This is a genomic window from Nocardia abscessus, from assembly GCF_015477775.1.
GTDB lineage: Bacteria > Actinomycetota > Actinomycetes > Mycobacteriales > Mycobacteriaceae > Nocardia > Nocardia abscessus_A.
Map to the genome: position 1 here is coordinate 284,657 of NZ_JADLQO010000008.1, position 43,881 is coordinate 328,537.

Below are 43,881 nucleotides of genomic sequence, written 5' to 3' on the forward strand. Positions count from 1 at the left end.
GCCGGATCGAGGTCCACAGCCGATCCCGGACGGATGACGCCGTAGTTCTTGTCCAGGTAGCCGAAAAAGAGCGGATGACCGCTCGGTGCGGGCATCCGCTCTGTTCAGGCGTACCGCCGCGTTCGCTGGGGCCGTGCGCGGCTGCGCTTTGTCCGTGCGCGGCGATCGCGACGTTGCTCCGGCCCTGCGCGGCGCCGGATCGGACTGTGTCCGACAGCGCCCGTCAGCAGTAGTCAGTGCTTGAAGGCGTCCTTGACCTTCTCGCCGGCGTCCTTGAGGTCCGACTTGACCTTGTCGGTGCGGCCTTCGTCCCGCTTCCCCCGGTCACCTGCTGCCTCGCCATACTTTTCCTTGGCTTGACCAGCGACTTTCTCAGCCTTGTTCTTCGCCTTGTCGACTGCGCTCATGTCACAACCTCCTTGTGAAGAGACCGGCCGGCCATCTTCAGCCGGTCTCCTTCGCGATAGCCCGTTATGGCGAGGCCAAACGTCCGGGCTTTTCGCGCAGAGCAGAAGACCCGGCGGAAACCGGGTCTTCTCGAAAGTCGTTCGCATCTGGAATTCGACAGGAATCCGCGCTGTGAGCCCGTCCCGGAGCACACCGGGAAAGCGGATTACGCGGCCGGAACCGTAGGCGGCGTGAGAAGACCCTGAAGCACGCCGACACCCGCGCCTACGGCCGCGCCGACGGCGATGGCCGGGGAGGCGACGAATCCGTAACCTACGGCGGCGCCGAAGGCCATCACGGCCACCGTCCCGGTCGGAAACATCGGGATACCCGCGATGGCGCCGCAGACAGCTCCGATGACCGCACCGATCGAAGCGACGGGCGCGGCCACCATGCTGCCCACCGAGGCGCCGATGGCGGTGGAACCGAGCAGGTCGGCGGCGATGCGGTCGGAGCGCGAGGGCTCGAAGCCCGCCGAATCCAGAGTCTGCGCGAGGCCCGCTTCCGGGACCGCGATCGCGTCGTTGAAGATCTTGCCCTGCTCAGGAGTCAGGAAGTCCGGCCTGCCGATCACCACGGAACCCACGCGCAGCGTGCCGGGCGGCGCCTCGATCGGCGCGACGGCGGGAGCTGGTGCCGCGGGATTGGGCAGGTGCAGCCGTTGCGGGACGATCGGGGCGAGCACGTTCGGATCCGGCATCGGCCGGTTGATGCTCAGGTCGTTGCGGCCGGCGGAAACCGGAGGCGCGGGGGACGCCGCCTCGGGCGGAACGAATCCGGGGTCCGCGGGATCGGCCGCCGGGGCGATGACGCCGGGCGCAGGGGCGAACGGAAGCTGGATCGAGATCTCCGGCACCAGTGGGTCGGCTGTGGCGGTCGCGGCGCCGACCACCGACAGCGGGATGGCGCCCGCGACGACCAGAGTGGCGGCGCGGCGTAAGAAGGGGTGCGCTGGAGTTTCGGGTACTGCTGTGCCCATGGACTTACCCACCTCATTCTGAAGAGGACATATACCTATCCCTTCTAGTTCGATTCAGAAAGCCTTACGGATGCGCGAAGGTTCGATTTCTTTTCGGTGGAATCGTGCGATCACGGCGAATAACGGTGGCGCCGTGGGTATCCGATGGCATTTGCCGTTGCGGTCCGATTCTCCAGCGGAACTCACGAAAACCGGCTCGAAACGGGTTTTCGCCCTGCTGTACGGCTTCCGATCCCTATCGCGGACCGGCAAAGCGCCCCGGGGCTGTTCGCCCCGGGGCGCGATGCGTCAGGAAGCCGCCGCGAATCCGGCGCGCAGATCGGCGAGGATGTCGTCGATACCCTCGATGCCGACCGCGAGCCGGACCAAGCCGGGCGTGACGCCCGCGGCCAGTTGCTCTTCCGGCGTGAGCTGCGAATGGGTGGTGGAGGCCGGGTGGATCACCAGCGAGCGCACGTCACCGATGTTGGCGACATGGCTGTGCAGCCGCAGCGCCTCGACGAACCGCTTGCCCGCGTCGACGCCGCCGGCCAGCTCGAAGCCGATCACCGCGCCGGTGCCCTTCGGCGCCAAGGCGCGGCCCCGCTCGTACCACGGCGAGGACGGCAGGCCCGCGTAGGACACCGAGGTGACCTCGGAACGGGTGGTGAGGAATTCGGCCACCGCCTGCGCGTTCTGCACATGCCGCTCGATCCGCAGGCTCAGCGTCTCCAGGCCCTGGCTGATCAGGAACGCGTTGAACGGCGATACCGCCGAGCCGAGGTCGCGCAGCAACTGCACGCGCGCCTTGAGCGCGTAGGCGGGCGCGCCGAGGTCGGCGAACACGGCGCCGTGGTAGCTCGGGTCGGGTTCGGTGAAGCCGGGGAACCGGCCGCCGGTCCAGTCGAACTTGCCGCCGTCGACGATCACGCCCGCGATGGCCGCGCCGTGCCCGCCGAGGTACTTGGTGGCCGAGTGCACGACGATGTCGGCGCCGTGGGCCAGCGGCTGGATCAGGTACGGCGTGGCGACGGTGTTGTCCACGATCAGCGGAACGCCGTTGTCGTGGGCGACGCCCGCGATCCCCGGAATATCGAGGATGTGGTTCTGCGGGTTGGAGACCGTTTCGCCGTAGAGCGCCTTGGTGTTCGGGCGGATGGCGGCCTTCCACTGCTCGAGGTCGTCGGGATCGTCGACGAAGGAGACCTCGATGCCGAGCTTGGGCAGCGAGTAGTGGAAGAGGTTGTAGGTGCCGCCGTAGAGCCTGGGGCTGGAGACGATGTGGTCGCCCGCTCCGGCGATGTTGAGGATCGCGAAGGTCTCCGCGGCCTGCCCCGAGGCCACCAGCAGAGCGGCGACGCCGCCTTCGAGGGCGGCGATGCGCTGTTCCACCGCGTCCTGGGTGGGGTTCATGATCCGGGTGTAGATGTTGCCGGGCTCGGCCAGACCGAACAGCGCCGCCGCGTGCGCGGTGTCGCGGAAGGTATAGGAGGTGGTCTGGTAGATCGGCAGCGCGCGGGCGTTGGTTGTACCGTCCGGAATCTGTCCGACGTGGATCTGCTTCGTCTCGAAGCTCCAGTCCTGGGACGGGTCGGGTTCGGTCATCGGGGTGGTCCTCCTTGGGATGGGCGATCGATCAGGTTGGGACAGCGGCTAATCGGTGATCAGGGTGGTGTCGACCGGAGTGCGTCCGGTGGTCAGATCCAGCACGGGGCAGTGCGCGTCGACGGCCTGCTGGAGTTCGGCGTAGCGCTGCTCGGTGTCGGGTCCGCTGATGCGCACGGTCACCCGCACCGCTCGGAACCCGGCGCGGACGTTGTCATCCAAGCCGAAGAACCCGCGCACGTCGAGATCGCCTTCGGCGCTCACCGCGAGGTCATCGATCGTGATGCCGAGGCGCTGGGCCCAGAATCGGTAGGTCACCACTTGACAGGCGATGAGCGACGCCAGATACACCTCGACCGGATTCGGCGCGGTGTCCGCGCCGCCGAGCGCGGGCGGCTCGTCCACGCGCACGGTGTGCTTGCCGAGGCTGATCGCGCTGCCCACCGTTCCCTCCGGAGTTCCGGAGGCACGGAACACCACCAGCGCGTTCGCCGGGTCGTCCGCCATGGCCCGGGCGGTGGCGTCGGCGATGTCGTTGAGCGGGGTGCTCACATCAGTTGTCATGTCCACTGACGCTAGGAACCGCAGCGGGCGACGGCGAGAGTTACATTCGGACTGAGTGCAACGATGGTGCGGGTTTTCGCGCGGTGCGGTCAGTCCGCGGGCTCCGGCTCGGTCTCCGGTTCCGCGGGCTCGGTGGTGGCCGCGTCGATCTGCTCGCCGACGTAGCGCAGGACGACCGCGGCCATCGCGACCACGGGGACGGCCAGGAACGCGCCGACGATCCCGTACAGCGAGCCGCCCGCGGTGACCGCCAGCAGCACGATGACCGCGTGCAGCTGCATGCTGCGGCTCTGCAACACCGGTTGCAGCACATTGCCCTCCAGCTGCTGCACGGCGATGACGATGCCGAGCACGATCAGCGCGGTCACGAAGCCGTTGCCCACCAACGCCACCAGCACCGCGAGCGCACCCGCGACGAACGCGCCGACCATCGGGACGAATCCGCCGAGGAAGGTGACCACCGCCAGGACCAGCGCCAGCGGCACCCCGAGGATGACCAGGCCCGCGCCGATGAGCACCGCGTCGACCAGGCTGACCAGCGCCTGGGTGCGGATGAACCCGCCGAGCACGACCCAGACCCGGCCGAGCACCTCCTCCAGGTGCCTGCCGCTGCGGCTGCCGGAAACGCCGTGCAGCCAGGGCAGGAAACGCGGTCCGTCCTTGACGAAGAAGAAGCTCAGCACGAGCACCAGGAACAGTGTGACCAGCACCGATGTCGCGGTGGCCACGCCGCTGAACACGCCGCTGGCGATCTGCTCCGAACTCGACTGCAAACGGGAGACGATCGCGTCCACGGCCGAATCCAGTTGCTCGTCACGAATTCTCAGTGGCGGACCTTGGAGCCAGTCGCGGACCTGTTCGACGCCCGCGCTCGACTTGTCGGCCAGTTCCGGCGCCTGGTCCGCGACCGACGGCACGATCAGCGCGATGACGCCGGCCAGCACACCGATCAAACCGATCACCGCGATCGAGGCGGCTGCGGCGGGCGGCAGGCCGTGCGAGGTCATCCAGCGGACCGGCGGCCACAGCACCGTTGCGATCACGATCGCCAGCGCCACCGGCAGGATCACCACCCACAGCCGGGCGACCAGGAATCCGAGCACCCACGCGCCCGCCGCGATGGCGACGATGCACAGCGCCCACTTGGCCAGCCAGAGCAGGCCCACGCCGATGACGTCACCGCGATCCCGCAAGGTGGGCTTGTCCGGTCCGTGGCTTTTGCTACGTTCGCTCACCGGCCCAGTCTGGCACGAGGCGCCGGATCGATCAGGGCTCACGGCCGGTCGCGCGAGCGGGACGGTTTGACCCGGCGGCCCCGGGTCATCACCGGAGCAGGTCATCGGAAGGGTGGTTGTCGTGCGATGTGTGGTGTTCGGTGCGACCGGCTACATCGGCGGACGACTGGTACCGGAACTGCTGCGCGCCGGTCACACGGTCCGGGTGCTGGCTCGCACGCCGGGCAAGCTCGCCGAGGCGCCGTGGCGCGATCGCGTCGAGGTGCTCGCCGGTGACGTGACCTCTGTCGCCGACGTGCGCGCCGCGCTGGCCGGACAGGACGTGCTGTACTACCTGATTCATTCGCTGACCCGCGCCGATTTCGACACCGTCGACCGGGAGGCGGCCACGCTGGTCGCCGCCGAGGCGGCGGAGGCGGGCCTGACCAGAATCGTCTATCTGGGCGGCATCATCCCGGGTGCGCAGCGGCTGTCGCGACACCTGGCCTCCCGCGCCGAGGTCGGTGAGATCCTGCGGGCGGGCGCGGTGCCCGCCCTGGTGCTGCAGGCCGCGGTGATCATCGGCTCCGGCTCGGCCAGTTTCGAGATGCTGCGCTACCTGACCGAGCGGCTGCCGATGATGGTCACACCGCGCTGGGTGCGCAACCGGATTCAGCCGATCGCGGTACGTGACGTGCTGTATTACCTGACCGAGGCGGCGACGCTGCCCGAAGGTACCGGCGGGGCGTTCGACATCGGCGGTCCGGACGTGCTGACCTACGTGCAGATGATGCGCGGCTACGCCGAAGTGGCGCAGCTGCCGCGGCGGCTGATCGTGCCGGTGCCGGTGCTGACGCCGTGGTTGTCGGCGCAGTGGGTGAATCTGGTGACCCCGGTGCCGCGCGCGATCGCGGTGCCGCTGATGGAGTCGCTGATCAACGACGTGGTCTGCCGCGACCACGCGATCGCCGATCTCATCCCGGACCCACCGGCGGGCCTGACCGGCTACCGGCAAGCAGTGACGTTGGCGCTGCGGAAGATTCGCGATCTGGACGTGCCGACCAGGTGGTCGGACGCTCACCCGTCGGGCGCGCCGTCGGATCCGCTGCCCACCGACCCGCAGTGGTCGGGCGGTTCGCTGTACCGGGATGTGCGGCAGCGCCACACCGACGCCGACCCGGTGACGCTGTGGCGGGTGATCGAGGCGATCGGCGGCGAAAACGGCTGGTATTCGTTCCCGCTGGCCTGGTCGCTGCGCGGGTGGATCGACCGGCTCGCGGGCGGCGCCGGGCTGGGCCGCGGTCGCCGCGACCCGCACCGGCTGCACGAAGGCGAGGCGCTGGATTGGTGGCGGGTGGAGCGGCTCGAGCGTCCGCGGCTGCTTCGCCTGCGCGCCGAGATGCGGGTGCCGGGCCGGGCCTGGCTGGAACTCGCGGTCGAGCCGGACGGCCCCGGCGCCACCTACCACCAGCGCGCGCTGTTCGAGCCGCACGGGTTGGCCGGGCACCTGTACTGGAAATCCATCGCGCCGTTCCACGCCGTCATCTTCGGCGGGATGGCGCGCAATATCACCGGCGCCGCGGAATCCGCCCGCGCGCAATGACGCCCCTGCTGAGCGCGGCTCTGCTGAAATAGGCGGGGCTGTGCTTTGCCGGAGGTCGTCGAGGCTTTTGCCGGAGGTCGTCGAGGCTTTGCCGGAGGTCGTCGAGCCAGGAGGAGCGGATGATCGGATCACGGGTCGCGGCTGTCGTCGTCGCGGTGGCGACGACGGTGTCGATCGCAGGAGTGGGGACGGTTCAGGCAGCGCCCGCCGCGTGCGTTCCGGGCGACCCGTTGCGCCCCACCGCGGAACTGTTCGCCACCGACAACACCGAGACGATCACCGATCCCGCCGACCCGCGCCTGCGTGATGGGTTGGCGGAGTTCGAATTCGCGGTCGGCGCGATCACGCTGCGCAACGTCGCGCTCCCGGTCGGGTCGACGTTGGTCAGCGGCGTGTTCTGGTCGCAGGAGCGCAGCCGAGCGACCTACGAGCGCTCCCGGGCGTTCCATCTCGCTTGCGTCGGAGGCGCCGACCTGCGTCGGATAGCGGATCAGGTGCGGGTGCGATTCGGGCAGGAATCGGTGCTGACCTTCGAGCACCATGCGGTAGGCGCGCCGGGGATCGACGCGTTCACGGTCGAGGTCGCGGGCATCGACGTGCGGCGTTTCCACGACGCGCTGGTGGCCGACCCGCAGACGCGCGAGCGACTGGTCGGCGGTTCGGTCACCGACGGCGGCACGCTCGTCCTGGTCGCGGACATCGCCGACCTGGAGCCGACCCGGCAATTCGTCGAGCGAATCGGCGGAGGGTGGGATCCGGTCACGGTGCGCTACGGCGACCGCGAGTTCGTCGGCGCCTGAGCCGGTCCGGCCGGGAGCAAAGACTCCGCATCCTCCCGCTTGTGGACTTACGCTGATCCCGGTGGGGATTTCGGAGTGACGACGGCTGGGAGTCTCGGTGGGCGCGGCATTGGTCAAAGGTCAGAACGGGGCATTGGACGTGGCCCGCGTGCTGGTTTCGGTACGCAGCGAGGCCCCGGTCGACGTGTCGGCGCTGCTGGTGACCGAAGCGGGTCGCGTTCGATCGGACGCGGACTTCGTGTTCTTCAACCAGCCGAGCGCGCCGGGCGTGACGCTGGATCAGGGAACGCCTGCCGCGCTGTCGGTTTCACTGGGCGATCTGCCCGCGGACATCGCGCAGCTGCGCGCGGTGCTCACCCTCGACGATCCGGCGCAGACCTTCGGCCGGTTCGCGCCGCCGGTCGCCACGGTCGCCGACGCGGCGGGAAACGTGCTGTACGAATACCGCATCGAGGGCCTGGGTAGCGAATCCGTGGTGATCGCGCTCGAACTGTATCGCCGCCAGGGCGTATGGAAGGTGCGAGCGGTCGGTCAAGGTTACGCGGGCGGGTTCGCCGCGTTGGTCACCGATCACGGCGTGAGCGTCGACGACGAGCCGTCCTGAGGCGAGGCCCCGTCCGCGCACCCGGCCGCGCCGAACCCGCAGGCCATGGTCATTCCGACGGCGGATGTCTTCACTGTCCCCGGCGAGGCGAAGCTCTCGTTCGAAAAGCGCGCGAAGCTGGACCTGCGCAAGCGCGCTGTCGCGAAAGTCCTCATCGACAAGGACGCTTTCGGCATCCGCGCCCGCGTCGTGCTCGTCATCGACAAGACCGGCAGTATGAAGCGGCAGTACCACGACCAGGTGGTACACCGCGTCGTGCAGCGGATGATTCCGGTGGCCACCCAGCTCGACGACGACGGCACCCTGGAGGCGTACCTCTACGCTCTTTCCTTCGCCAAGTTGCCCGACATCACCGTCGAGCACGGCGACGAGTGGGCCCGAACCTTTCTGCATCTCACCGGTACCCACGCGGGCGTCGATTACGACCGGCTCGGCGGCCGCAACGACGAACTGCCGATCATGCGCGACATCATCGACTCGTTGCCCCCGGGCGGCCGTCCCACCCTCGTGTTGTTCTTCACCGACGGCGGCTTCGCCAAGAAACGCGAGATCGCGGCGCTCATGCGCGAAGCCTCGCAGCTGCCCGCCTTCTGGCAGTTCGTCGGTCTGGGCCGCGCCAACTACGGCCTGTTACGCACCCTGGACGAGTTGCCGGACCGGGCGGTCGACAACGCGGGATTCTTCGCCCTGGACGACATCGATCAGGTCGACGACGGGCAGCTCTACGCGCGTCTGCTGGGCGAGTTCCCGGACTGGCTTCGCGCCGCGCGAACCGCGGGCATCCTGCGCTGACCCGCGAAGTGCGCATCGGCGGCCTCGCCGCGAACGGCACGGAGCCGCCCTGCCCACTACCCATTCCTCGCAAGTCATAGCGAAAGGCTATGGCGGAGTGGATTTCGGCGCGCCTCGAATCAGCCGATGACGGCGTTCATGATGGTGCCCGCACTGGTGGCGATCACCCCGCCGATCATGGCTCCCGCCACCATCTTCGGCGACTCGAGCCCGCCGCCGGTCCACTTCTCCCAGGCGAAGCGGCCACCGGCGTAGATGATGCCGCAGATGCCCGACAGGAGTACGAACCACGTCAGGTAGCGGACCAGTTGGAGGAACTTGTCGGAGATCGGCGGTGCTTCTGGTGTGGGGTTGCCGATCTGCGCCAAGGTGTCGTAAGCGGCGGCCAGGATCATTGTCGTTCGCTCATTCTGGATTCGGGACAGGGGCAGGTGATTCGCTGAGAAGATCGTATCCGTTCGCTCGCCGCGATGCAGTCAGGTCCGTGCAGCGCAGTGAAGTTCGCGTTTCCCGTCGCCTTGCCGGGGTAGGCGAATCTCGGGATCATGGACGACGCGCGGCGGTCGAGAACTTGCCGTCGCGTATCGCCGGATCCGCCGACGACTGCTCGCGGCGCTCCGGCGTGATCCCACTGCTGGTTCCGCGGCCGGTCGCGGGCGTTCCGGGCAGAGCACACCGCGTCGCGGTCCGTGCCCGTATCCTGGTGCGTGGCCGAATTCATCGGTGGTCGAACAGTTTTCGCAAAGCGGCTGGTCGGCGGCAGGGTTGTATTCGAGCGTAGAGGGAGTAGACGGTGAGCATCATTCTGGCGTCGGTCGGCGATTCGTTCACGACGTTGGCGCAGATCGGCAATCCGACCCCGGAGGCGCCGCCTTTGGCGGACAAGCTCTTACAGTTCGTGCGGTACCTCACCTGGTTCGCACTGGCGTCCGGCATCGTCAGCATCATCTACGCGGGCGGCAGATTCGCCTGGGAGAAGTGGAGCGGCGGCGGGTTGCAGTCACCGAAGATGATCGCGGGGGCGATGCTCGGCGGGGTGGTCGCCACCAGTGCGGGCACCATCATGAACACCGTTCTGGAGTTCTGACCCGCGGGCGCCGCGCGGCGATCCCCTCCGGCCCGCTTTCGTCGGCGACGACGAGCGTGCCGCGAACGGATCGCCGCGGGCCGCCGAGGGCGCTCGGTCGCGACGCCGGGCGAGTTCCGCCCGCCGCCGAGGCGTCGGCCGTCACCGGTCGACCGTCCTGCGATTGCCGCGTTGACCTGCGATTTCCGCCGCGGAGGGCGGCTATACTCCGGTACGGATCTCGCGGTGCCCGATATGATCGGAGGCGGAGCAGGATCATGGACGACAGGACCTACGGCAAGGTCACGGTGTCGCGGCGCACGGCGTTCGGTATCGCGGCGACGTCGATGGCCGCGTTCGGGTTGTCGGCCTGCGGCGGCTCCGACGACGAGGACTCTGCCCCGGCCTCCGTCCCTGGCGACGCCGCAACGATCGCCAAGGACGCCTACGAGTTCGGCTATCCGCTGGTACTGATGGACGTTACGCGCACGGCGGCGGAAGAGACCACCCCCGTCAACTGGTTCGAGCACGCGACCTCGTTGCCCACTCCGGCGCAGCGCGAGGTGGTGCGACTGGACCGCGACACGCTGCGTTCGACCGCTTGGCTCGATGTGACGAGCGAGCCGATGGTCCTGAGCCTCCCCATGCTGGACAGCGGCCGGTTCTGGCTGGTGCAAGTACTGGATGCCTGGACGAACAACGTGCGCAACCTGAGCAGCGTCCGGTCGCAGGCGACGTCGGCCCTGCCGTACGCGGTGACCGGTCCGGGCTGGTCGGGCGAGCTGCCGGACGGTCTCGCCGCGCTGCCGGTGCCGACGCCGACGGTGTGGCTGATCATCCGGATCCAGGTCGACGGCGAGAACGATCTGCCGGTTGTCCGCTCCCTGCAGCGGGAGATGAAGCTGGTTCCGTTGAGCGCGTGGATCGCGGGTACCGAGCCGCCCGCGCGCGCCGCGCGGCCCGGGCGTGCGAGCGTGCAGCCTCCACCGGAGCGGGTGGAGGAGATGGACGCGGGCGTGTTCTTCGATCGGATGTGCCAGCTGATGTCGGTCGATCCGCCGGCTGCCGAGGACGCGCCTGCCATGCGGCGTTTCGCGGAGATCGGAATCCGGCCGGGCGGCGCGGTCGACGGCGTCTCGGACATCGATCTAGCCGCCGCGGTGGACCGCGCCCAGCAGCAGATTTCGGTGTACCTGGGGGAGCGGACGGTCAACGAGAACGGCTGGCTCGTCGACCCCGATGTCGGGCGCTACGGCACCAACTATCTGCTGCGCGCCGTCGTCGCCCGGATAGCTCTCGGCGCCAGCCTGGCCGAGAACGCGTTCTATCCGACCCTGTTCGCGTCGACGGACGCCGGAGATGGTGCGGGCCGATTCCGCCTGCACTTCGCGCCCGGTCAGCTGCCGCCGGTCGACGACTTCTGGTCGCTGACCGCCTATGGCGCCGACAGCTACCTGGTGCCCAATCCGGCGGGGATCTATGCCGTGGGCCACCCGGCTCCGGTGGTCCTCAATCCCGATGGGTCCTCCGACATCGCCTTGCAGTACACCGACCCGGGCCCGACCGTTCCGGCCGGGAACTGGCTGCCCATCCCGCAATCCGGTCAATTCTCGTTGACGCTGCGCCTGTACGCGCCGAAAGCGGAGGCGGTCCAGGGGCCATGGCGTCCGCCGCCGCTGGTGCCTGCGCCCTGATCTGGTCTCTGCCACGCCGCGATCATCGAAGCGTTCCCGGTCATCGGTGATCAGCAGGCCGCGACACCTCGCCGCGAGCCGGGGGCGAATAGGTCGCCGAGCGGGGCAAGTAGCCGTAGTCGGCGCGCTGACCAGCGATTATCCCTCTGCTCGGCGGCTATACTCCAGGGCGGATCTGGCACGGAACCCGATCGGATCGGAGGCGGAGCAAGATCATGGGCGACTGGACCCACCGCGATGCCGCGCTGTCGCGGCGCGCTGTGCTCGGCATGGCGGCGACATCGATGGCTGCGCTCGGCGTGGCGGCGTGCGGCGGATCGGACGAGGACGGCTCGGCGCACACCCACCCCTCCGTCACCAGCGAGGGCGGAATGGTCGCCAAGGACGCCTGCGTGTTCGGCTTTCCGCTGGTGCTGATGGATGTCACGCGCGTGGCGGCGGAGGCGACCACGCCGCCCAACCGGTTTCGGCACGCCACGTCGTTGCCCACCCCGGCGCAGAACGAGGTGGTGCGACCGGATCCCGACACCCTGCACTCGACCGCTTGGCTCGATCTGACGAGCGAGCCGATGGTGCTGAGCGTTCCCAGGATGGACGGCGGCCGGTTCTGGCTGGCGCAAGTCCTCGACGCCTGGACGAACAACGTGCACAACCCGAGTAGTCGTCGGCCGCAGGCGAAGTCGGCCGTGCCGCCCTACACGTACGTCGTGACCGGCCCGGGTTGGTCGGGCCCGCTGCCCGACGATCTCACTCCGCTGCCGGTGCCCACGCCGACGGTATGGCTGATCGTGCGGATCCAAGTCGACGGAGCCGACGACCTTCCGATCGTCGGCTCGTTGCAACAGGGGTTGCGACTGGTTCCGCTGAGTGTGTGGAAAGCCGGCGAGCGGCCTGCGCCTGCTGTGCCGCCGAACGGGCAGGCGAACGACCGACGCCCGGTCGATCAGGTCATGGGGATGGACGCGCGCGCGTTCTTCGACCGGATGTGCGCGGTGATGTCGATCAATCCGCCCGCCCCCGAGGACGAGCCCGCCATGCGGCGCTTCGCGACGATCGGAATCCGGCCGGGCGGGGCGGTCGAAGGCGTCTCCGAGGCCGAACTGACCGCCGCGGTCGACACCTTCGAGCAACAGCTCCCGGTGACCCTGGGTCCGAACACGATCAACGACAACGGCTGGGTCACCGATTTCGGGGCCGGCCGGTTCGGCACCGACTATCTCCTCCGCGCCGTCACGGCCTTCGGCGCTCTCGGCATCCCCCTGCCCGAGGACGCGCACTACCTCTTCACGGCGGTTCCCGCGGGCTCCGGCCCTTTCCGGCTGCACTTCTTGTCGGGCGAGCTGCCGCCGGTGGACGCTTTCTGGTCGTTGGCCGTCTACGATGCCGCGGACTATCTGGTGTCCAATCCGGCCGAGATCTACTCGATAGGTCACCACGTCCCCGTCGTGCTAAATCCGGACGGCTCCCTGGACCTCACGCTCCAGCACGACGATCCCGGTCCCAGCGTGCCCAAGGGCAACTGGCTGCCCATTCCGGCAGCGGACCCGTTCTCGGCAACCCTGGCTTTGTTCGCCCCGAAAGAAGTTGTCCTGCAGCGGCGTTGGCAGCCGCCGCCGCTGATCGCGCTGCGGTGAGCTAGTCGTCGCCCGCCCAGTTCCAGCGGGGGACCTCGCGGATCGGGTGCAGCTCCGCGTCGCTGGTCGCGTGCGAATTCTGTTGCGCCACCCGCGATCCGAACGTGACATGCTCGTAGACCGCCGTGCGGAATCGCTCGTCCTCCAGCAGTCCGGCTTCCTCGAAGGTCTGCATGTACACCTCGACGAAGCGTTCTCGCTGCTCATCGGTGATCCGCAGGTTACGGTGCACCGCGATGATGTATTCGAACCCGAGTTCCCGGGTGAAACGATCCGGACCACCGAAGGATTCGGCGGTGAACCAGGTGAGATGGTCGACGTGCTGCGGCAGTCGTTCGGTGAACAACGTCTTCAGCACCGGATCGGTGAGCGCCTTGTCGTAGAACGCCGCTTCGACGCGATGCAGCACCTCGTCGCCGCCGACGTGGTCGTAGAGATTGGGCATGGGACCTCCGGCCGGGGTGTGGGCTGAGTCCTCATTACAGGCAGTCCGTCAGCCGGTGTCCAGGCGAACCGGGGTATTGGCCGATATCGGCCACCTGCGCGAACCGACCGGTCGCGCTGATGGGCGGGTAAAAAGTAAACGGGTTTTACTAAACGCTGTTCACGAAGGGGGGTTTTGTGGTTGCATCTTCCTTGACCGTGTTCCCGACATCGTCGTGAGGTCTGCGCCCAGACCGTAGGAGTTAGCCGTGACCGTGACTACGCCCTCGATCCCGACGGGATTCGATTTCACCGACCCCGACCTGCTCGCCTCCCGCCTGCCCATCGCGGAGTTCGCCGAACTGCGCCGCACCGCCCCGGTGTGGTGGTGCGCGCAACCCGATCGGGCCAGCGGCTTCGACGACGGCGGGTACTGGGTCGTCTCCAAGCTCGCGCACATCAAGGAGATCTCGAAGAATCCGGAGGTGTTCTCCTCGCACCAGAACACCGCGATCATCCGGTTCAACGAAGAGACCACCCGTGAGCAGATCGACATGCTCGGCGACATGCTGCTGCTCAACCTCGACCCGCCCAAGCACACCAAGACCCGGCGCATCATCTCCAAGGGCTTCACCCCGAGGGCGGTGGAAAGCCTGCGCGCCGCGCTCACCGAACGCGCCGCGCGGATCGTGCACGAGGCCAAGAAGTCCGGTAGCGGCGACTTCGTCGAACAGGTCGCCTGTGAACTGCCGTTGCAGGCCATCGCCGAGCTGCTGGGCATTCCGCAGGAGGACCGGAGGAAGATCTTCGACTGGTCCAACCAGATGATCTCCTACGACGACCCGGAGTTCGAAGGCGACCATCAGGCCGCCACCGCGGAGGTGATGGGATACGCCTGGAACATGGCCGAGCAGCGGCGCGCCTGCCCGGCCGAGGACATCGTCACCCAGCTGGTCAACGCCGACATCGACGGCGAGCACCTCGGTTCGGACGAGTTCGCCTTCTTCGTGATCCTGCTGTCGGTGGCGGGCAACGAGACCACCCGCAACTCGATCACCCACGGCATGAAGGCGTTCGTGGACCACCCCGAGCAGTGGGAGATCTACCGGCAGCAGCGCCCGCGCACCGCGCCCGACGAGATCGTCCGATGGGCCACCCCGGTCACCGCGTTCCAGCGCACCGCGACCCAGGACACCGTGCTCGGCGGCCAGGAGATCAAGCAGGGCCAGCGGCTCGGATTGTTCTACAGCTCGGCCAATTTCGACGGGGAGGCCTTCGCGGATCCGTTCACCTTCGACGTGCTGCGCGACCCGAACCCGCACGTCGGTTTCGGCGGCACCGGCACGCACTACTGCGTGGGCGCGAACCTGGCCCGGTTGCAGATCGATCTGATGTTCAACGCCATCGCCGAGGTGATGCCCAACCTGCGGCAGGTGTCCGATCCGGTGCGGCTGCGGTCGGGCTGGCTGAACGGGATCAAGCGCTGGGAAGTCGAATACGCTTGAATCGAACGGTGCAACAGTCCAAACCACGGGGCCGCGCGCCGGTGGTGACCGACAGCGACATCCGGCGGGTCGCCAGCGCGCTGCTGGTCCAACGCGGGCCCGATGCGGTCACCTTGCGCGCCATCGCGCGGGAGCTCGGTGTCACCGCGCCCGCGCTGTACCGGTACTACAACTCGCTGGAAGACCTGCTGGAGCGCCTGCGGCTGGACTTCTGCGCCGACTTGGCGGCGGAACTGACCGCCGAGATCGCCACGCTGCCCGACGACGGCGCCGTGCAGTTCTTCGCCATCTGCCGTGGCTTCCGGCGCTGGGCGCTGACGCACACCAGGGAGTTCACCTTGGTGTTCGCCTCGCCCGGCGCCGGACAGGCCCGCGCGTTGCGCCGCTTCGACGAGCCCTTCGGCCGGATCTTCCTGGCCGCGGCGGGCAGGCTGCTGGCGAACTACGACATCGTCACGCCCTCCACCGACGTCATCCCGCCGGAGTTGCGCGAGGATCTGGTGCACTTCCAGACCGAACTGCTGGCCGCGCTGTCGGAGTCGAGCCAGAAATTCCCCGCCGAGAAGCTGGACCTCGGGGTGACGTATCTGATGATCCAGATCTGGGCGCGGCTCTACGGGCACGTCACCCTCGAGGTCTTCGGGAACTACCCGATCCCGCTGGACAAGCCGGAGATCCTGTTCGACGCGATGCTCGCCGACCTGGGGCGCACGGCGGGCCTGCTCGCCGACTGAACCCGGCGCTCGCGCTAGATGCGAGCCCCCTTCGCGCGGTTGCACGCCCGGCACAGGATCTGGAGGTTCGCCGCGCTGGTCGCACCGCCGCGGCTGAGCGGGATGATGTGGTCGAACTCCAGGTAGTGCCCGTCGCCGCATTCGACGCACCGGCCGCCGTCGCGCTGCCACACCTGCGCCTTCACCTCCTGCGGGATGCTGCGGGTGTCACGCTGGCCGGGATTGAGGACGAGACGTTTGGCCACGCGCAGTGCGCCTTCCAGCGCGGCCGAGACGTAGTCCGGATCGGCGACGGCGAACGTCGCGCCCCCGCGCGCGGAGGTGGCGGCGACCACCACCAACCCCTGCTCCGCGTGCACGGACACGACGCGTGACCACGGCATCTCGATGCCGGTGTCGGCGCCGACGAATCGCAGCTTCTTGTTGCTGCCGATCAGCCTGCCCTCGGTGAGCTTCGGGCCGCGGGCGAGCTGGCGCACGTGCGTCGCGGGCAGGTCGAGGTGCACCGTCTCCTCGGGGTCCAGATGCAGGCCGGGCGTGCGGACGACCGGCAGATCGCCGGTGCGCAGCCGGTAGAGGGTGTTCCCGCGATGCATCCGCCGGCGCAGGTCCTCGATCAGTGGACCGCCGAGCGCGAGTTCGGTGACCGCCTGCTCGAACAGCTCCAGTTCCGCGTGGTGGACTTCGGCGTCGGCGAAGGCGAAGGTGACCAGCCGCTCCACATAGCTGAGGCCGACCTCGCGTAAGGCCGTGCGCCCCGCTTCGGTATCGATGCGCTGGTAGCGCAACGATGCCCACAATGCCGCCCACTCGGGACCACGCGGCCCATGGGCGGTGAGCACCCGCCATGCCCGCGTGTGCCAATGGATGAGGTATTCCTCGATCTCCTGCGCACACCGCTGGCACGGGGCGAGCCCGCCGAACAGCTTGCGGCGGAGCGGGTTTCCGCACCGATCGCAGTGCCGCCCGCCGGTCGGGTGCGGCAGATACCGGTCCTCGGTCCATTCGGCGCCGTCCCACCAGCGCATGAGCTGCGGATCGTCCGGATCAGGGTGCCAGTCCGCGTGTTCGGGGTTCAGGGGTGGCGGGGGAGTCGGCGGTGCGGTTTCCGGGGTGTACCGGTTGAGGTCGACCGTACGGTGGGTGTGCGGCAGGGGAGCGGTGTCCACGCGGTCGAGCACCTCGGTGCGTGGCCGAACGGGTGTGCCGGGGCCGGGGTGCGGCGCTGCGGCCCCTTCGAACCGCCCGGGTGAGTTCTCGGCCTGGCGGTGATGCTCGCCGATGCGTTGCACCGGACCGTGTTCGGCGGCGCCGTTCGGTGCGTCCGTCCGATCGGCCGCGGCGTGATCCCCGTTCCTGCGAGCCTGGAACGACCCGTGCGGGATGTGGTGGTCGAGCCGTTCGGCCGAGTCGAGACCGGACTCGGTCCCGGCTGTGGATCGGGCCGGAAGTCGTTCCTGCGCAGGTGCCGCCGCGGCCGATCGGTGCACCCGGAAAGGGTTGGTGGGATGCGTGGTGCGGGCGGGCGCCGAGGGATCGTCGACATGGACGCCGAACTCGCTGATCAACCCGGCCAGTCCGCTGGACCAACCCTGGCCGATGGCGCGGAACCGCCACTGCCCGTCGCGGCGGTAGAACTCGCCGAACATCAATGCGGGCACCGCGTCCGCGTCCTCGATCTCGAACGTCACGACCGCTCCGTCGACGGAGTGCACGGCGACGGTCAGTCCGTGGATGTCGCCGAAGGTGCCCCCGTCGACCGAGCCGGAGACGACGATGCGATCGACGTCCGCTTCGGTGCGCGGCAGCGACACGCTCAGCCGCGCGGTCCCCGGCGCCGGTTCCTGGTCGAGGGTGACCGCCTGGGAGACGTGCCGCGGTGCGTTGTAGAACACGAGGTCGCGGTCGGACCGAACCGAGCCCGACGCGTCCAGCAGCAAGGCGTGCGCGTCCACCGAGTGCTCCGATCGCCATGAAACAACCACGGCTAGAAGAGATGTCGGTACCGCTGCGTTCGCGCCCTTGCTGAGATTCATTGTGCTCGAACTATGCCACGACCCTCCGACACGCCGAACTCGCGAGGGGACGTCCTTCGGCGGGGCGTGCGGCACAGTGTTCTCATGACGAACCCGAAACGCCCGGGTCGTAAGCCCCCGACCCCGAAGTTGCCCGGTGGGCGGGTGCCCGGCCCCGCCGACGTGCTGACCGCCGCGCAGGCCGCGGTCGAAGCGGCGCAGACGGCCGCGGGGCAAGCGCTGGAAGCCGCCCAGTTGACCGCGACGTCGGCGTTCGACGCGGCGGTGCGGCTGCCGCCCGCGTCGGCCCAGCTGGCCGCGCAACTGCCCGACCTGGTGGAGAACCTTTCGAACGCGATCGAGCGGCTCAACTCCACCATCGATCGACTCGATCGCACCCTGGCCCTGGCCGATCCGGCGTTCGCGGCCTACGACCGGCTGCTGCCCAGGCTGGAAGCGATGATCTCGCTCGGCGAGGACGTGCTCGGACGATTGGCGAAGGTGCCCGGCGTCGCCCTGCTCGGCAAGCTGACCGGTCTGAGCGCGCCGGAACAACCCGCCGCCGAGCCACCGCGGCGGAAGTCCACCAGGCGCCGCACCTAGCCGGGTTCGCGCTCAGCGGTGCGCGTGGTCGGCGGCGGCGCGCAACGTGGCGGCGGCCTTGAGCAGGACCTCGTGGTACTCCTCGGCGGGATCCGAGTCGAGCACGATGGCGCCGCCCGCCCCGATCCGCCAGCGTCCGCCGTAGCGGACGGCTGTGCGGATCACGATGTTGAGATCCGCCGTGCCACCGAGGCCGAGGTAGCCGATGGTGCCCGAATAGACACCGCGCGCTTCTGTTTCCAGCGCATCGATGATCTCCATGGTGCGCAGCTTCGGCGCGCCGGTCATCGAGCCGCCGGGGAAACACGCGCGCAGGCAATCGACCACGCCGACCTCCGGGCGTAACCTGCCGCGCACAGTCGACACCAGTTGATGCACCGTCGCGTACTGCTCGGTGGCCATCAGCTTGGGCACGTACACGCTGCCGATCTCGCACACCCGGCCGAGATCGTTGCGCAGCAGGTCGACGATCATGAGGTTTTCCGCCCTGGTCTTCGGGCTGTCGGCCAGCTCACGGCGCAGGCGCTCGTCCTGCTCGGGTGTCGCGCCGCGCGGCGCGGTGCCCTTGATCGGTTTGCTCTCCACGATGCGGCGGCGGTCGACCTTGAGGAACCGCTCCGGCGACGAACAGGCGATGTCGAGGTCGTCGAAGCGCAGGTAGGCGGCGTACGGGGCGGGGTTGCACCGGCGCAGCGTGCGGTAGAAGTCGAGGCCGTCGGCCGCGGCGGCGGGGATCGTGGCGCTGTCGGTCAGGCAGATCTCGTAGGACTCTCCCGCGTGCAGCCGCTGCCGGCATACCGCGATATCGGCGAGATAGCGCTCCCGGCCACGGGTGAGCAGCGGCGCGACGGCGTCGCTGTCCTGCGGCACCTCGAGCGTCGGCGGATTCGACCAGGTGGGAAGGGCGTCCAGGATTTCGCGGGTGTCGCGCAACCAGTCGGCGCCGGATCGGGCGGTGGCCAGGTCGTCGCTCAGCGCGAGTAGGTGCGTCCGCCCGCCGACATGGTCGACCACCACCATCCGGTCGGCGAAGATCCACTGCGCGTCCGGGGTGGGCGCGCGGTGCACCGCGTTGCCGCCGCAATCGGCTTTGACCTCGTAGCCGAGGTAGCCGACGTAGCCTCCGGCGAAATCGAAGGGCAGATCGGGCAGTTCCAGGCTGCGCGTGCGCAGTTCGGCGGACAGGAACTCGAGGATGCCGCCCGGTGCGGTGCGCCGGTGCCCGTCGGAGGACTCCACCGTCACCTCGCCGTCGCCCACGCGGTAGCGCAACACCTCGGCCAGGGGACCGCTCGCGTCCCCGAGGAAGGAGAACCGGTCCGCCCCGGGTTCGACGTGCTCGCTGTCCAGCCAGAACGCCGTGGGGGAGTTGCCGTACAACTGCACGAACGCGCTCTCGGTGTCGATCGGCCGTTCGATGACGGCCCGCTGGAGGCGGAAGGTCCGCGCCACCGGGAGATCGGTGCGCACCGGATCCGTGCGTGCGGCGGAGGATTCGGCAGGGCGCTCCAGTTCGACCGCCGCGGCGGGGAACTGCTCGGGCGCGAGCGGCACGTGGGTGCCGGTCGGTGCCTCGGGGCGGGCCGGGGGAAGCGGCGATCCGCTGGCGACGGGCACCGCGTCGGCCTCGCGCTCGATGCCGAACGACCGGCTGCGCGGGGCGAAAGCCCGCCGGCTGCCGTGCGTGGCGGTGAGTTTCGCGAAGTTGCGCAGCAATGCCCTGCCGAATTCGCCCGCGATGGATTCCGGGTGGAATTGCACGCCCCACTGGGGTCGCGTGCGGTGCCGCACGCCCATGATCACGCCGTCGCCGGACCGCGCCGTGACCTCCAATTCGTCCGGCAGCGGCCGCAGCGCGCACAGCGAGTGGTAGCGCACGGCGGTGAAGCCCTGCGGGATACCGGCGAACAGGTCGCGCTCGTCGTGCTCGATCCGATCGAGATACCCGTGCCTGGCGGCGGGCGCCTCCGCGACAACGCCGCCCGCCGCGACCACGATGCCCTGATGGCCCAGGCACACCCCGAGCAGCGGCAGGTCGCACTCGCGGATCACCGCCGCGGAGATTCCCACGTCGCGCGCCACGTCCGGCCGCCCGGGGCCGGGCGACACGACGACGTTGTCGAAGCGCGACGGATCGAGTTCGGCGACCGTGCGCGCCTCGTCGTTGCGCACGACCGTCGGCTCGACGCCGTTCACCTCGCTGATCAGCTGATACAGGTTGTAGGTGAACGAGTCGTAATTGTCGATCAACAGCGTGTGCATGGTTCTGGAAACCCTACGCCGCGCCGGTCGGAGCTAACTGTTGTCGTCTGCCTTCAGTTCGGGTCGGCCGGTGGTGCACAATGTGGGGCATGTCTGTTGCGCAACCGGTCGATGTGGATCCCGCGGTCGTCGACTTCGCCGTCGTCGGAAAGTGGATGGATGAGCAGGGTCTGCCCTCCGGCGAGTTCGAGGACGTGACCGCGCTGGGCGGCGGAACGCAGAACATCATGCTCCGCTTCGGCCGAGGCGGCCGGATGTACGTGCTGCGCCGCGGGCCGAAGCATCTGCGCGCGAAGAGCAACGACGTGATCCGGCGCGAGGCCCGGCTGCTCGGCGCGCTCGGCGGCGCCCAGGTCCGCGCGCCCCGGGTGATCGCGGCCTGCACCGACGAGTCGGTGCTCGGCGCGGTTTTCTACCTGATGGAGCCGATCCACGGTTTCAATCCGCAGAACGAACTGCCCGAACTGCACGCGGGCGATCCGGAGATCCGCAGGCAGATGGGTCTTTCCGCGGTAGAGGCCATCGCGCGGCTCGGCGCGCTGGACTATCAGGCGCTCGGGCTGGCCGACTACGGCAAGCCGGAGGGCTTCCTGGAGCGTCAGGTGCCGCGCTGGCTCGGTGAGCTCGAGTCCTATTCGGCCAACGAGGGCTACCCCGGTCCGGAGATCCCCGGTGTCGCGGCGGTCGGGGAGTGGCTGGAGCGCAACCGTCCCGCCCAGTGGACCCCGGGCATCCTGCACGGCGACTGCCACCTGGCGAACGTGATGTTCTCCTTCGACGGTCCGCAGGTGGCGGCGATGGTCGACTGGGAGATGTCCACCATCGGCGATCCGCTGCTGGATCTGGGCTGGCAGATCGCCACCCGCCCGGAGCCGGGCACCACCGGCGCGGCGTTGGTGGGCAAGCTCGGCGCGGTCGGCGGGCTGCCGACGGCCGAGGAGATGATCGCGCACTACGGGCAGTTCTCCGAGCGCGACCTGAGCGCGATGCCCTGGTACACCGTGCTGGCCTGCTTCAAGCTCGGCATCGTCCTGGAGGGCACGCATGCCCGCGCCTTCGCGGGTAAGGCCCCCAAGCAGGTCGGCGACTTCCTGCACGCGATCACGCTGGAACTCTTCGAGCGGGCGCAGCGGCTGATGGAGTGACCTGTCGGGATGTTGCCGACAGGTGACCGGATATCGGTGGAAGGTGTCATCCCGCCGCGCTTAGGTTGAGCGCATGCCGATCGTTCCCGATGTCAAAGACTGGACCTGGGTGCTCGAGCGCCCGTGTCCGGAATGTGGTTTCGACGCCGCCGCGACCGCCTACGAATCCGTCCCCGCGCTGACCCGGGATGCGGCCGACCGCTTCGCCGCGGTGCTCGACCGCCCGGGCGTCCGCGCGCGTCCGGATGAATCGACGTGGTCCGCCCTGGAATACGGCGCGCACGTACGCGACGTGTGCCGCCTGTTCGACACGCGCCTCGGCCTGATGCTGGCCGGTACCCCCGAGGGTGAGCCGCCGCGTTTCGCGAATTGGGATCAGGACGAGACCGCGGTCGCCGACCGCTACAACGAGCAGGACCCGGCCCGGGTGGCCGCGGAACTGGACGAGGCCGCCGAGCGGGTGGCGCGCTCCTTCGCCTCGGTGCCGCCCGAGCGACGTGGTCTGCGCGGCGCGCGCAGCGACGGAGCACTGTTCACGGTGGAGTCGTTCGCGCGGTACTTCGTGCACGATCTGGTGCACCACGTGCACGACGTCCGGGGCTGACTCGTCGCAGAACTGTAACGCGTTCGGATCGAAGGTCACGCTATACCGACGAATTTTTCGACCGGCACTAGAACGCGTTACATTTTTCTCGTACTGTGGGTGCAGTCACATATAAGCACGTGCATGCGAGAGGGTCGACAGGAATGAAGACGAAGGGCGCGATCCTGTGGGGGATCGACCAGCCGTGGTCGGTGGAGGAGATCGAGGTCGGTGACCCGGTCGCAGGCGAGGTGCAGATCCGGATGGAAACCGCCGGTATGTGCCACTCCGACCATCACATCGTGACCGGTGCGACCCCGATGCCGTCGTTCCCCGTCATGGGCGGGCACGAGGGCGCCGGCGTGATCACCAAGCTCGGCCCGAACTGCCCGGCCGATCTCCAGGTCGGCGACCACGTGATCCTGTCGTTCATCCCCGCCTGCGGCCGCTGTCCGGCTTGCGTGGCAGGACACATGGCGCTGTGCGACCTGGGCGCGGGCCTGCTGATGGGGCAGGCCATCAGCGACGGCACCTACCGCATCCAGGCTCGCGGCGAGAACGTCATCCCGATGTGCCTGCTGGGCACGTTCGCGCCGTACATGACGGTGCACCACACCTCGGTGGTCAAGATCGATCCGAGCATTCCGTTCGAGGTCGCCTGCCTGGTCGGCTGCGGCGTGCCCACCGGCTTCGGCTCCTCCACGCACGTCGCCCAGGTGTCCCCGGGCGAAACCGTGGTGATCGCGGGCATCGGCGGCGTCGGCATGAGCGCGCTGCAGGGCGCGGTGCTGTCGGGCGCCTCGAAAGTGGTGGCCATCGACCCGAACCCGTGGAAGCGCGAACAGGCGCAGAAGTTCGGCGCCACGCACACCTACGAGAGCATGGCCGCCGCGATCATGCCGCTGATGGAGGCCACCGAGGGCCGGATGGCCGAGAAGGTCATCCTGACCATGGGTGAGATGCACGGCGAGTACATCGAAGAGGGCCTGATCCTCACCTCCAAGGCGGGCACCCTGGTGGTCACCTCGATGGGCCGGATGGACGAGAACGACGTCAAGCTGAACAGCTTCCTGCTGTCGATGCTGCAGAAGACGGTGAAGGGCTGCATCTTCGGCGGTGGCAACGCCCGCCAGGACGCGCCGCGCCTGCTCGCGCTGTACAAGGCGGGCCAGCTGAACCTGGACGACATGGTCACCCGCAGCTACTCCCTGGAGGAGATCAACCAGGGCTACCAGGACATGCTGGACGGCAAGAACATCCGCGGCATCATCAAGTACACCGAAGCGGACTGGTAGACCGCCTCAGCGTCGCTCGGCGAGCGCGGTGGCGATCCGTGCGATCAGCTCGTACGGCACCGGTTCGCCGAGCCGGAACCGCAGCGTTCCCTTGCCCGCCCGGTACGGCTCGAGTTCGCGTTCCAACGCCGGATCGCCGTCCGGGATCGGGTAGAGGCTGACATGCTGCTTCCAGCCCGCGAAGTGCACGACATTGCGGCCGTGCAGCTTGAAGGTGGGGATGTCGTAGCTGATCGCCTCGGTGGCGTCGGGCAGCGCACGCCGGATGGCGGCGCGGATCCCGCTCAGGATCTCGCGCACGTCGTCCGGGAAACCGGCCAGATACGCGTCGATGTTCTCGGGATGCTCCGCCACCAGGGCCTCCTCGGTTCCGGGATCGGCTACCGCTGTTCGAGCGTGGCCAGTCTACGGAACCGGGGTGCTCAGATCTCGCAGCGCAAGAGGGCGTCGCGCAGGTTGCGGCTGCGCACGTCGTCGAGGACCGCGAGGCCGAGCCGGTTCATCGTGTAACCGAAACCCAGACCCGTTGCGGGGTCGGCGAAGCCGAACGAGCCGCCGAGTCCCGTGGTGCCGTACGCGCGTTTGTCCGAGCCGAAGCGGAACGAGCCGCGCGACTTGCGGAAGCCCAGGTGGTAGCGGCTCCTGGTGTGCAGCACCAGGTCGTCGGCGGGGACGTCGTCGGCGGTCTCGGCCGCAGCGAGCCGGTCCAGCAGCGCGTCATCGATCGGCAGCGCGCCGGTGCGCCCGGCGGCCGCGCCGTAGACCTTGGCCAGCGCGCGGGCGTTGCCCACCCCGTTGGATCCCGGCAGTTCCACTTCGAGGAACTCGCGGCGGGTCGCCCGCGCAGGCGCTCCGCAGCGCGGGTTGGTCAGTGCCGCGTAGGACAACCCCCGTTTGGCGTAGATCTCGGCGCCGATGCGCAGGGGGAGATCGCGCTCGTAGCGCAGCACGTCCGCGCCGCGTGTCGCCGACATGGTGGCGATGCGGTCCATGCTCTGCTCGGCGGGCAGACCGATGAAGAAATCCGCACCGAGCGGTCCGGCGATGTCTTCGGCGAAGATCCGCCCGAGCGTGCGGCCGTTCGGATCGACTCGGCGCAGCAGTTCGCCTTGATACAGGCCCAGGGTGATCGCGTGATAGCCGTGCCTGGTGCCGGGACGCCAGGCGGGTTTCTGCTCGGCGAGAATGCGCGCGAGGCCGTCCAGGTCGGCGATCTGCGACAGGCGCACGGTCTCGCCGAGGCCGGACAACCCCGCCTGGTGGTCGATCAGCTGGCGCACGGTGACCGTGTCCTTGCCGTGCGCGGCGAACTCCGGCCAGTACTTCGCCACCGGCTGCTCGTAGTCGAGCAGTCCCTTGGCGACCACGGCGGCGACGGTGAACGCCGCCATGCCCTTGGTGGAGGAGAACACCGGCACGATCGTGTTTTGCTCCCACGGCAGCGTGCGCTTGCGATCACGGAAGCCGGCCCACAGATCCACGACCGGGCGCTCGCCCGCGTAGACCGCTACGGCGGCGCCGATTTCCCCGTGGCGCTCGAAGTTGCGGCGGAAGGCGTCGGCGACCGGTCCGAAACCGGACGCGACGTCACCGTGAACAGTGGGCTTTTCACTCATGGTGAGTCGATGGTAGTCACGCGGTTCTCGTAGGCTCGCAGGGTGCGTTCACTCGAGCAGATTCGGGAATGGCCGGTACGGCACGCGGCGTCCGCGGTGGTCACCGCCGACGGTGATACCGCGAGCGAAGGTTCTGTCGAGCGGGTGTTCCCGCTCGCGTCGGTGACCAAGCCGCTGGTGGCCTACGCCGTGCTGGTAGCGGTGGAGGAGGGCGCGGTCGAACTCGACCAGCCCGCGGGCCCGCCCGGCGCGACGGTGCGCCATCTGCTGGCGCACACCTCCGGGCTCGCCTTCGACACCACCGACGTGCAGGCGCGGCCCGGCGCCAAGCGGATCTACTCCAGCGCGGGCTTCGAGGTGCTCGCCGCGTTCGTCGCCGAGCAGACCGGGATCGCGTTCGACGAGTACCTGCGCGACGCGGTGTTCCGGCCGCTGGGCATGACGGATTCGGTGCTGGCCGGCCCGGCCGGGCACGCGGGACGCTCCAGCGCGGCGGATCTCGCCCGCTTCGCCGCCGAATTGCTGCATCCGCGGTTGATCTCGGCGCAAACGCACGCGGAGGCCACGTCGGTGCAGTTCCCCGGCGTGAACGGCGTGCTGCCCGGCTATGGTTCGCAGCGTCCCAACGACTGGGGGCTGGGCTTCGAGATCCGCGGCAGTAAAACGCCGCACTGGACCGGTGGCACGAATTCGCCACAAACCTATGGACATTTCGGCCAATCCGGGACATTTTTATGGGTTGACCCGAAAGCGGGGTTGGCGTGTCTCGCCCTGAGCGACGAGAATTTCGGCGACTGGGCGCGCGCGGCCTGGCCACCACTGAGCGATGCCGTTATCGCGGAGGTGACCGCCACGCGCAACACGGTTGCGAAGTAACACGTGTAACTTCGGGCACTCCAGTACACTCGGGCAACGCCAGTTCGACGAATCGTTGGGGAAGACGTTCCTCGTCGAAGCTGGAGGTGTTGGTGGTGCGCGCATCGAGTCAGTTCGCGGACGCGACGGCGGGTGTGGTCTACATCCACTCGTCGCCTGCCGCGCTGTGCCCGCATGTCGAATGGGCACTCACCTCGGCCCTGAGCGCCCCGGCGAAGCTGCGCTGGACCGCCCAGCCGGCCGACGGCCAATTGCGCGCCACCAGTGAGTGGATCGGCCCCGTGGGTACCGCCTCGAAGATCGCCCAATCGTTGCGCTCCTGGCCGGTTCTGCGCTTCGAGGTGACCGAGGACCCCAGCGACGGCGTGGACGGCGAGCGCTACAGCTTCGTCCCCGGACTCGGTCTGTGGCACGGCTCCACGAGCGCCAACGGCGACGTCATGATCGGCGAGATGCGCCTGCGCGCCATGCTCCAGGCCACCCGCGAACTCGGCAAGTACTCCGCCTACGACCTAGCCGCCGAACTCGACCGCGCCCTGGGCACCCCCTGGGACGAAGACCTCGAAATCTACCGCTACGGAACCGATTCCGGCGCCGAGGTCACCTGGCTGCGCCGGGACGTGGGGTAGGTCGCGCCGCTCCGGTTTCGACAGCCACCGGGATCGACGGCTGCCGACCTTCGCCCCATGGGCGGTAAGGTCGGGGCCATCCGATCCGAGCCGCGCAAGGACATCGCCACCGCTCCCCGCTGCGGAGGCGGGCCTCGCCCGAATTCAGTGCGTCGTGATGCCGACCCGGTCGCACAGATTCCGAACGTCGTCGCGCATTCCCGATGGTGGGCGCCGGAGCAGAGCGTGCAGCATGTCGCGGGCGTAGCCGTTGTATTTGATGGTTTCGGGTGCCGTGCGCTCCGACTCGTCCAGCAGCGCAAGGGCGGCAGCGAACTCGTCGCGCTGGTAATGAGCGCGGGCCACCTCGATGAAGTGGCGGCTGCGGCGTGGCACCGAAGCTATCTGTCCGGCGTCGAGCGACCGCGCTGCGCGTAGCCCTTCGCCCGCTCGACGGAGTTCTACCCCGAGAGTCGTCGCATGTGCCTGCATAACTGGCAGCGAGAACGACGTATGGACATGCCGGTAGGTCGGCCCGAGCCGCTCGGCGATCCGGTTAGCGGACTCCCAGTACGCCCAAGCTTCGCCGTATCGGCCACGGCGGGCGTGTACGTAGGCGATCTCGGCTTGTAAGGCCCCAGTTATGCCGTGCCAGTCTTCGGAGGTTTCGTCCCGGTCGAGGTAAGGTGCGAGCTGCGATAATGCATTTTGCGCCAGTGATATGCCCTCTTCCCAGCGGCCGGAATCCCGTAGCGCCTGGACCATCGACCATGCACCGCCGGCGATCAGGTAGGGGTCGTCTGCCTCGTATCCTTCGTTCAGCGCGCGGTCGGCTACCAGCCAGACCAGTTCTGGTGCAGGCTGATACGCCACGAAGAAGTCTGCAAGCTGGTACACCCCGGCCAAAACGCGTCTCGCAGCTCGGCGATCACCACCGGGAAGCCTTGCGGCACTCTGCGCATCCCTGATCAGGCCGGGGAGGAGTGAGCCGAGCTGCGTCCGGTGATCAGGGCTCGCATGACGGACTTGCCATGCTTGCTGGAGCCGCGAAGCCAAGTGTTCGGTATCCGCCGATCGGTTCGGATCGGACAGGCGATAGTCGGTCAGCGCCGATTGCACGTCGGTCAGCGCGGTGTGTCGTTCGCCTGCGAACACCGACACCGGGACTGCATAGCCGTTCCCGGTCAATTCGGCCAGATCGTCGAGCTCGAGCGCGCGTGCGAGCCGCAACAGCATCGGAAGGCGCGGACTTTGTATGCGCCCGGTTTCCACCGCCTTCAACCATTCGGCGGAACGGCCGACCAAGCCCGCGAGGACCGGACGGGACATACCGGCTCGTTCACGGTGCCGCCGGATTCGCGTGCCCACCGGGACATTGGATTCGGAGCTGTACACGGCTGTACCCCTCTCGCCGCTGGTTCGGTGAGTCAAGCGTAGCCGGAGAATTTCCGCCGCCGAGCAATGTGAGAACGCACGCGGGAGATACCGGGTACGAACCGTACCTGGCGGGCGCCGGAGACGCACTTAGTGTCCTGCGCAGCCTCGCCGTCGAGTTGATGTGGTGCGATGAATCGATTCCCCGGCGGCGGGTGCTCACCAATGCATCGAGCAGGGGAGTTACAGGGGATGGACGGTGGAGGCGGCTGCACAAGCGTCACATTGCTGGGGCCGAACGCGCTGGGTTTCATTCGGCGCGAGGTTTCCGGCGAGCACGAGAAACGCGACGAGGTGTTGATCCGAGAGATCGCGGCTGGGCGTGGCTATTTCGTGGTGGAGTTGGTTGTTTTCGCCACGGCGGCAAGGACTGCGGCACTACTGGCGGTCGAGCACATACGGGTGGTCGACGCGGTCGCGGTGATCGTGCCGAGTCTGGCTCATGTTGAGCCGTTCGCCCGTGCGGTCACCGAACTATGCGACCTGGTCACCCCCGAGCAGACGTATCCGCGTGGGTATCGGTGGCCGTCGCTGCTTCCAACCGACCACCCGTATCGGAGGTTGCCGTGACCGGGTGGCAACTGCTCATCGGCGCGGCTCTGCTCACCTCGCTGATCGGTGTCGCGTTGTGGCTGTGGCCTGTTCGGCTGCCGGAGGGCCGAAGCGTGGAGGAGATCACTCGACGAGTTCGACGGGAGCGGACCGACATGGACACAGCCGTCTGGCCGATGGGTTACCCGCATGACGCGCCCGACGAAGCGATGGGTGTGCGCGAGGCGCAGATGACCATGCAGCGCCACCGCGCCTGCCGGGTCGGTGAGTGTCCGCGAAAGACGGTCGCCTGGCAGGCGCTGGTGGAAGCGGGGCGCATCCGCCCGGATGCCGGTCGCCCCCACGGCAGAGCCTGAGGGGGTCAGTCCGTGCCCGGCACGAGATGGCCGAGAACGGCGAACATGGTGACCGAGAGGTGGTAGTCGCCTCGGGCGATCCCGGCTTCCATGGCGGTGGACAGATCGTCACGTTCCTGCTCGGTGATCGCGCCGTCGGAGCGGGCGCGCTCGGTCATCTGGGCGAAGAGCGGGCGGATGGTTTCCGGGTCCCAGATCACCGCCTCCGATCCGATGTCGTCGATCGCGAAACCGGCGGCGGTGAGCAGGCCGCGCAGGCGTCGGCCCGATTTGGGGTTCGGGGTGGTCGCGAGCATCGACGTGCTGAGGCGGGCGATCACGTCGTCGTCGCCCGGGTGGGCGATCGCGGTGTGCCAGTCGCTGTCGATGAGCAGCACGCGCCCACCCGGCCGCAGGACCCGCGCGATCTCGGCGGTGGCGGCGGCCGGGTCGTCCAAGTGCTGGTAGACGCGTTCGCAACGGACCGCGTCGAAGGAATCGTCCGGGAAGGGCAGGCGGTAGGTGGTGCCTTCCACGAAACGGACGTGCACCCCGGCGGCCTCGGCTCGCGCTCCGGCGACGGCGAGCATCGCGGGATTCGGATCGACGCCGACCGCCTCGCCGTCCGGTCCGACGCGCTCGGCGAATTCGAGCACCTCGGACCCGGTCCCCGCACCGATATCCAGCGCTCGCTCACCCGGCCCGACCGCGAGAGCGTCATGCCCCCATTGCCGCATCCGCCGAATGCCCGGCAGCGCTGCCTGAAGATCCAGGATGGCAACCAGCAGGGCCATCGGGTCGTCGGCGGTCTCGCCGGACCGCTCGGCGGATATCGCATCCGTGTGGAACGACGGTGCGGGAGGGGGCGTCACGTTTTCCGTCGGCATGCCCCGACAGTAGTCGCCGCACTCGGCGGCGAGAGGCGGTCCGACAAGCTGGATCGCAGCTCCGGTTCGAGCTGCGGGGCCGGTCAGAAGGAACTCACGGTGTTCACTTCGTTCCCGGTGGTGTACCCGCTGACGTGGTAGTGGATGTTGTACTGATCTTGCGAGTCGAAGTCGACTATCGTCGACTCGCCCGAACCCGAGAACAGGATGTAGATCTCGTGTCCGGCCTCGTACTGGTCGCTGGTGGCACCCGGGGCCAGATCGAAGAGCTGTTTCGGAACGTCCCATTCCTGCCGGAAGACCGACACCTGCCCGTTGGTGTCGTTGTGGAGCTTGTACCAGCCGGGCGAGCTGTGGTCGACGGGCTTGCGCTCCGTCGGCGCCATGGAGATGGTCTTCTTCTTGACCGCCATACCAGTTCCGGTCATTCGCCCTCCTCGGAGTCGCATTCGGCTTGCCGATGACGAGACCAGGCTGCCATCGAGACCGCGCCACGCGGCTCACACTTTCCGAGTGAAATTGCCGGTAGCCGTCGGCAGAGCCCGTCCCACCAGAATTGGCGGCTGCCGTCTGCTCATCGGCGGACGTACTGTCGTCACACGGTCGGGGCCGATAGCAAGGAGTCGACCATGAAGCATGCGGGTATGCGCGTCATCGCCGCCACCGCGATCGCATTGACTGTCGCGACGGCTGTGCCTGCCACGGCAGCCGCCGAAATAACCGCCGAGCCGGTTGCCTCGGCGGTGGATCTGCCCCCGGGAGTTGTCGACTCGGTACGGGGCGCGATCGCCAGCGTATTGTTCTTCGGCATCGTCGGTTTGTGCTTGGTCCGTGTCCTCCCACCGGACCAGTGCCATTTCTTCTGAGGCAGCAGCTGAGCGGTCAGCCATGTGGTGCGTCGCTGATAGCGTTCCAGGACACCGGGAACCTGTTCACGGAAGGTTTTCCGGCACGACGGGGTCGGGCACCGCAGACGGCGGACACGCACACGGACGACCACTGGTCGGCCGTCCAACGGCAGGTCGGTCACCGTCCGATCGTGATACCCGTGGACACTGGCCGACCACGCGCCGAAGCCAGGGCAGGCGGTGGCAGAATCCGAAGCCCTCGCCCGAACCACGACTCGACCCGACTCCACCACCGCATCCTCGACTATCAACGGGTACAAACCCGAAAACACCGCGCCCACAGGACATTGACAACACCCACGAACCGGTGGTTCTACCCGCCGCCGCTGCCGCTTACGGGATGAGATCGAGCACGGCTGATCCGGTGTCGAAATCCGTGGGGGCCGAGGTGTGGTGGTGGACGACGAGCCATCGGCCGTCGATCTTGCGGTAGCAGGTGGTGGAGCGGAACCAGAAGTCGGCTGCTCGGCCGTCGTTGTAGTTTCCGGTCATACGGTTGAGGGAGTGGCTGAACGCCACGTCGCCCCCGATCGCGATATTCAGATCGTGGATCTCTTGGTCGATCGGACCGTCGAACGCGGCAAAGGTGTCGTGCCAGGGTTCGAGGTAACTTTCGATGCCGATATAGCGAAGCGGCGGCAGGATGTCGAAGGAAACGATATCTTCGGCGTGGGTTGCGACGATACGAGCCACCGACTTCTCGCGGAATGCCTGGACCCACTCGTCGATGATGTGGCGGATCGCTGCTTCGTCTCGGCTGCTGATCATTTCGGCCCCTGTCGGTCGGTACTGCAGCGTGGCGCAGGTGGCGCACAGGCACTGCGACGGCAGGATGCCGCCCTTCGTAGTGTCTTACCGGGGATCGGCGCTGCCAAGTACGCACATTCCGCTGGGTTACATACCGGTAGGTAAGTAACCCAGCGCCACGCGGGTGCATGCGCAATCGAAGTGAGCTATATCATTTTTGGTCACGATGGTGGGGAAGGGCAACCGCGACGCGGCTCAGTCATCGCCTTCCCCCCTGATGCACCTGCGAGGTTCGTATCCGCGACACTTCGTAGAGGAGTTCTCATTCGCCACGGTTCGGGTGGCGTCGGATTACACGCGCTTGGACCGCAAGATCGCTGTGGTACGGCGAAGTTGTCATGCGAGGCTCACTCGCAAGGAGGTGGATGACGTGTTCTCGATGGTCGTGGGCTCCGTTTCGCGCGGGTGCCGCGCCGTGCGGATGGCCGTCTTCGAAGCCTTTCGCGCGGCACTTGGGACGGTGCCGCGGCGAGAGCGTTGGAGGATTCGATGGAGCGGCGGATACTGCCCCACGCCGGACGATCCCCTGTGTGTGGAGTACGGCGCGGTGGCTGTTCTTCCGGGTACGCCGGCTCGGCTGCTGGTCAGCGAGCAGTGGACGACGGCGGTGGCAGGCCTGCTGAAAAGCGACAACGCCTTCGTGTACGACGCAGGTGATGGTACGAGGATCGCGAACCCGGTCATGTTCAGATCCCGCATCGACACACCCCGGATCGAGTTGACGCACTGGAGCGGAGACATATTCGCGGTGCTCAACACCTTCCATGGCGTGCTCTGCCGGAATTTCGGCGCGGACGGACGGGATGGCCGCTCTCATTGGATTTTTCGCGAGGGTCTTGCGGACGACTTCTCGGTCGGCGTACTGGACGCACGCCCCGTCGTGGCGGTAGCGCACTACAGCGACGCCTTCGATCATCTGTGGATCTCGGTTTTCGACCTGGTGACCGGGCAGCCGGTGGGCGAACCATGGGATCTGGGGGCGACGCACGAGTGGACCTCCAACGTCGGATCCGATCCCGTTCGGATGGGCCGCTGGTATGGGAGACCGATCGTCGGGGCGCTGAACTGGGGGCTGTGGCTGTACGCCTGGGACGGGGCGTCCGCGTGGTTCGTTGTGCCGAAGGACGACTGCGCCTGCTGCGAGCACGCGTTGGTGGCCCTGGACGATGCCGCGGGGCCCTCTCTGGCTGTGATCCGCGAGCACGACAGCGTGGTCCGCTGTTACACCGGGACCGCGGATCTCGGCAACAACGAGATGCTCGCACCGTACGGTGATCCGATTATGGGCGCGCCGGGCCGGGTCATCGGCGGGCGGCTGGGACGATGGCGGAGCCGTCCCGCGCTGGCTTTGCGTACCGAGGCCGGCGTCTCCCTGTGGAACCTCGCCGACAACGAGTGGGTCTGTCACGTCCCGATCACCGACTCCGTGCACGACGTGGCGTTCGCGCCGGACGGCTCGCTCGCCGCCATCGCGGAGTCAGGACCACTGGTGATCGATGTCGAGTGATTCGTGCGCCTCGGTCAACTCCGCAAGGTGCTCGGCGCGAATGTGACCGGGCTGACCTATCTCGATCGGCGCGACCGCCTGCAGACGGTCGCGCTGGACACCGCTCCGGTGCAGACCCCGCCGTACTGGGTGGGCGCGCCCGCCGACCGGTTGCTCGCCGCGGCAAGGGACAATGGGCGGGAGGGCAGCTTGTAGCCAGGGTTTGAGATCGACCAGTTGACCGTTCTCCAGTTGTCATCTCTGAATCGCGACGGGCTTCTGAAGATCCACGGGGAGAGCAGCCTCCGGGGCTGAAGCAAGATGTTGCTTGCCAGGCACTGGAGTGAGTAACCCTTTGCTATCTGCTTGGTCGACAGCCGACATGGATGATTGAATACTCCTGCACCGCCGTTGCCGGAGTTCTCCGTTTCAGTGAATCGTTCACGGTCGAGTAGTCTGCGCAAGGCGCGTGGCGCCGCCCGTTGTATGAGCAATGAAGGTAATCGGCATCGGATGACCTTGCATCACACTGTATCCGCTCGGCCGAAGTTGCGCCTCGGAGTCGATTGCCGCCGGACCGAGTTCGACGGGGTCGGCAGGTTCACTTCTCTACTTGTCGACTCGATCGCGAAATTCTTGCCGGAAGTTCAGCTGGTCCTGTTCGGCGATCCGGCCGACCTCCGTCGTTATACCGAGTCATGCGTGGTAGTACCTTATTCCGCCGCTCTCATCTCTGTGCGCGGGTTCGTCGAATTCCCTGCCCTGGCCGCCATGCATGGGATAGACGTATTCCTGGCGCCGCAGTACCATAAACCTCCGGGTCTGAGATGTCCTCAAATTCGCGTACTGCACGATGCGTACCCGATGCGTGATGACTATCATGGTCCGTCTGCGACTGCCTTCGAGCAGCGCATCGGATCAGCCGAACTCGTCGAGCTCGCCGCGTTTCTCGACCTGCCGCTCGACGGCTGCACACCGAGGGAAATCGTAAAGCGCCTCTATGAACTGAGCGTAGCGTGCGCTACGAGGCTCGTCACGGTTTCGCAGTTCTCCCGAGACGATCTTTTGCGTTTCTTCCCCTCTGTCGCGAATCGGCTTTCTGTCGTCCCTCTTTATTCCGCTGACCACCGGAGTGGGACGGGCGGGTACGGGTCCGGCGCGGAGCACATTGTCATGCATGTCGGAGTATGTCGCGGCCGATCTATCCGATGCGTGCGACCGCCTAGGCGATCTGCTCGACGATTCGGGCCGGCGCGCCGAGTTGTCGCAGCGTGGGTTGCGCCGGGCGGCAGATTACAGTGCGTTACGCACAGCGGCTGCCGTCAGGGAAGTGCTGCAACTGATTTGATCTGCTCGACCAACCGGAGATCAGGGATGCGATGCCATCGTGTACGGAAGGAACCGCGCGTCGCGATATGGGTCCGGCGGGATCGGAAGCGTCGCGTATCGAATCACTTCGCGATCGGCAAGCCAACGCAAATGCGTGTCCAGTCGATGCACAAGATTGGCCGGTGCGCCGGGGATCGAGACGGCGGCCCGGATCGTGGTCACGCGTTCGCGTACGGATGCCCAGTCCCTGCGCTGGACATCGACCAGGAGCAGCAGGTCCAGTGCCGCGAGTGTGCGATGCGGTGGCATACCCGCCGCCGCCATCTCGATTCGGTACACGGCTTCGTCGAATTGGGGGTGAGTTCCGACCGCCTGCCCACGTCCTTGCTGCCGGAATTCGGTAAGGGCGACTTCGACTCGGCGACGGTCCACAACGAATCCGGTCTCGGCCGTCCCGTCGTTGTTCGCGTACTGTAGGTCGCGCAAATTCCGAAGTGCTTGCTTGGCGTGCTCGGTCGAGCGGGAGCTGTCGCGTTGCAGTTCGATCGCGACCAATCGCGCCACCCGGTCGTACACGTGGATCGCTCGATCGTTGTCGTCGGGGAACTCGACACGGGCGAACGAATCGACTTGGCGACGTTGTGCGATCCGAGCCGCGTCGGTGTACCCGTGGATCTGCATCATGTGGATCAGAACACTCGAGGCCTTCCAGGCGCGGTAGTCGGAGGGCCCGCCTACCTGGAGTGCGAGCGCACGCCATGCCGCGGCGCTCTCGAATGCCTGAAGGTTCTCGGCATCGCGGAGGGCGTTGGATATGATCTCCAGAGCTTGAAGTCGGTGAATCGCAGGTATATCCGGATTTCGCACGACTTCGAGTGCGTTGTTCGCGAGCAGTGGAACGAACTCCCGGTCGCGGTTACTCCATGCCCTGGCGAGCTCACCGACCGCGACGTCCGGATCGGTGGAAAGCCGATAGGGGACAACGACCATCTTCTTCTGTGCCTGATCGGCTACGAAACGGTCCGGGCGGAGCGGCTGGCTTCTGATCACATTCACGCGGTCGGCGACAATGTCATAGGCGCGCTTGCGTACCCAGCGCTTGGACCCGACGCGACGCACCCGGGGGCCGCCGAGCCGGTCCGCAGCGAAGGAGCGGATCGCCTCGAGCTCCTCCGGCGCGGCCTCTTCGGCGGCGAGATGCCTGGACAGGCGAGCCAAGTGGACGACAGTGTCGATGTTCTCGTCGATGTGGCCGCCCGGCGGGGGTGTCTGCTTCTGAAGAAGCTGCTCGGCAAAGTGGTTGGCGATGATTCGGTCCACATCGACAATCCATTGCCGGACGGTGCGGGTCGAGACGCCGTACGTGGCGGCGAGATCTGCCTGGCCGGGAGCGTCCACCGCAAGTCGGGCGGCGGCCGCCCATACCGCCTTCTGCGCGGGCGTGATCAGCTCGGCGGCACAGGCTCGGCCGAGAATTTCGCCCACGGTGTGGCGGATCCGAGCAGTCCGCTCGGCGGATCCGCTGCCGAGCCAGGCCGGGCACGGCTTGCCGCGGCGAGTGGACGACAGCCGGGATCGCAACCACTGGCGCAGATCGGCGATGTGCTCGGGCGTCAGTTCGGTCGTCGCCATGCTGCCCTGCTTCCGCTTTGTGCTACGCGGCGCCGCGAGGGGCGGATTCGGGCGAGTGAGTCGCACATAGTCGATTCACGGCCTTCGCCACTACGGGCCGACGGAACAGAAAGGAATTCGGTGTCCATCTTCGACAGGTCATCCGACCGGATCCGCCGCGTCCGGTTCGTCGTAGGAATGTCCATCCTCGGCGGTATGACCATCTTCTCGCTCATCAGTAACAGCTCCGATCGACTGCAGGTATGCGAAAGCACGCAAACTGCCCACGTGGAGCCCGCGGTCTCTTGCCGGCCGCTGAAGTCCCGGGATCCGGCGGTCCTCTTCGCGGCGTCGGCCGCCGCGATATTGCTGGCACACGAAACCAGGGGGCTGCAGCTCCCCGGCGCCGGGGTGCTGCAGCCGTTGATGCCGAACTGCCCGGTGTGCAGTAGGAGGAAGATTCGGGGGTGATCTGATCCGGTAAGTCGATCGGCGGGAGCAGGCGTCGTGCAACGGCGCCTGCTCCGGCCAGTTGTCATGGGAGTCACCGGCGCTCCTGGTACGAGGAGTATTCGCCGCCGCCGAGTACTCCGGAATAGTCGGCGGGCATGGAGGCGGCCCGCCGGCCGAGCCGCAGCGCCTGATCGAGATTGATGTAGACCCCGGCGCCTTGTCGGCCTGTGCTGATCAGTCCTGAGCCGAATCGAGCCATCTCGGCGTCGAATTCTTCGAGCAGGCCGCGAGTGGCTTCGAAGTTCGCGTACGCGTTGTGCAACGTGTCGAAGCCGAGCAGTTCGTACTCGCCGCCGTAGATGATCGACAGATCACGGTGCACCTGAGCGGTGTAGTCGGGCACCTGGCCCGACGGGACCGTGTACTCCAAGCCGATGAGTCCGGGCGGGCACGCCAACCCCTTCCAAGCGCCGTAGTTCTGGAAACGATTGGCGCGAACGCCGACGTCATGGGTGTACAGCCATTGATAGTTCTCCCACATTCGGGGCAACGACGACACCCGGACCAGCGCGACGATCAGGTCTCGTCGGATCGCATTGCGCGCGAGTCGCGCGCTGAGCGATGTCAGGCCGATGCACGAGGCGAGGTCCTCCGGAGGCGCCGTGGAGATGACCCTGCGGGCCGTGATGGTTATCGGTCCGCCCGGTCCCAGGACATCGACCGACAGCTCTCCGGAATTCGCTTTCCCGATCGCGACCGGTTGGGAATCGAACAGCAGATTCGCCCCCGCGAGAGATTCGGCGAAGCGAGACCAGAGCCGCCCGAGTCCCCCCTCGGGGTACAGGAAATGATCGGCTTCCGTCGGAGCAGGGTGCCGGTTCGGCCGAGGCAGCGCGGCCTTCAGTACTTCACGCAGCGGCGGTACCGCGATTCGTTGCGCGGCCCACGCAGCCGGGATGTCCGTCGGCTCGACACCGAAGACCTTGCGAGCATGGGGATCCATCAGCGCATCGGTGAGATAGTCCCCGTAGCGATTGGTCACCCAGGCAGATAGCGAGTCCTCGTCACGCAGTGGCCGAACCCGGCGGCGCGCCATGGAGGCCGCTGCCCTGAGCCGGGTGCCCAGGGGTGTCACCTGCGCGAACTGTCTCCATTCGACGGGGTAGGCGATCACCCGCCCACGCCTGAGTATGCCGCTGCGGCGGCCGACCCTGTGCAGCGGCAACCGGCCCAGCCCTTCAGCCAATTCGGACCATGCGCGACGTTGGCGCGCTGTGGTCGCGAGTAAGCGATGCCCGCCGGGATCGACTTCGAACCCGGCGATTTCGGCCGAACGGGCCAGGCCACCAACCGTTCCGGTTCGTTCCACGATCGTGACGACGAGTCCCGCGCGCACACAGTCGGCGGCCGCCGCCAGGCCGGTCGGCCCTGCGCCGATCACGAGCACATCGGAATCGGGCATCGAGGTGCGCGCGCTCACGCGGTGACCCGGGTCTGGGCGGCCGGATCTCCGCCGAAGCGCCGATCGCGGGACGCGAACTGGTCGATGACGAGATCCAGATGAATGTCGGAGAACTCCGGCCAGTACTCGTTCACGAATGTCAATTCACTGAAGGCGACCTGGGGCGGAATGAAACCACTGAGGCGGTGCTCGCCTCCGGTTCGGACAACGAGATCGACCGGCGGAATATGTCCGAGGCAGGCTGCTTGCGGCACATCCGTATACCCTGATTCCCCGCCGTAGTTGACGAAGAAAGCAACGTGGTCCGTATTCTCGGTCGAAGCATGGCGGCACAAGTCCGATAGTTGCCGAGCCTCGGCTCGCAGCGGCGGCGGAAATTCGCTCGAGTCGATTTCTCCGACAAGGTGCGGGGTGGCCTTCGTGGCCTCTGCCCACTCCCGGAAGAATTTCGTCAGCAGTTGCAGAAGATGCTCGACCTCCGCACTGCTGCGTCGCATATTGGCCGACGACAGGAGATAGTACGAGCGCCAGGGAATTCCGCGTCGCTGGCATGCCGTGTCGATGGTGAGTACATTGCTGTAGCCCGCATCGTGCCCGGTCGAGGGGGGAAGATCGCGATCTCGGGCCCAACGCCGATTACCGTCGACGATGAATGCGATATGCCGAGGGTTCCTGGAGGTCGATTGCACGGGCGGCCTAACTATCGAAGTTCACATACGAGTTCGATACTCGCAAAAGTTGAACTTGCCGAACAGATCGAAAATCGACCGGGAAGTTCGTGCGTCGAGCAAGATCTTGCGTGCTAGGCCGATCGCGGAATGGGCAGGCAGGCGGGAGGTTTTCGGTGGATTCGGGTCAGCAGTGACGGCTCACTCCGATCCCACGTCATAGATGACCAATCCGGCGGTAATGAGCAGGCCGCGCGGGTGTCGGCCCGATGCGGGGTTCGGGGTGGTCGCGAGCATTGCCTTCGACAGGGGGCGAGTACGTGAGCGGCGCCGACGGCAGTCCGGTCAGCGTAGGCAGAAGCTGATCGATGCGGTGGGTACGCCTGGTTTGTTTGCGACCGTTGCCGGGTAAGCACCTGCTTGGCTCGCGGTTTCGACGAGCCCGCGTTCTGAGTTGGTGTGGGAAGTGAAACGCCCGTGCATGGTGCGGACCTTCTTTCGGTAGCTGAGCGGGTGTGCACCCGCGAATGGTTCGACCGGCCCGACGACAAAGGGAGCGTCAGATGACCGAACCCGGTTCCACCGATCTCAAGAAGCGGCATCGCGCCATGTGGGCACTGGGCGACTATTCGGCCGTCGCCACCGAAGTCATCCCGGGGCTCGGCCGGCGTCTGGTCGAGGCTTGCCGTATCGGCCCGGGGCAACGTGTGCTGGACATCGCGGCCGGATCCGGGAACGCGGCGATCCCGGCCGCGGAGGCCGGTGCGGACGTCGTGGCGAGCGATCTCACGCCGGAGTTGTTCGAGGCGGGTCGGCGGATCGCCGCCGCAAGGGGCGTCGACCTGCAATGGCAGGAAGCCGACGCCGAGGCATTGCCCTACGCCGATGCCGAGTTCGACGCCGTGATCTCGTGTGTAGGCGTCATGTTCGCGCCGTTCCACCAGGCGGCCGCCGACGAGGTGGTGCGCGTGGCCAAACCGGGCGGCACGATCGGACTGATCAGCTGGACGCCCACCGGATTCATCGGGCAGATGTTCGCCGCCATGAAACCGTTCGCTCCGCCGCCCCCGCCCGGCGCGCAGCCGCCCCCGCAGTGGGGCGACGAAACGCATGTCCGGTCCCTGTTGGGTGATCGCGTCGCCGACTTGGAGCTACGGCGCGAGAACGCGGTCATCGACCGTTTCGCCGACGCCACCGAGTTCCGCGACTTCTTCAAGACCTACTACGGACCGACGGTCGCGGTGTACAAGGCCATTGCGGGGGATCCCGACAAGATCGCGCAGTTGGACCGCGCACTCGCGGAGCTCGCGGCCCGCCACGATGTGGGCAACGGGCGAATGGAATGGGAGTACCTTTTGGTCACCGCACGCCGGTCGGCCTGAGCGGAGCAATTGGCTTCAGCGCTCGATGACAGGCCTCGTGCTCGTGGCGACGGGGTTTCCACCGGGATCCCAGGCCAGCGCCCATTGTGCGTTGTGCGGCGATGCTCGTCGTGCTTCAGCCTCCGCTCAAGGGGTTAGCGGAAGGCAGGGGCAGCGCCCTGAGCGAAGGCGATGACGCTAGGGGCCACGGTGTCGTGCTTGCTGGTGGCCGCTCGCGGTAGGCAGGCGAGCGCGGCCATCAGGAGGCGGAGACGGGGTGATGGCGAGTCGGATCGTACTGCTCGAAATAGGTCTCACCCACGGCGAACATTCCGCGTTGGGGCAGCCAGAAGTCACCCAATCTGGTCTGCTCGGCCAGTGGCCCGGGAGGACCGATGTCGCTGCCATCGATCCGGGCACTGCTGGTTTCGACGGTCCACAGCATCCGAGGATTGGCCAGGAACCACTGACCGTTCGGGGAGGTGCCGCGCAACCGCACCCGCCCGACGCCCAGCGCAGGCCCCGCGACCCGCGACATGAGCGACAAGACGGCAGGACTTCGCCATAGAGCGGCGGGCATCATGCGACCGAGACCCGTCATCACTACCGTCGCCGCCGATCGTCCCAGCTCGAGATCCCACACGATCCGGTCGCGCACCTGCACTGTGAGCGCGGAGGGACCCGTCCAGGTCACCGAGATGTCTTCCACTCGCGCGTCTTCGAGCGCCGAGCCGAAGTAGCGGGCGCAACTGGTCGCCGGGGAGACGCTGCTGTAGATCACCCACTTGCCTGCGGGGTCTCGATGCCACACCGCGTCGTATCCGGCACCGACCGAACTGGCCGGGAAATGCCGCAGCGCCAAGTAGTGGCCGCTGGCGAAGGGCATCCCCATCACCCCGTAGCCGGAGAATCGCTCCTCTCGCGCACCCGGTGGGAGCGCTATGTCGATTTCTGCGATCGATCGTGGGCTGTCGGTCATCGCCAGCCTCCTCGCGGAGTGGACTCGTAGCGATCATCTTACGGCCGGGGAGGGGCGGACGGCTGAGACTCGACTCGCGACCGGCAGAAAGCCTGGCTGGCGAGACGGCGTGCTGTTGTCACCGGCCCGCTACGCCGACGCGTCAGCGGTCATCTTTGACGGCCAGGTCCACGACCTGCTCACCATCTGGGGATATCACAGGCTGGTCGGGCCGCGGGGCAGCCTCATGATCGGCGGTGTCGATCCAGTAACGCCGTGCCGGACCGAGCTCAGTGTCCAGGATGCGCTCGAGGACGCCGCCTCGGCGCTCGATGGTCTTCGCCGAGGCGATGTTGTCGGCCGCGCAGACGATCAGCACCCGGTCCATTCCGAGGTTCCCGGCCTCGTCGAGCATCCGGCCGAGGGCCCAGGTGGCCAGCCCGCGCCGACGCGCGGACGGCCGGATGCCGTAGCCGATGTGGCCGGCCCACCGCACGAAGTCGTCGAACCCGTGCCGCAGCGCGATCCCGCCGAGTACTCGGTCGCCCTCGACGATCCATCGATAGGTGCAACGCGCCCGGGTCGCTTCGACCGCCGCCACCCCCGATTCGGCAGCCAACCGGGCCACCCAGGCCGCGAAACCGGTCGGCGAGTCGACCTCGTCGGAGGGCCGCAGCCCGAAGCCGTCCTCGTGCCGGCCGGGACCCCACTCGGCGTGCGCCTCGAGCCAGGCGGCGTGCAGACGCGTAGTAGGAGCGATCAGAGCGGGCATATCGCGACGATACCGATTCGGGCTGAACTCCGACCGCATCGCGGCAGTCGGCGCGAAACGGAGGCCGGTGGCCGATACCGGCGGGCAGACGGTGGCGATTGTCGTGAGCGGGGCGATCGACCAGCGCGGCGCGCCTGCCCGGAGTCGGCGCCGTCCTTTGGAAGTATTCGGTTCGTGTCGGATTGGGTGGAAGTGACCCTCGATCGTGAGTCGCTGAACGCCGGCGACGATTCACGGCCGCACGGCCAGCGCTGGATGTTTCCGGCCGCGTCCACGATCTATGAATTGGTGATCTGGATTGCTTCGCATTACCTGCCCCGAATACCCGGCGTCCACCACTGGGAGCTTTACATAGATTCGGACAACACCCACGACGGTTGGATCTGCACAGGAAGCATGGGTTGGCCCTTCTGGGGGTGCCCCCTCGGTGTCCTGTACATGCATACTCACGATGTGGGACCTATCGGGGACCTGGAAGACCGTGTAACCCTGTACCTTTCGGGAGATTGGAAATTGGGGGGTCTCGCCCGCACGTCGCGCCTGAAAGTGACAGCCGCATATACCTATAGAGACCCCGCAGAACCGATGAAGGTCAGCAAGATTCTCGAAAGCCGATCCTTCGAGGGCGGCAGGCCCATCCGGGTGGACTAGTGCCGCGCCCAGAATGGTGATGCCGTAACTGCCCGGCGCTGTTCCCGTGGGCCCCAGTCGAAGTCGATCCGCAACCGCCGAACCGAGGACATTCGAGAACGTCCTTCCTCAGCGACCTGACACACCACCGACTGCTGACATGATGAACGCTATGCGTTTCACCGTGCCCACCATCGTGTTGATGATGGCGGCAGTCCTGCTGACTGGATGTTCGCTCTATCCGAAAGGGCCCGATCAGGCCGAGCGTGACAGCTGGTCGGAGGTGATCGAGACGGCCATCGAGGCCCTTCCGGGAGTGGCCGACGCGTCACATGCGTTCCAGTATCACCCGTACGGCCCCAACTCGTACTACACATCCCGACTCGACGTGCAGCTCGAGGACGGCGCCACACCAGCCGAGACCGCGTCTGTCGTGCGTGTCATGGGCGCTCAGCAACTGCCGCCGCACTATCAAGGCGACTCGACCTCGGTCAAAATCCACCGGATGACAGACTCCTATTTCGCGGGCTGGCGGTTCGGGCGGGACGTGGACGTGGAAGCGAACGCGGCATACACCTGGACCCGAGTGTCATCGGCCGATACCGGTGCGGAGATTCACTGGGCCACCCACGGCTTCAAGCCCACCGGAGACGCGGACGGACTGACCGAATACATCAGTGTCCGAGCGGGCTCCGAGGCCGAACCCCAGCGTGCCACCGCGGCGATGCGCCGAATCATCCAGGACTTCCCGGAACTGGCATCCAACGACTGGACAGTGTCCCCCATTCATGGGGAGAGCATGTCTGAGCACTACTCGAGACTGGAACCGAGATTGACCCACTCGGATCGCCGCCCCCGCTTCCCCTCCAACGGCGAACTCGAATTGTGGGAGTGGTTCCTGACCGACCAACCCACCCCGGCCATCGTCGAGGTGTCGGTATTCGACCCGCCCGCGACAGCAGGCCGCACACTGGGCGTCACGGTATTCCCGCCCGTCGGAGAGAAATTCAGCGCTGCGCAGGCGACACAACTCGCCGACCGGCATCTTCGCTACTTATCCCAGCGCGGTGGCGTGGTCGACTACAGGATCACGACGCGCAACGGCCCCGGTCTCGCCGTCCTTGTCGGCGGCTGCCCAGAATCCGGGCGCGAGGTTGCACCGGAGTCGGAGCCCTTCGCGCGTCAGTATCAACGCTGCTAGTGCCCTGTCAGGCTGATGCCGAGCCGAGGCCGTCACCACCACGGCCCGCTGCATCCGGATCGGCTGTTTGCTGCGCCGCGCGATCTGGGCCGGCTTGCGGCTCTCTTCGGGCGTCACCGCCCTGACGAACACATCTGGCTTGCGAGCCACCGGCATCACCTCCACCGGCGGCATCACCGCTCACCCGTCGATGATCAACCCGCCACCCTGAGCCGCGGGGTTACAGCATCAACCTTCCCGGACGAGGCACTAGGTGTTGCGGGTCGTGACGTTGGTGACGGCTGGGCAGGGGTGAGTTGAAGGGGGACGGGTCTTCCAGCGGCAGGATGGAAAACGCCAATCCTCCGTCCGTTCGACTGGAAAGACCCGTCCGTGACCCAC

The 43,881-nt window shown here is 67.4% G+C and carries 44 protein-coding genes and 2 pseudogenes; 25 read left to right on the forward strand and 21 right to left on the reverse strand.

The window, feature by feature from the left end; all coding sequences use genetic code 11:
• Positions 1-233: 233 nt before the first annotated feature.
• From IU450_RS21920 to IU450_RS21940, 5 genes are all read right to left on the reverse strand, one after another.
• Complete coding sequence (locus IU450_RS21920; RefSeq protein WP_195065313.1) at positions 234-407, reverse strand: CsbD family protein; 174 nt, start codon at positions 405-407, stop codon at positions 234-236.
• A 206-nt stretch (positions 408-613) separates the two neighbouring features.
• The gene (locus IU450_RS21925; protein WP_195151593.1) at positions 614-1,426 is read right to left on the reverse strand and encodes a hypothetical protein; all 813 of its coding nucleotides are present in this window, start codon (positions 1,424-1,426) and stop codon (positions 614-616) included.
• A 288-nt stretch (positions 1,427-1,714) separates the two neighbouring features.
• Complete coding sequence (locus tag IU450_RS21930; RefSeq protein WP_195151594.1) at positions 1,715-3,010, reverse strand: bifunctional o-acetylhomoserine/o-acetylserine sulfhydrylase; 1,296 nt, start codon at positions 3,008-3,010, stop codon at positions 1,715-1,717.
• Positions 3,011-3,058: 48 nt separating this feature from the next.
• Positions 3,059-3,574 (reverse strand): OsmC family protein, encoded by a 516-nt coding sequence (locus IU450_RS21935; RefSeq protein ID WP_195151595.1) that lies wholly within the window; start codon positions 3,572-3,574, stop codon positions 3,059-3,061.
• Positions 3,575-3,663: 89 nt separating this feature from the next.
• Positions 3,664-4,809: an AI-2E family transporter gene (locus IU450_RS21940; RefSeq protein WP_324197762.1), complete on the reverse strand. Its 1,146-nt coding sequence runs from the start codon at positions 4,807-4,809 to the stop codon at positions 3,664-3,666.
• 121 nt (positions 4,810-4,930) lie between these two features.
• Here IU450_RS21940 and IU450_RS21945 point away from each other — a divergent pair, with 121 nt between their 5' ends.
• The 4 genes and pseudogenes from IU450_RS21945 (at position 4,931) to IU450_RS21960 (ending at position 8,587) form a co-directional block, all read left to right on the forward strand.
• Positions 4,931-6,391 carry an SDR family oxidoreductase gene (locus tag IU450_RS21945; protein ID WP_195151597.1) on the forward strand — a complete coding sequence of 487 codons (1,461 nt, stop codon included), beginning with the start codon at positions 4,931-4,933 and terminating at the stop codon, positions 6,389-6,391.
• 119 nt (positions 6,392-6,510) lie between these two features.
• Positions 6,511-7,191 carry a hypothetical protein gene (locus tag IU450_RS21950; protein WP_228834907.1) on the forward strand — a complete coding sequence of 227 codons (681 nt, stop codon included), beginning with the start codon at positions 6,511-6,513 and terminating at the stop codon, positions 7,189-7,191.
• 97 nt (positions 7,192-7,288) lie between these two features.
• Positions 7,289-7,792: pseudogene (locus IU450_RS21955) on the forward strand (TerD family protein); the annotation flags it as partial.
• A 48-nt stretch (positions 7,793-7,840) separates the two neighbouring features.
• Positions 7,841-8,587, forward strand: coding sequence for a vWA domain-containing protein (locus tag IU450_RS21960; protein ID WP_195151599.1), 747 nt, complete (start codon positions 7,841-7,843; stop codon positions 8,585-8,587).
• Between the two features lie 119 nt (positions 8,588-8,706).
• On the opposite strand, the gene IU450_RS21965 is transcribed toward IU450_RS21960, so the two are convergent.
• Positions 8,707-8,982 carry a hypothetical protein gene (locus IU450_RS21965; protein ID WP_039796837.1) on the reverse strand — a complete coding sequence of 92 codons (276 nt, stop codon included), beginning with the start codon at positions 8,980-8,982 and terminating at the stop codon, positions 8,707-8,709.
• A 398-nt stretch (positions 8,983-9,380) separates the two neighbouring features.
• On the opposite strand from IU450_RS21965, the gene IU450_RS21970 reads away from it, so the two are divergent.
• From IU450_RS21970 to IU450_RS21980, 3 genes are all read left to right on the forward strand, one after another.
• On the forward strand, positions 9,381-9,674 hold the full coding sequence (locus IU450_RS21970) for a hypothetical protein (RefSeq protein WP_040865713.1): 294 nt from the start codon (positions 9,381-9,383) through the stop codon (positions 9,672-9,674).
• Positions 9,675-9,931: 257 nt separating this feature from the next.
• Positions 9,932-11,347 carry a DUF1254 domain-containing protein gene (locus tag IU450_RS21975; RefSeq protein WP_195151600.1) on the forward strand — a complete coding sequence of 472 codons (1,416 nt, stop codon included), beginning with the start codon at positions 9,932-9,934 and terminating at the stop codon, positions 11,345-11,347.
• Positions 11,348-11,562: 215 nt separating this feature from the next.
• Positions 11,563-12,981 (forward strand): DUF1254 domain-containing protein, encoded by a 1,419-nt coding sequence (locus IU450_RS21980; protein ID WP_195151601.1) that lies wholly within the window; start codon positions 11,563-11,565, stop codon positions 12,979-12,981.
• A 1-nt stretch (position 12,982) separates the two neighbouring features.
• On the opposite strand, the gene IU450_RS21985 is transcribed toward IU450_RS21980, so the two are convergent.
• On the reverse strand, positions 12,983-13,426 hold the full coding sequence (locus IU450_RS21985) for a group II truncated hemoglobin (RefSeq protein WP_195151602.1): 444 nt from the start codon (positions 13,424-13,426) through the stop codon (positions 12,983-12,985).
• A 253-nt stretch (positions 13,427-13,679) separates the two neighbouring features.
• Between IU450_RS21985 and IU450_RS21990 the strand changes: the two genes are divergently transcribed.
• Together IU450_RS21990 and IU450_RS21995 are read left to right on the forward strand one after the other, a co-directional pair.
• Complete coding sequence (locus tag IU450_RS21990) at positions 13,680-14,909, forward strand: cytochrome P450 (protein WP_195151660.1); 1,230 nt, start codon at positions 13,680-13,682, stop codon at positions 14,907-14,909.
• An 8-nt stretch (positions 14,910-14,917) separates the two neighbouring features.
• The gene (locus tag IU450_RS21995; protein ID WP_324197763.1) at positions 14,918-15,643 is read left to right on the forward strand and encodes a TetR/AcrR family transcriptional regulator; all 726 of its coding nucleotides are present in this window, start codon (positions 14,918-14,920) and stop codon (positions 15,641-15,643) included.
• 14 nt (positions 15,644-15,657) lie between these two features.
• Here the strand turns inward: IU450_RS21995 and IU450_RS22000 are convergent, their stop codons facing one another.
• Positions 15,658-17,679: a TerD family protein gene (locus tag IU450_RS22000; protein ID WP_195151603.1), complete on the reverse strand. Its 2,022-nt coding sequence runs from the start codon at positions 17,677-17,679 to the stop codon at positions 15,658-15,660.
• A gap of 84 nt (positions 17,680-17,763) precedes the next feature.
• Here IU450_RS22000 and IU450_RS22005 point away from each other — a divergent pair, with 84 nt between their 5' ends.
• A complete protein-coding gene (locus IU450_RS22005) occupies positions 17,764-18,261 on the forward strand; it encodes a hypothetical protein (protein ID WP_195151604.1) in 498 nt (165 codons plus the stop codon).
• A gap of 12 nt (positions 18,262-18,273) precedes the next feature.
• Here IU450_RS22005 and pabB read toward each other — a convergent pair whose 3' ends face one another.
• Positions 18,274-20,523 (reverse strand): aminodeoxychorismate synthase component I, encoded by a 2,250-nt coding sequence (gene pabB, locus IU450_RS22010; RefSeq protein ID WP_195151605.1) that lies wholly within the window; start codon positions 20,521-20,523, stop codon positions 18,274-18,276.
• 89 nt (positions 20,524-20,612) lie between these two features.
• Between pabB and IU450_RS22015 the strand changes: the two genes are divergently transcribed.
• The 3 genes from IU450_RS22015 (at position 20,613) to IU450_RS22025 (ending at position 23,546) form a co-directional block, all read left to right on the forward strand.
• Entirely contained in the window at positions 20,613-21,668 is a 1,056-nt protein-coding gene (locus IU450_RS22015) for a phosphotransferase family protein (RefSeq protein ID WP_416382893.1), read from the forward strand.
• Positions 21,669-21,741: 73 nt separating this feature from the next.
• Positions 21,742-22,272 (forward strand): DinB family protein, encoded by a 531-nt coding sequence (locus IU450_RS22020; RefSeq protein WP_195151607.1) that lies wholly within the window; start codon positions 21,742-21,744, stop codon positions 22,270-22,272.
• Positions 22,273-22,415: 143 nt separating this feature from the next.
• Complete coding sequence (locus tag IU450_RS22025; protein ID WP_174184011.1) at positions 22,416-23,546, forward strand: NDMA-dependent alcohol dehydrogenase; 1,131 nt, start codon at positions 22,416-22,418, stop codon at positions 23,544-23,546.
• Between the two features lie 6 nt (positions 23,547-23,552).
• Here IU450_RS22025 and IU450_RS22030 read toward each other — a convergent pair whose 3' ends face one another.
• Entirely contained in the window at positions 23,553-23,900 is a 348-nt protein-coding gene (locus IU450_RS22030) for an iron chaperone (RefSeq protein ID WP_195033242.1), read from the reverse strand.
• A gap of 68 nt (positions 23,901-23,968) precedes the next feature.
• Complete coding sequence (locus tag IU450_RS22035) at positions 23,969-25,162, reverse strand: serine hydrolase domain-containing protein (protein ID WP_195151608.1); 1,194 nt, start codon at positions 25,160-25,162, stop codon at positions 23,969-23,971.
• A 42-nt stretch (positions 25,163-25,204) separates the two neighbouring features.
• Here IU450_RS22035 and IU450_RS22040 point away from each other — a divergent pair, with 42 nt between their 5' ends.
• A complete protein-coding gene (locus IU450_RS22040) occupies positions 25,205-26,038 on the forward strand; it encodes a serine hydrolase domain-containing protein (RefSeq protein WP_195151609.1) in 834 nt (277 codons plus the stop codon).
• Between the two features lie 95 nt (positions 26,039-26,133).
• Positions 26,134-26,667 (forward strand): DUF3145 domain-containing protein, encoded by a 534-nt coding sequence (locus IU450_RS22045; RefSeq protein WP_195151610.1) that lies wholly within the window; start codon positions 26,134-26,136, stop codon positions 26,665-26,667.
• 144 nt (positions 26,668-26,811) lie between these two features.
• On the opposite strand, the gene IU450_RS22050 is transcribed toward IU450_RS22045, so the two are convergent.
• Positions 26,812-28,041: a helix-turn-helix domain-containing protein gene (locus tag IU450_RS22050; RefSeq protein ID WP_195151611.1), complete on the reverse strand. Its 1,230-nt coding sequence runs from the start codon at positions 28,039-28,041 to the stop codon at positions 26,812-26,814.
• 231 nt (positions 28,042-28,272) lie between these two features.
• Between IU450_RS22050 and IU450_RS22055 the strand changes: the two genes are divergently transcribed.
• Together IU450_RS22055 and IU450_RS22060 are read left to right on the forward strand one after the other, a co-directional pair.
• On the forward strand, positions 28,273-28,650 hold the full coding sequence (locus IU450_RS22055; protein WP_195151612.1) for a hypothetical protein: 378 nt from the start codon (positions 28,273-28,275) through the stop codon (positions 28,648-28,650).
• Positions 28,647-28,988 (forward strand): hypothetical protein, encoded by a 342-nt coding sequence (locus IU450_RS22060; protein ID WP_195151613.1) that lies wholly within the window; start codon positions 28,647-28,649, stop codon positions 28,986-28,988. Before IU450_RS22055 ends, IU450_RS22060 begins: the two co-directional genes overlap by 4 nt.
• A 5-nt stretch (positions 28,989-28,993) precedes the next feature.
• Here the strand turns inward: IU450_RS22060 and IU450_RS22065 are convergent, their stop codons facing one another.
• Positions 28,994-29,854 (reverse strand): methyltransferase domain-containing protein, encoded by an 861-nt coding sequence (locus IU450_RS22065; RefSeq protein WP_195151614.1) that lies wholly within the window; start codon positions 29,852-29,854, stop codon positions 28,994-28,996.
• 83 nt (positions 29,855-29,937) lie between these two features.
• On the reverse strand, positions 29,938-30,282 hold the full coding sequence (locus IU450_RS22070) for a hypothetical protein (RefSeq protein WP_195151615.1): 345 nt from the start codon (positions 30,280-30,282) through the stop codon (positions 29,938-29,940).
• 216 nt (positions 30,283-30,498) lie between these two features.
• Here IU450_RS22070 and IU450_RS22075 point away from each other — a divergent pair, with 216 nt between their 5' ends.
• Positions 30,499-30,720 carry a hypothetical protein gene (locus IU450_RS22075; protein ID WP_195151662.1) on the forward strand — a complete coding sequence of 74 codons (222 nt, stop codon included), beginning with the start codon at positions 30,499-30,501 and terminating at the stop codon, positions 30,718-30,720.
• Positions 30,721-30,725: 5 nt separating this feature from the next.
• On the opposite strand, the pseudogene IU450_RS39860 reads toward IU450_RS22075, so the two are convergent.
• Together IU450_RS39860 and IU450_RS22085 are read right to left on the reverse strand one after the other, a co-directional pair.
• A pseudogene (locus tag IU450_RS39860) lies at positions 30,726-31,043 on the reverse strand (transposase family protein); the annotation flags it as partial.
• Between the two features lie 52 nt (positions 31,044-31,095).
• Complete coding sequence (locus tag IU450_RS22085) at positions 31,096-31,530, reverse strand: YybH family protein (protein WP_195151616.1); 435 nt, start codon at positions 31,528-31,530, stop codon at positions 31,096-31,098.
• 586 nt (positions 31,531-32,116) lie between these two features.
• On the opposite strand from IU450_RS22085, the gene IU450_RS22090 reads away from it, so the two are divergent.
• The 3 genes from IU450_RS22090 (at position 32,117) to IU450_RS22100 (ending at position 34,403) form a co-directional block, all read left to right on the forward strand.
• The gene (locus IU450_RS22090) at positions 32,117-33,076 is read left to right on the forward strand and encodes a hypothetical protein (protein ID WP_195151617.1); all 960 of its coding nucleotides are present in this window, start codon (positions 32,117-32,119) and stop codon (positions 33,074-33,076) included.
• A 3-nt stretch (positions 33,077-33,079) separates the two neighbouring features.
• On the forward strand, positions 33,080-33,271 hold the full coding sequence (locus tag IU450_RS22095; protein ID WP_195151618.1) for a hypothetical protein: 192 nt from the start codon (positions 33,080-33,082) through the stop codon (positions 33,269-33,271).
• A gap of 961 nt (positions 33,272-34,232) precedes the next feature.
• The gene (locus IU450_RS22100; RefSeq protein WP_195151619.1) at positions 34,233-34,403 is read left to right on the forward strand and encodes a hypothetical protein; all 171 of its coding nucleotides are present in this window, start codon (positions 34,233-34,235) and stop codon (positions 34,401-34,403) included.
• Between the two features lie 20 nt (positions 34,404-34,423).
• Here the strand turns inward: IU450_RS22100 and IU450_RS22105 are convergent, their stop codons facing one another.
• Positions 34,424-36,016 (reverse strand): hypothetical protein, encoded by a 1,593-nt coding sequence (locus IU450_RS22105; protein WP_195151620.1) that lies wholly within the window; start codon positions 36,014-36,016, stop codon positions 34,424-34,426.
• A 120-nt stretch (positions 36,017-36,136) separates the two neighbouring features.
• On the opposite strand from IU450_RS22105, the gene IU450_RS22110 reads away from it, so the two are divergent.
• On the forward strand, positions 36,137-36,466 hold the full coding sequence (locus IU450_RS22110) for a hypothetical protein (protein ID WP_195151621.1): 330 nt from the start codon (positions 36,137-36,139) through the stop codon (positions 36,464-36,466).
• A gap of 73 nt (positions 36,467-36,539) precedes the next feature.
• Here the strand turns inward: IU450_RS22110 and IU450_RS22115 are convergent, their stop codons facing one another.
• Positions 36,540-37,928 (reverse strand): protoporphyrinogen/coproporphyrinogen oxidase, encoded by a 1,389-nt coding sequence (locus IU450_RS22115; protein ID WP_195151622.1) that lies wholly within the window; start codon positions 37,926-37,928, stop codon positions 36,540-36,542.
• Positions 37,925-38,599 carry an undecaprenyl diphosphate synthase family protein gene (locus tag IU450_RS22120; RefSeq protein WP_195151623.1) on the reverse strand — a complete coding sequence of 225 codons (675 nt, stop codon included), beginning with the start codon at positions 38,597-38,599 and terminating at the stop codon, positions 37,925-37,927. Before IU450_RS22120 ends, IU450_RS22115 begins: the two co-directional genes overlap by 4 nt.
• Before the next feature lie 542 nt (positions 38,600-39,141).
• On the opposite strand from IU450_RS22120, the gene IU450_RS22125 reads away from it, so the two are divergent.
• Entirely contained in the window at positions 39,142-39,960 is an 819-nt protein-coding gene (locus tag IU450_RS22125; RefSeq protein WP_195151624.1) for a class I SAM-dependent methyltransferase, read from the forward strand.
• A 238-nt stretch (positions 39,961-40,198) separates the two neighbouring features.
• Here the strand turns inward: IU450_RS22125 and IU450_RS22130 are convergent, their stop codons facing one another.
• Together IU450_RS22130 and IU450_RS22135 are read right to left on the reverse strand one after the other, a co-directional pair.
• Entirely contained in the window at positions 40,199-40,918 is a 720-nt protein-coding gene (locus IU450_RS22130) for a hypothetical protein (protein ID WP_195151625.1), read from the reverse strand.
• Between the two features lie 142 nt (positions 40,919-41,060).
• Positions 41,061-41,669 carry a GNAT family N-acetyltransferase gene (locus IU450_RS22135; protein WP_195151626.1) on the reverse strand — a complete coding sequence of 203 codons (609 nt, stop codon included), beginning with the start codon at positions 41,667-41,669 and terminating at the stop codon, positions 41,061-41,063.
• A 174-nt stretch (positions 41,670-41,843) separates the two neighbouring features.
• Between IU450_RS22135 and IU450_RS22140 the strand changes: the two genes are divergently transcribed.
• Positions 41,844-42,320, forward strand: a complete 477-nt coding sequence (locus IU450_RS22140) for a hypothetical protein (protein WP_195151627.1) — start codon at positions 41,844-41,846, stop codon at positions 42,318-42,320.
• A gap of 151 nt (positions 42,321-42,471) precedes the next feature.
• A complete protein-coding gene (locus IU450_RS22145; RefSeq protein ID WP_195151628.1) occupies positions 42,472-43,500 on the forward strand; it encodes a hypothetical protein in 1,029 nt (342 codons plus the stop codon).
• Positions 43,501-43,881: the final 381 nt, after the last annotated feature.

Coding starts and splice junctions, on each gene's coding strand:
- IU450_RS22005 (WP_195151604.1), top strand. CDS start 17,764: ATGACGAACCCGAAACGCCCGGGTCGTAAGCCCCCGACCCCGAAGTTG.
- IU450_RS22135 (WP_195151626.1), bottom strand. CDS start 41,669: ATGCCCGCTCTGATCGCTCCTACTACGCGTCTGCACGCCGCCTGGCTC.
- pabB (WP_195151605.1), bottom strand. CDS start 20,523: ATGCACACGCTGTTGATCGACAATTACGACTCGTTCACCTACAACCTG.
- IU450_RS22070 (WP_195151615.1), bottom strand. CDS start 30,282: ATGACCGGAACTGGTATGGCGGTCAAGAAGAAGACCATCTCCATGGCG.
- IU450_RS22055 (WP_195151612.1), top strand. CDS start 28,273: ATGGACGGTGGAGGCGGCTGCACAAGCGTCACATTGCTGGGGCCGAAC.
- IU450_RS22015 (WP_416382893.1), top strand. CDS start 20,613: ATGTCTGTTGCGCAACCGGTCGATGTGGATCCCGCGGTCGTCGACTTC.
- IU450_RS21980 (WP_195151601.1), top strand. CDS start 11,563: ATGGGCGACTGGACCCACCGCGATGCCGCGCTGTCGCGGCGCGCTGTG.
- IU450_RS22035 (WP_195151608.1), bottom strand. CDS start 25,162: ATGAGTGAAAAGCCCACTGTTCACGGTGACGTCGCGTCCGGTTTCGGA.
- IU450_RS21920 (WP_195065313.1), bottom strand. CDS start 407: ATGAGCGCAGTCGACAAGGCGAAGAACAAGGCTGAGAAAGTCGCTGGT.
- IU450_RS22145 (WP_195151628.1), top strand. CDS start 42,472: ATGCGTTTCACCGTGCCCACCATCGTGTTGATGATGGCGGCAGTCCTG.
- IU450_RS21965 (WP_039796837.1), bottom strand. CDS start 8,982: ATGATCCTGGCCGCCGCTTACGACACCTTGGCGCAGATCGGCAACCCC.
- IU450_RS21975 (WP_195151600.1), top strand. CDS start 9,932: ATGGACGACAGGACCTACGGCAAGGTCACGGTGTCGCGGCGCACGGCG.
- IU450_RS22100 (WP_195151619.1), top strand. CDS start 34,233: ATGTCGGAGTATGTCGCGGCCGATCTATCCGATGCGTGCGACCGCCTA.
- IU450_RS21950 (WP_228834907.1), top strand. CDS start 6,511: ATGATCGGATCACGGGTCGCGGCTGTCGTCGTCGCGGTGGCGACGACG.
- IU450_RS21960 (WP_195151599.1), top strand. CDS start 7,841: ATGGTCATTCCGACGGCGGATGTCTTCACTGTCCCCGGCGAGGCGAAG.
- IU450_RS22075 (WP_195151662.1), top strand. CDS start 30,499: ATGCGCGTCATCGCCGCCACCGCGATCGCATTGACTGTCGCGACGGCT.
- IU450_RS21985 (WP_195151602.1), bottom strand. CDS start 13,426: ATGCCCAATCTCTACGACCACGTCGGCGGCGACGAGGTGCTGCATCGC.
- IU450_RS21925 (WP_195151593.1), bottom strand. CDS start 1,426: ATGGGCACAGCAGTACCCGAAACTCCAGCGCACCCCTTCTTACGCCGC.
- IU450_RS21930 (WP_195151594.1), bottom strand. CDS start 3,010: ATGACCGAACCCGACCCGTCCCAGGACTGGAGCTTCGAGACGAAGCAG.
- IU450_RS22125 (WP_195151624.1), top strand. CDS start 39,142: ATGACCGAACCCGGTTCCACCGATCTCAAGAAGCGGCATCGCGCCATG.
- IU450_RS22020 (WP_195151607.1), top strand. CDS start 21,742: ATGCCGATCGTTCCCGATGTCAAAGACTGGACCTGGGTGCTCGAGCGC.
- IU450_RS21935 (WP_195151595.1), bottom strand. CDS start 3,574: ATGACAACTGATGTGAGCACCCCGCTCAACGACATCGCCGACGCCACC.
- IU450_RS22105 (WP_195151620.1), bottom strand. CDS start 36,016: ATGGCGACGACCGAACTGACGCCCGAGCACATCGCCGATCTGCGCCAG.
- IU450_RS22025 (WP_174184011.1), top strand. CDS start 22,416: ATGAAGACGAAGGGCGCGATCCTGTGGGGGATCGACCAGCCGTGGTCG.
- IU450_RS22085 (WP_195151616.1), bottom strand. CDS start 31,530: ATGATCAGCAGCCGAGACGAAGCAGCGATCCGCCACATCATCGACGAG.
- IU450_RS22000 (WP_195151603.1), bottom strand. CDS start 17,679: ATGAATCTCAGCAAGGGCGCGAACGCAGCGGTACCGACATCTCTTCTA.
- IU450_RS22130 (WP_195151625.1), bottom strand. CDS start 40,918: ATGACCGACAGCCCACGATCGATCGCAGAAATCGACATAGCGCTCCCA.
- IU450_RS22065 (WP_195151614.1), bottom strand. CDS start 29,854: ATGCCGACGGAAAACGTGACGCCCCCTCCCGCACCGTCGTTCCACACG.